The organism is Burkholderia sp. WAC0059 (assembly GCF_002870125.1).
Taxonomy (GTDB): domain Bacteria; phylum Pseudomonadota; class Gammaproteobacteria; order Burkholderiales; family Burkholderiaceae; genus Paraburkholderia.
This window is the reverse complement of the sequence record NZ_PNEO01000027.1, coordinates 1-42,587: the sequence shown is the minus strand read 5'-3', so window position 1 is coordinate 42,587 and position 42,587 is coordinate 1. Positions and strand designations below refer to the sequence as shown.

31 protein-coding genes and 2 pseudogenes are annotated in these 42,587 nt (G+C 68.9%); 22 read left to right on the top strand and 11 right to left on the bottom strand.

All coding sequences use genetic code 11. The features are described 5' to 3' along the window. From CY652_RS21765 to CY652_RS21735, 7 genes are all read left to right on the top strand, one after another. On the top strand, window positions 1–187 hold a 187-nt coding region (locus CY652_RS21765), incomplete at its 5' end, for a citrate/2-methylcitrate synthase (protein ID WP_308410394.1). A 220-nt stretch (window positions 188–407) separates the two neighbouring features. Continuing rightward, on the top strand, window positions 408–2,684 hold the full coding sequence (locus tag CY652_RS21760; RefSeq protein ID WP_102132792.1) for an amylo-alpha-1,6-glucosidase: 2,277 nt from the start codon (window positions 408–410) through the stop codon (window positions 2,682–2,684). Window positions 2,685–2,772: 88 nt separating this feature from the next. Then, the gene (locus tag CY652_RS21755) at window positions 2,773–3,633 is read left to right on the top strand and encodes a MurR/RpiR family transcriptional regulator (RefSeq protein ID WP_102132791.1); all 861 of its coding nucleotides are present in this window, start codon (window positions 2,773–2,775) and stop codon (window positions 3,631–3,633) included. A gap of 146 nt (window positions 3,634–3,779) precedes the next feature. Further along, entirely contained in the window at window positions 3,780–5,141 is a 1,362-nt protein-coding gene (locus CY652_RS21750; protein WP_102132790.1) for an aspartate aminotransferase family protein, read from the top strand. Between the two features lie 64 nt (window positions 5,142–5,205). Continuing rightward, window positions 5,206–5,760 (top strand): carboxymuconolactone decarboxylase family protein, encoded by a 555-nt coding sequence (locus CY652_RS21745; RefSeq protein WP_102132789.1) that lies wholly within the window; start codon window positions 5,206–5,208, stop codon window positions 5,758–5,760. Between the two features lie 195 nt (window positions 5,761–5,955). Continuing rightward, a complete protein-coding gene (locus CY652_RS21740) occupies window positions 5,956–6,381 on the top strand; it encodes an OsmC family protein (protein ID WP_102132788.1) in 426 nt (141 codons plus the stop codon). A 598-nt stretch (window positions 6,382–6,979) separates the two neighbouring features. Beyond that, window positions 6,980–7,270: a YodC family protein gene (locus tag CY652_RS21735; protein ID WP_102132787.1), complete on the top strand. Its 291-nt coding sequence runs from the start codon at window positions 6,980–6,982 to the stop codon at window positions 7,268–7,270. 72 nt (window positions 7,271–7,342) lie between these two features. Here CY652_RS21735 and CY652_RS21730 read toward each other — a convergent pair whose 3' ends face one another. Then, window positions 7,343–7,789 carry a superinfection immunity protein gene (locus tag CY652_RS21730; RefSeq protein ID WP_308410405.1) on the bottom strand — a complete coding sequence of 149 codons (447 nt, stop codon included), beginning with the start codon at window positions 7,787–7,789 and terminating at the stop codon, window positions 7,343–7,345. A 99-nt stretch (window positions 7,790–7,888) separates the two neighbouring features. Between CY652_RS21730 and CY652_RS21725 the strand changes: the two genes are divergently transcribed. Further along, window positions 7,889–9,361: a M20 family metallopeptidase gene (locus tag CY652_RS21725; RefSeq protein WP_102132795.1), complete on the top strand. Its 1,473-nt coding sequence runs from the start codon at window positions 7,889–7,891 to the stop codon at window positions 9,359–9,361. A 22-nt stretch (window positions 9,362–9,383) separates the two neighbouring features. On the opposite strand, the gene CY652_RS21720 is transcribed toward CY652_RS21725, so the two are convergent. Beyond that, window positions 9,384–13,829, bottom strand: coding sequence for a DEAD/DEAH box helicase (locus CY652_RS21720; RefSeq protein ID WP_102132785.1), 4,446 nt, complete (start codon window positions 13,827–13,829; stop codon window positions 9,384–9,386). 256 nt (window positions 13,830–14,085) lie between these two features. Between CY652_RS21720 and CY652_RS21715 the strand changes: the two genes are divergently transcribed. After that, a complete protein-coding gene (locus CY652_RS21715; protein WP_102132784.1) occupies window positions 14,086–15,135 on the top strand; it encodes an aldo/keto reductase in 1,050 nt (349 codons plus the stop codon). 81 nt (window positions 15,136–15,216) lie between these two features. On the opposite strand, the gene CY652_RS21710 is transcribed toward CY652_RS21715, so the two are convergent. Then, entirely contained in the window at window positions 15,217–15,606 is a 390-nt protein-coding gene (locus CY652_RS21710) for a BON domain-containing protein (RefSeq protein ID WP_102132783.1), read from the bottom strand. 317 nt (window positions 15,607–15,923) lie between these two features. On the opposite strand from CY652_RS21710, the gene CY652_RS21705 reads away from it, so the two are divergent. Continuing rightward, window positions 15,924–17,375 carry an RNA polymerase factor sigma-54 gene (locus CY652_RS21705; protein WP_102132782.1) on the top strand — a complete coding sequence of 484 codons (1,452 nt, stop codon included), beginning with the start codon at window positions 15,924–15,926 and terminating at the stop codon, window positions 17,373–17,375. Window positions 17,376–17,507: 132 nt separating this feature from the next. Here the strand turns inward: CY652_RS21705 and CY652_RS21700 are convergent, their stop codons facing one another. From CY652_RS21700 to CY652_RS21685, 4 genes and pseudogenes are all read right to left on the bottom strand, one after another. Continuing rightward, window positions 17,508–18,839, bottom strand: coding sequence for an MFS transporter (locus CY652_RS21700; protein ID WP_102132781.1), 1,332 nt, complete (start codon window positions 18,837–18,839; stop codon window positions 17,508–17,510). 55 nt (window positions 18,840–18,894) lie between these two features. After that, window positions 18,895–20,247: pseudogene (locus tag CY652_RS21695) on the bottom strand (methyl-accepting chemotaxis protein); the annotation flags it as partial. 439 nt (window positions 20,248–20,686) lie between these two features. After that, a pseudogene (locus tag CY652_RS25160) lies at window positions 20,687–21,271 on the bottom strand (sensor histidine kinase); the annotation flags it as partial. A 1,511-nt stretch (window positions 21,272–22,782) separates the two neighbouring features. Continuing rightward, window positions 22,783–23,445, bottom strand: coding sequence for a response regulator transcription factor (locus tag CY652_RS21685; protein WP_102132780.1), 663 nt, complete (start codon window positions 23,443–23,445; stop codon window positions 22,783–22,785). A 575-nt stretch (window positions 23,446–24,020) separates the two neighbouring features. Between CY652_RS21685 and CY652_RS21680 the strand changes: the two genes are divergently transcribed. Next, the gene (locus CY652_RS21680) at window positions 24,021–24,611 is read left to right on the top strand and encodes a BPSL1445 family SYLF domain-containing lipoprotein (RefSeq protein ID WP_102132779.1); all 591 of its coding nucleotides are present in this window, start codon (window positions 24,021–24,023) and stop codon (window positions 24,609–24,611) included. A 31-nt stretch (window positions 24,612–24,642) separates the two neighbouring features. Here the strand turns inward: CY652_RS21680 and CY652_RS21675 are convergent, their stop codons facing one another. Both CY652_RS21675 and CY652_RS21670 read right to left on the bottom strand, forming a co-directional pair. Continuing rightward, on the bottom strand, window positions 24,643–26,193 hold the full coding sequence (locus CY652_RS21675; RefSeq protein WP_102132778.1) for a DHA2 family efflux MFS transporter permease subunit: 1,551 nt from the start codon (window positions 26,191–26,193) through the stop codon (window positions 24,643–24,645). A gap of 292 nt (window positions 26,194–26,485) precedes the next feature. Further along, the gene (locus CY652_RS21670) at window positions 26,486–27,328 is read right to left on the bottom strand and encodes a PAS domain-containing transcriptional regulator (protein WP_102132777.1); all 843 of its coding nucleotides are present in this window, start codon (window positions 27,326–27,328) and stop codon (window positions 26,486–26,488) included. Window positions 27,329–27,748: 420 nt separating this feature from the next. Between CY652_RS21670 and CY652_RS21665 the strand changes: the two genes are divergently transcribed. The 5 genes from CY652_RS21665 to CY652_RS21645 all read left to right on the top strand — a co-directional run bounded on the left by CY652_RS21665 (window position 27,749) and on the right by CY652_RS21645 (window position 35,206). Beyond that, entirely contained in the window at window positions 27,749–28,909 is a 1,161-nt protein-coding gene (locus CY652_RS21665) for a retropepsin-like aspartic protease (RefSeq protein WP_180970722.1), read from the top strand. 171 nt (window positions 28,910–29,080) lie between these two features. Continuing rightward, complete coding sequence (locus tag CY652_RS21660) at window positions 29,081–31,000, top strand: SPFH domain-containing protein (protein WP_258002404.1); 1,920 nt, start codon at window positions 29,081–29,083, stop codon at window positions 30,998–31,000. A gap of 59 nt (window positions 31,001–31,059) precedes the next feature. Then, window positions 31,060–32,172 carry a protease modulator HflC gene (gene hflC, locus CY652_RS21655; protein WP_102132775.1) on the top strand — a complete coding sequence of 371 codons (1,113 nt, stop codon included), beginning with the start codon at window positions 31,060–31,062 and terminating at the stop codon, window positions 32,170–32,172. Then, window positions 32,169–33,203: a protease modulator HflK gene (gene hflK, locus CY652_RS21650; protein WP_102132774.1), complete on the top strand. Its 1,035-nt coding sequence runs from the start codon at window positions 32,169–32,171 to the stop codon at window positions 33,201–33,203. The genes hflC and hflK overlap by 4 nt, the downstream gene beginning before the upstream one ends. Further along, complete coding sequence (locus CY652_RS21645) at window positions 33,200–35,206, top strand: heavy metal translocating P-type ATPase (protein WP_219723799.1); 2,007 nt, start codon at window positions 33,200–33,202, stop codon at window positions 35,204–35,206. Before hflK ends, CY652_RS21645 begins: the two co-directional genes overlap by 4 nt. A gap of 7 nt (window positions 35,207–35,213) precedes the next feature. Here the strand turns inward: CY652_RS21645 and CY652_RS21640 are convergent, their stop codons facing one another. Continuing rightward, on the bottom strand, window positions 35,214–35,993 hold the full coding sequence (locus CY652_RS21640; RefSeq protein ID WP_102132773.1) for an SDR family NAD(P)-dependent oxidoreductase: 780 nt from the start codon (window positions 35,991–35,993) through the stop codon (window positions 35,214–35,216). 163 nt (window positions 35,994–36,156) lie between these two features. Here CY652_RS21640 and CY652_RS21635 point away from each other — a divergent pair, with 163 nt between their 5' ends. From CY652_RS21635 to CY652_RS21620, 4 genes are all read left to right on the top strand, one after another. Further along, a complete protein-coding gene (locus CY652_RS21635) occupies window positions 36,157–37,044 on the top strand; it encodes an AraC family transcriptional regulator (RefSeq protein WP_102132772.1) in 888 nt (295 codons plus the stop codon). A 227-nt stretch (window positions 37,045–37,271) separates the two neighbouring features. Then, on the top strand, window positions 37,272–37,865 hold the full coding sequence (locus CY652_RS21630) for a cytochrome b/b6 domain-containing protein (protein WP_102132771.1): 594 nt from the start codon (window positions 37,272–37,274) through the stop codon (window positions 37,863–37,865). 3 nt (window positions 37,866–37,868) lie between these two features. Further along, window positions 37,869–38,660: a molybdopterin-dependent oxidoreductase gene (locus CY652_RS21625; RefSeq protein WP_102132770.1), complete on the top strand. Its 792-nt coding sequence runs from the start codon at window positions 37,869–37,871 to the stop codon at window positions 38,658–38,660. Window positions 38,661–38,709: 49 nt separating this feature from the next. Then, window positions 38,710–39,324 (top strand): hypothetical protein, encoded by a 615-nt coding sequence (locus tag CY652_RS21620; protein ID WP_102132769.1) that lies wholly within the window; start codon window positions 38,710–38,712, stop codon window positions 39,322–39,324. A 149-nt stretch (window positions 39,325–39,473) separates the two neighbouring features. Here the strand turns inward: CY652_RS21620 and CY652_RS21615 are convergent, their stop codons facing one another. Then, window positions 39,474–40,871, bottom strand: coding sequence for an MFS transporter (locus CY652_RS21615; protein WP_102132768.1), 1,398 nt, complete (start codon window positions 40,869–40,871; stop codon window positions 39,474–39,476). Window positions 40,872–41,004: 133 nt separating this feature from the next. Between CY652_RS21615 and CY652_RS21610 the strand changes: the two genes are divergently transcribed. After that, the gene (locus CY652_RS21610) at window positions 41,005–41,925 is read left to right on the top strand and encodes a LysR family transcriptional regulator (protein WP_102132767.1); all 921 of its coding nucleotides are present in this window, start codon (window positions 41,005–41,007) and stop codon (window positions 41,923–41,925) included. A 136-nt stretch (window positions 41,926–42,061) separates the two neighbouring features. Beyond that, window positions 42,062–42,508, top strand: coding sequence for a GNAT family N-acetyltransferase (locus tag CY652_RS21605; protein ID WP_258002403.1), 447 nt, complete (start codon window positions 42,062–42,064; stop codon window positions 42,506–42,508). The last annotated feature ends 79 nt before the right edge of the window (window positions 42,509–42,587 follow it).

Genomic DNA, 42,587 nt, shown 5'->3' with positions numbered 1-42,587 from the left:
GATCGTGCAGCGGGCGCTGGGCATTCCGACGTCGATGTTCACGTGCATCTTCGCGATGGCGCGTACGGTGGGGTGGATCGCGCAGTGGAACGAGATGATCGCGGACCCGGAGCAGAAGATCGGCCGTCCGCGCCAGCTCTTCGTCGGCGAGACGCCGCGCGAGGCGAAGCCGATTTCGCAGCGTTAAGCGCGGTGCCGGCCTTGCGCCGGCAGGCTTGAGGCCGTATGGCCCAAGCGGCGCGCGTGACGGCGGAACGGGCGCAGGTTTCCTTCGGGAACCTGCGCCCGTGTGTTTTAGGCACCGGCGGGGCGCAGGCAGGGCGACCCGCGGGACGGACGGCGGCTCGTGCGAAAGTCCGCGAGCCTCTACAATCGCGGTAAGGCGAAACGGACAGAGGAGCGGCGCGATGCAGGATCCGGAAGCACTGGGCAGTTTGACCCACGAAGGCGCGGCCGGCGCACGGCCGGACGAGGAAGGCGCGTTCATCGCGCCCGAGCCCGCGCGGGTCGCGAGCGCGAGCCAGCACGTACTGAAATCGGGCGATACGTTCATCGTCAACGATTCGCTCGGCGACATCACGGGCGTCGACGACGGATTGTTCGTCAACGACACGCGCATGCTGTCGTCGTTGCGGCTGACGTTCGGCGGGCGCGCGCCCTCGTTGCTCTCGGGCAGCGTCAGCAGCGACAACACGGCGTTCACGGCTCACCTCACCAACCGGCCGCTGCCGCTGCTCGGCGGCGCGAGCACGCCCGAGGGCGTGATTCACGTCGAGCGGCTGCGCGTGCTGTCGGGCACCGCGATGACCGAGGCGATCGAGCTGACCAACTACGGCACGAGCGACGCCGTCGTGCCGCTGTCGGTCTCGTTCGCGAGCGACTTCCGCGACATGTTCGAGGTGCGCGGCCTGAAGCGCGAGCAGCGAGGCACGGTCGAGCCGCCGCGTGTCGAGGACGGCTGCGTCCGCCTCGGCTACATCGGGCTCGATCGCATGGCGCGGCGCGTGCGGATCGCGTTTTCTCCGTCGCCGAAGAAGCTGCTTGCCGACCGCGCCGACTATTCGGTGGAACTGCCGGCCCAGACCTGCGTGTCGGTCTATCTGTCGGTATCGGTGGAGGTCGAGCCGATAGCGCAGGCGGTGTTGGCGCCGGCCGGCGCGAGTGCCGGGGCGAGCGTGCCGGCGGCAGGCGTCGCGACGCACCGGCCCGCCACGCCCGTGGGCCGTGCGGCCGTGCGCACGGCACTCGTCGACGCGCACCTCGCGATGCGCGAGCGCCGCCGCGCCAGCGCGCGCGTGCGGTCGAGCAATCCGCTCTTCAACGACTGGATCAACCGTTCGCTGGCCGACCTCAACCTGCTCACGACCGAGCTGCCGACGGGCCCCTATCCGTACGCGGGCATCCCGTGGTTCTCGACGCCGTTCGGCCGCGACGCGGTGATCACGTCGCTGCAGACGCTCTGGCTGCAGCCGGCGCTCGCGCGCGGCGTGCTGCGCTTTCTCGCGGCGCATCAGGCGCAGGAGAACTCGGCGTTTCGCGACGCGGCGGTCGGCAAGATCATGCACGAGATGCGTCGCGGCGAGATGGCGGCCACCAACGAGGTGCCGTTCGCGCTCTACTATGGCGGCGTCGACACGACGCCGCTCTTCGTCGTGCTGGCGGGCGCCTATGCCGTGCGCACTGGCGATCTCGCGCTGATCGACGAGCTGTGGCCCGCGCTCGAGCGTGCGATCGGCTGGGTGGCGGGCGTTTGCGAGCGCAATCCGCTCGGGCTGCTCGACTACCGTCGCGAGTCGGAGGGCGGCCTCGCGAACCAGGGCTGGAAGGACAGCCACGACTCGGTGTTCCATGCGGACGGCCGGTTTCCCGACGGCCCGATCGCGCTCGTCGAGGTGCAGGCCTACGCGAGCGCGGCCTTCGAGACGATGGCGCAGTTCGCCGCGCAGCGCGGGCTGGCCGGCGAGGCGGCGCGCTACAGCGCGGACGCCGCGAAAATCCGGGCCTGCGTCGAGACGCAGTACTGGATGCCCGAGTCGGGCTTCTACGGCATCGCGCTCGACGGTCACGGCGAGTTGTGCCGCGTGCTCGCGTCGAACGCCGGGCACCTGCTGGCGTTCGGCCTGCCCGATCCCGAGCGCGGCAACGCGGTGGCCGCCATGCTCGAATCGGCGCTCTTTCATACGGGCTGGGGCGTGCGAACGCTCGCCGCCGGCCAGGCGCGTTTCAATCCGATGGCTTATCACAACGGCTCGGTCTGGCCGCACGACAACGCGCTCGTGGCGCGCGGCCTCGCGCGCTACGGACGGCGCGACTCGGCCGTGCGGCTGCTGCAGGCGCTCTTCGAGGCGGCCGTCAATTTCGACATGCGTCTGCCCGAGCTCTTCTGCGGCTTTCCGCGCCGGCGCGGCGAGCCGCCCACGGCCTATCCGGTCGCCTGCCTGCCGCAGGCCTGGGCGGCGGGCTCGCCGCTGATGATGCTCGAGGCCTGCCTCGGCATGACGATCGACGCCGCGAAGCGCGAGGTGCGCATCGAGCAGCCGATGCTGCCCGAAGGCATCGACTGGCTCGAAATCGGCGATCTGCGCGTGGGCGGCGCGTCGGTGACGCTGACGTTCAACCGCGTCGGGGGCAAGGTCGTGGCGTCGGCGAGCGAGAGCGACGTGCGCGTGGTGGCGCGGCTGTAAAACGGCACCGGGGGCGCGTGCCGGCGGGCCCGCTGCGCGACGACGCGGCGGTGATAACATTTGTTGTCGTCATTACAACGATCCTCGCATGCCAGAGAGCTTCGACCAGCTTGTCGCGCTGATCCGCGCGCGTTTCTCCGAACTGAGCCCGCAGTTTCAGACGGGCGCGGCCTTTCTGCTCGATCATCCCGACGAGGTGGCCGTGTCGTCGATGCGCAAGGTGGCCGAGCGCGCCCAGGTGCAGCCGGCCTCGCTCGTCCGGCTGTCCCAGCAGTTCGGTTTTCCGGGCTGGAACGAAATGCGCAGCCTGTTCGTCGCGCGCGTGCGCACGCGTCCCGAGCCGTTCGCGAGCCGCGCCCGCTCGCTCGTGGCCGGCAACGCGAAGGAGGGGCTCGCGCGCGATCTGCTCGTCGCGCAGCAGCACAATCTCGAAGTGACCGCCGCGCATAGCGCGCGACTCGTCGTCGAGGCCGCGCGCGTGCTGCGCAAGGCGAAGCACGTGCACGTGGCCGGCTTTCGCTCGTGCCATGCGGTGGCCTTCGGGTTCGTCTACGGTTACCGGCTGTTTCGTCCTTCGGTATCGCTGCTCGACGGCGACGCGGGCATGCTCGAAGTGCAGTTGCTCGCCATCGAGCGCAGCAGCGCGACGGTCGTCATCAGCTTCGCGCCGTATTCGGCCGAGGCCGTGCGCGTGGCCGAAGCCGCGCGCGAGCGCGGCAGCCGGGTGATCGCGATGACCGACAGCGCCGTCTCGCCGATCGCGCTCAACGCCGACCAGGTGCTGATCTTCGCGCACGAAAGCCCGTCCTTCTTTCCCTCGCTGGCGGCGGCCATGGCGCTCGCCGAATCGCTCGTCGCGCAGTTGCTCGCGCTCGAAGGCACGAACGCGGTCGAGCGGCTCGAGCAAATCGAAGGCTCGCTCAACGCGAGAGGGGCTTACGTGCCCTGAGCGGCGTTTTTGCCGGCGATACATCGCCTCCTGATCCGAATGTTGTTTGTAATTTTATATTGACAACATATGTTGTAAAAAGCGAAGATGGCTGACATCGGCGCGGGCTTTTGCGCGCCGTTCATTTCATCGGAGCGCGAAGCCGCATGTCCACCGTATTTCACCGGATGCCGAAGCAGCGCCTGCCGGTCGCCGTGGCCGGCGACGGCATTGAAATCGTCGATGCCGCCGGCAGGCGCTACATCGACGCGAGCGGCGGGGCCGCCGTGTCCTGTCTCGGCCACAGCAACGCGCGCGTGATCGCGGCCGTTAGCCGCCAGATGGCGCAATTACCGTATGCGCACACGTCGTTTTTCACGACCGGGGTTGCCGAGCAGTTGGCCGATCGCCTCGTGGCGGCGGCGCCCTCGGGGCTCTCGCACGTCTATTTCGTCTCGGGCGGCTCGGAGGCGATCGAGGCGGCGCTGAAGCTCGCGCGCCAGTATTTCGTCGAAATCGGCGAACCGCGGCGTCGTCATTTCATTGCGCGCCGGCAGAGCTATCACGGCAATACGCTGGGGGCGCTCGCGATCGGCGGCAACGCCTGGCGGCGCGCGCCGTTTCTGCCGATCCTGATCGAATCGCATCACGTGAGTCCCTGCTACGCCTACCGAGAGCGGCACGAGGGCGAGACCGACGAGGCCTACGCCCAGCGCCTCGCCGACGAACTGGAACAAAAGATCGTCGAGCTAGGCGGCGATACGGTCGCGGCGTTCGTCGCCGAGACGGTGGTCGGCGCGACGGCCGGCGCCGTGCCGCCGGTGCGCGAATACTTCCGCAAGATCCGCGCCGTCTGCGACCGCTACGGCGTGCTGCTGATCCTCGACGAGATCATGTCGGGCATGGGTCGCACGGGCCCTCTCTACGCCTGCGAGGAGGACGGCGTCGCGCCCGACCTGCTGACCATCGCGAAGGGGCTGGGCGCCGGCTATCAACCGATCGGCGCGACGCTCGTGAGCGGGCGCGTCTACGACGCGATCGTCGGCGGCAGCGGCTATTTTCAGCACGGCCATACCTATATCGGCCACGCGGCGGCATGCGCCGCGGCGCTCGAGGTGCTGCGCGTGATCGAGGAGGAGCGCCTGCTCGACAACGTGCGCTCGCGCGGCGAGCAACTGCGCGCGCGGCTGCGCGAGCGCTACGCCGACCATCCTCACGTCGGGGACGTGCGCGGGCGCGGCCTGTTCGTCGGCGTCGAGTTCGTGGCCGATCGCGAGAGTCGCGAGCCGTTCGGGCCGGACCTGAAACTGCACGCGGCGATCCGGCGCGAAGCCTTCGCGCGCGGCCTGATGGTGTACCCGATGGGCGGCACCGTCGACGGCCGGCGCGGCGATCACGTGCTGCTCGCGCCGCCGTTCATCTGTACCGCGCCGGACATCGAGACCATCGTCGAGCGGCTCGGCGATGCCGTCGAAGGCGCGCTGGCGTCGACCGGCGCCGCGCGTGCGGTCTGGCCGGTTGTGCGATGATGACGCGCGGATTTTCCGCGACCCGTCTTCACCTTTACCTTCATTTGCACGGAGTTTTCATCCCATGACGCACCGACTGCCGCCGTTCGATCAGGCGCACGCCACCCCCGAGCAGAAGGCCGTACTCGACGAAATCCTCTCGGGACCGCGCGGCAGCCTGAACGGTCCCTTCCTCTGCTGGATTCGCAGCCCGGAGCTCGCGCAGCATGCGCAGCGGCTCGGCGTGTTCTGCCGTTATCACACCGGGCTGTCGATGCGGCTCTCGGAGCTCGCGGTGCTCGTCACGGCCGCGCGCTGGCGCTCGCAGGCCGAGTGGCACATCCACAGCGGGCTGGCGTTGCAGGCCGGCGTGCCCGAGGCGCTCGTCGAGGCGATCCGCACGGGCGCCGAACCCGTGTTCGACGAGCCGGACGACGCGCTGATCCATGCGTTCGTGACGGAGCTCTACGAAACCCGGCGCGTGTCCGACGCGACCTATGCGCGAGCCGTCGAGCGCTTCGGCATCGACACGACGATCAACCTCGTCGGCCTGCTCGGCTATTACTCGCTCGTAGCGATGACGCTGAACGTCTTCGAGATGCGGGCGCAGGGGCAGACGTCGCTGCCGTTCCCCGAATAATTCGCTGCGTTTCGATCCGTGTCACGCTGGCGAGGCGCCGGCCGGGCAACCGCTATCATGAAGTGCGGTCACGCCCGGGCGTCGTCGGGGGCCTGATCGCGCAGGATCGACCGGCACACGTCCGGGTGCGGCCGCCGGGCCGGTCCTGCGCGCGAAGAGAGGGTCTTTCGCGATGGCGCACAACCGGAGAGAGTAATGAAGCGCAAGGCATCGGCAGTCTGGCAAGGCGGTCTGCAGGACGGCAAGGGCTCGATCTCCACGGAGAGCGGCGTGCTCGAGGACACGCAGTACTCGTTCTCGACACGTTTCGAGAGCGGCATCGGCACCAACCCCGAGGAACTGATTGCGGCCGCGCACGCGGGCTGCTTCTCGATGGCCCTTTCGGCCGAACTGGGCAAGGCGGGCATCAAGCCTGAGCGCATCGGCACCTCGGCGACGGTCACGCTCGAAAAGGAAGGCGGCGGGTTCACGATCACGGCGGTCCATCTCGACGTGGCCGTGAAGATTCCGGGCGGCGACAAGGCGGCGTTCGAGAAAGCTACGGCCAGCGCGAAGGCCGGTTGTCCCGTGTCGAAGGTGCTGAATGCCGCGATTACGCTCGACGCGCGTCTGGAAACCTGACGACCTGACGCGCGCGGGATCGAGCGGGCCCCGGAGACGGGCGCGCACCTGGCATATCCGGACGAATATCGGATACGCATGAATAACGGAGAACGGTCCGCGCCCGAATCGCGATATTAAGCCCGCGGGATAGGGTTTTTCCCGGCCGGATTATCGTTTGTTGCCCGGCTTGTTGCATCCCTATCCCGAACATGTTTTAACAAAATAATCCGGGCGATTCATCCTCCTGTCATCAGCCGGTCGTCGTGCCGGCGGACATTTTATTGGGTTCGATATTGCCGGAAGGTTTTTCCCGTCGGGCCGGATGCAGAGTTATCTGTCGCAGTAATCCATACCTGTCATGCCTGATGGTACGGTAGTTTCAGGCAGTCGAAGAGCGTTAGAAGCGATTATGTTCCGGTCGCCATTCCCAGTAGTTACATAAAAAATCATTTCGCGCCGGCCCCTTAAAAATACCTTGCAGCGATTAATTGTCATTGTTAATCTTGCCGGGCCGTTTATTAAAACGGCGTTCGTCTCGTGACTCCGACGTGGAAACGGAGGAAATGCGGGCATTGCAGGAATCAGGGTTTTCACTGTGTTTTTACCGGGGAATGCCATGCTGGGTATGTCTATCGATGCTTCGAATAGCCAGGCGGCTGTTCTGGCCGGCGTCGGCGATGTGGTGACGCTCAAGTCGGGCGGCCCGCGCATGACGGTCATGTACGCAGGGCCGGTCGGCTTCGCCGAGGGGCACTGGCTGATCTGCCAGTGGTTCGACGAGCACGGCGAACTGCGTCAGGAAATGTTCGAGCAGGACAGCGTGCAGATCGAGCCGCGCTCCATTCCCGCGACGTCGGTCAGGCTGCGCCGCGCCGTCGGCGGCGTGCCGCCGGCCGGTCACGCCTGAACAGCGCGACGTCCGGGCCGCCTGGCCCTGGCTGTCCTGACTGTTTTTCGCCGCTTTCCATCGTTCCCTTTCTCATTCCCTTCGTTCCCGGGGCGACCCCGCACCCTCCCGGTCGTCCACGAGCGGATGAATTCGCGTGCCGCCATCGCGGCCGTCGCGATCGTCGCGTTTCTTCGCGCGTTGCGCCAGCTTGCGCGAAAAGCCCGACATGACGGGCATGCGGCCTCGCGCACCGGCCTCGCCGGGCGGCCGCGCGGGCGGATTCGGCTGGTAGGCCCAGTAAAGCGCAAACAGCCAGCCGAACCCTGTCCATCCGAGTACCGCATTGAACAGTGCGAGAGTCAGCAAATCGTCCCGGTGCCGCCGGTCGGCGATCAGCGCGGGCAAAAAGTACAGAACGATGGCGGCGAGCGTAGCCAGCCCTTCTACGATGACGCGATCTCCCATGTTGCGTGTCTCCCTGCGGCGGGGCGCTCGCCTCGCCATGTCGTCTGTCGCGTCGTGCGCGGCGTCGTCCATTGTCGCGCGGATCGCGACGTGCCGTCGGCAGGGCGAGCCGCTTCGTTGACCCGCGAACGGGGCTATCATCGGGTTTTCGAAACCGCCGGGACCGCCGCCATGATTTCCGATCCGACCCACGAAACCGCGACCGCGACGCAGTCGCTCGATCAGGAGGCGCTGCGCGCGTTCGTCGAGCGCAAGTGGAACGACGAGATCGTTCCCGCGCTCACCGACTACATCGCCGTGCCGGCCAAGAGCCCGGCGTTCGACGCCGACTGGGCGAAGCACGGTTATCTCGAGCGGGTCGTGAGCGAGGCCGCGCAATGGGCCGAACAGCAGCGCGTGCGCGGTCTGAGGCTCGAGGTGGTGCGCCTGCCGGGCCGCACGCCCGTCATCTTCTTCGAGTCGCCGGCTACGCGCCCGGGCAGCACGGAGACGATCGTGCTGTACGGCCATCTCGACAAGCAGCCCGAATTCGCCGGCTGGCGCAACGACCTCGGGCCGTGGACGCCGAAGCTCGAGGACGGCCGCCTCTACGGCCGCGGCGGCGCCGACGACGGCTACGCGATCTACGCCAGCCTTACCGCGCTGGCGGCGCTCGACGCGCAGGGCGTGGAGCGTCCGCGCTGCGTCGGGCTCATCGAGACCTGCGAGGAGTCGGGCAGCTACGATCTGCTGCCCTACGTGGATGCGTTACGCGATCGGCTCGGCACGGTCGGCCTCGTCGTCTGCCTCGATTCGGGCGCGGGCAACTACGACCAGTTGTGGCTCACGACGTCGCTGCGCGGGCTCGTCTCGGGCGACCTCGACGTCACGGTGCTCGACGAGGGCATCCATTCGGGTTCGAACGGCGGCATCGCGCCGTCGAGCTTCCGCGTGATGCGGCAGTTGTTCGAGCGGCTCGAGGACGCCGCGAGCGGCGCGCTGCTGCCGAAGGGTTTCCATTGTCCGATTCCGCCGCAGCGGCTCAGCGAGGCCGAGGCCACCGCGCAGATTCTCGGCGATACGGTGTGGAAGAGCCTGCCCTGGGCCTGCGGCCAGGACGGCCGGCAGGTGCTGCCGACCACGACCGATCCGAAGGAGGCGCTGCTCAATTCGACGTGGCGGCCGTCGCTTTCGGTGACGGGCGCGGCGGGCCTGCCCGCGCTGGCCGACGCCGGCAACGTGCTGCGTCCGCGCACGGCGTTCAAGCTCTCGCTGCGGCTGCCGCCGCTCGTCGACGCGGCCACGGCCGTGGCCGGGCTGAAGGCGCTGCTCGAGCTCGATCCGCCCTACAACGCGAAGGTGACGTTCCGGCCCGACGCCGGCGCGGCGAACGGCTGGAGCGCGCCGGAGCTGGCGCCGTGGCTTGCCGCGGCGCTCGACGACGCCTCCCGCACCCACTACGGCGCGAGCTGCGCCTACCTCGGCCAGGGCGGCACGATTCCGCTGATGAACGTGCTGCAGGCCGGTTTTCCGCGCGCGCAATTCATGGTCTGCGGCGTGCTCGGGCCGAAGTCGAACGCGCACGGGCCCAACGAATTCCTGCACGTGCCCTACGCGAAGAAGCTGACGGCGGCGGTTGCCCAGGTGATCGCGGCGGCGCCGTGAGCGCGGACCGATAAAACGGGCGTTAGTACGGCCGCGCGAGCCGCAGGCGCAGCGTCGCGCGCGCCGCTTCGCCGGTCTCGCCGCGATAGTCGAACTGCCCGGCGATCAGCGTGGCGACGGGCACACCGTCGCGGAACAGCAGCCGGTTGCCGGCGACGGCCGGCACCTTGTCGCCGGGCAGCAGCGTGCCGGCCAGATTCAGCGGATCGGTGGCGGCCACGCAGACGAGCGCGCCGTCGGGCGGGCGGCGGCGTACTTCGCGCAGCAGCGCAATGGCCTCGGGCAGCGCGAATTGCTCGCCCGAGAGCCCCGCGACGAAGCGGCCCCCGCGCAGATGGCCGCGCGCCTCCATCCGGCGCAGCACGCGCAGCAGGTCGCGCCACGGCGGCATCCACGCCGCCTCGCGCGCGAGCAATTGCCAGCAGATCACGCCGTAGCGCCGCAGCAGCGCATGGGCGACGTATTCGAGCAGATCGGGGTCGTGCGCCTCGCCGGCCCGATGGATGGGGCGCGGCGCGGCCGTTGCCAGGTTCTTTCCGGCGGGTTGTTCCCCGGCCGCGTCGTCGATCCCTTCGTTTCGGCGCAGCGGCGCCCAGCGCCCCGCATCGTCCATGCCGCCGATCAGCGCGCCCAGGCCGCGCGGTCGCCGGCGGGCGTAGTACGCGCTGCGTTTCGCGGCCGGCTTCACGAGCGCGCGCAGCCCCGCGAAACTGTCCGCGTTGACGAGCCCGGCCGCGACGAGCTCGCCCAGCGCATTTTCGAGCTCGACGCCGAGCAGATGCGTTTGCGAAGTCAGCTCGTCGAAGAACATCGCGCCGTGCCGTGCGAGGGCGTCGAAGACGCGTTGCGCGCGGGCCGACAACGCGGCGGCGTCCGTTGCGCCGACGAGCGCGTGCCAGCGCGCCAGTTCGCGGCGCGGCGCGAGCACGACCGGCGTGCCGCGCACGGTCGCGCCGGCGGCGCGCTCGGGCAGCCGCGCCCAGGCCAGCTTGCCCGAGCGGCACAGCTCGTCGAGCAGCGTGCCCGCGTAGTCGTCCACGCGGGCCGGCAGAATGTCGTCTTCCCAGGCGCCGGCTGAGGCTTCCCATCCCTCGAGCTGGGCGAGCACGGCCGCGAGCGCGTCGCGGCCCATGCCGCGCGCGTCGGTCGCGACGCGCTGCCACTCGAACAGAAAGCGCATGAAGTCGTGGTGCTCGACCGGCTCGATCTCGCGACGCAGCCGGTGCACGGTATAGCGGTGAATTCGCGCGAGCAGATGGCGTTCGCACCATTCCTCGCCGTGCAGCCAGTCTCCCTGGGAGACGCGCGGCGTGAAGCGGCCGCGCATGATGCCGCCCTGGGTTTCGAGCTGCGTCAGCGCGAGCGCGACGGCACTCGCTTCGAGCGCGAGCGGCCGCGCGATCTGGGGCACCGTCGCGGGCCCGAGGGCGGCGAGGCGCGCGCGCACGATCTCGACGAGCGCCGCGTCCCCGGTCCACGTCGCGTCGTATCCGGGCGGCGGTTTCAGCATCGGCTCGCACGGCGCGTGCGGATAGACCGCGCGCGCGCAGTTGAACCGCTCGATACTGACCCAGAGGGCGTCGTCTTCCGAGATTCGCAACCGCGCCGCGCGCCGGCCCGCGGCCAGCGTCGCGAGCCAGTCGGTCCAGCCGGGCTCGCGCTGCGCTTCGCGCTCGGCCACGCAGCCGAGCGCCGTCAGCGTCTCGTGCATTTCGTCGGCGTCGCGCGGCTGCGGCCACGCTTCCTCGCGCACGCGGTCGATCGCGTCGGCGTCGAGCGCGCCGAGGTCGTCGGCGGAATCGGGTTCGCTCCAGCGGCGGTTCAGCACGGCCTGGGTGCGGCGTTCTTCGAGCGGCGCGTCGTCGAGAAACGCGTAGGGCCGCGCGTTGAGAATTTCGGCGGCAAGCGGCGAGGGCGCCGGCAGATCGCGCGCGACGAGCGCGACGGCGCCGCTTTCGATGCGGCGCAGGAGCCGCAGCCAGCCGTCCATGTCCATCGCCTCGTGCAGGCAGTCGTCGAGCGTCTGGTCGACGAGCGGATGGCGCGGAATCTCGCGCTCGCCCGCGAGGTTTTCGACGCACGCGACCTGGTCGGGGAAGACGGCGGCGAGCAGATCCTCGCTGCGCATGCGCTGGATTGGCGGCGGCGTCTTGCGTCCGCCGCTCTGGCGCGGCAGCGCGAGCGCCGTGGTCGCGTTCCAGCGCCAGCGCACGCCGAAGAGCGGCGCGTCGAGCAGCGCCTGTTCGAGCAGATGCGCGGCCGTGTTCGAGTGCAGATAGCGCCAGACTTCGTCGAGCGCGAAGCTGTGCGCGCCCGTCAGCGAGAGCACGATGGCGTCCTCGGTCGCGGCCGCCTGGAGTTCGAAGTTGAACGTGCGGCAGAAGCGCTTGCGCAGCGCGAGCCCCCAGGCGCGGTTGATGCGGCTGCCGAACGGCGCGTGGATCACGAGTTGCGTGCCGCCCGATTCGTCGAAGAAGCGCTCCATGACGAGCGTGTCCTGGGTCGGCAGCACGGTGAGCGCGGCGCGGGCGCGCGCGAGATATTCGGCAATCTGGCGGGCGGCGGCCGCATCGAGCCCGAGCGTTTCGACGAGCCAGCGGCAGGCGTTTTCTTCGCCGTCGGGCGCCGTGGCGCAGAGCGCGTCCAGCCGGGCGCGCAGCCGCCCGAGCGCGAACGAGAGCTCGTCGCTGCGCCCCGGCGCTTCGCCGAGCCAGAACGGGATGTTGGGCGGCTGTCCTCGCGCGTCCTCGACGCGCACGCGGCCCGGTTCGATGCGCAGGATGCGGTACGACGCGTTGCCGAGCTGGAAGATGTCGCCGGCGAGGCTTTCCACGGCGAAGTCCTCGTTGACGGTGCCGATGTTGAGGCCCTGCGGTTCGAGCAGCACCGCATAGTCGGCGTTTTCGGGAATCGTGCCGCCCGAAGTCAGCGCGACGAGCCGGCTGCCGCGCCGCCCGCGCAGCGTGCGGTCCACTGCGTCGCGGTGCAGGTACGACGCGCGCGGTCCGCGGCGGCTCGTGTAGCCCTCGGCGAGCATGCGCAGCACCGCGTCGTACTGCGCGCGCTCGAGCGTCGCGTAGGGCATCGCGCGGCGCACGAGCGCGAAAAGCGCGTCCTCGTTCCACGTCTCGCAGGCCGTTTCGGCGACGATCTGCTGCGCGAGCACGTCGAGCGGCGCGCGCGGTACCGCGAGCCGGTCGAGCTCGCCGAGCCGCACGCAGTCGAGGAGCGCCGCGCATTCGACGAGATCGTCGCGCGAGGTCGGAAAGAGCCGGCCCTTCGGCGTGCCGCTGACCTGGTGTCCCGAGCGGCCGACGCGCTGCAGGAAGGCCGCGATCGAGCGCGGCGAGCCGATCTGGCAGACGAGGTCGACGTCGCCGATGTCGATGCCGAGTTCGAGCGAGGCTGTCGCCACGAGCACGCGCAGCTCGCCGCGCTTCAGGCGCTGCTCGGCGTCGAAGCGGTGCTCGCGCGCGAGGCTGCCGTGGTGCGCGGCGACGGCCTGCTCGCCGAGCCGGTCGGTCAGATGGCGCGCGATGCGCTCGGCCATGCGGCGCGTGTTGACGAACACGAGCGTCGTGCGGTGCTGCGCCGCGAGCTCGGCGAGGCGGTCGTAGACGCGCTCCCAGACGTCGTTCGCCATCACCGCTTCGAGTGGCACGGGCGGCACCTCGACGGCGAGGTCGCGCGGCCGCGCGTGGCCGACGTCGACGACGGCGCAGTCGGCGGGCGGCGCGCCGCCGACGAGAAATCGCGCGACGGTCTCGATCGGCTTTTGCGTGGCCGACAGGCCGATGCGCTGCAGACGCCGGCCGCAGAGCGCGTCGAGCCGTTCGAGGCTCAGGGCGAGATGGCAGCCGCGCTTGTTGCCGGCGAGCGCGTGAATCTCGTCGACGATGACGCTGCGCGCGCCGGCCAGCATCGCGCGGCCCGAGGCCGAGCCGAGCAGCACGTAGAGCGATTCCGGCGTCGTCACGAGGATGTGCGGCGCGCGCTTGCGCAGCGCGGTTCGCTCGCGTTGCGGCGTGTCGCCGGTGCGCACCGCCGTGCGGATTGCCACGGGCGGCAGGCCGTGCCGTTCGAGCGATTCGGCGATGCCCGCGAGCGGCTGCTCGAGATTCACGCGGATGTCGTTCGAGAGCGCCTTGAGCGGAGAAACGTAGACCGCGAGCGTCGTGTCGGGCAATGCGCCGCCGTTGCCGAGCCCTTCGCGCACGAGCGCGTCGAGCGCGCAGAGGAACGCGGTCAGCGTCTTGCCGGAGCCGGTCGGCGCGGCGACGAGCGTGGCGCGGCCGCTGCGAATCAGCGGCCAGGCGGCGCGCTGCGCCTCGGTGGGCGCGGCGAAAGTGCGGGCGAACCAGTCGGCGACGGCGGGGTGAAAACCGGCCAGCGCTTCGGCATCGGCGTCGCCGGCGGGAAGGGCGGGGGCGCGGGTCATGACCGCATAGGTGGGGGCGTCGCTTGCCATATCCAGAGGCCGGTTGTCCTGGGAGACAGGGCTCGGGGCAGTCTCGCAGGTTTTGGGGCGTGCCGCCATCGGTGCGGCGGAGGGGCTGCGTCAGGGATTGGGTCGGGCGCGTCTGGAGCTAAAGCCTGCGGCTCGTTCTCGTGGCCTGTCCTGTCCTGGGACGGCCTGCCCGGGCCGCTGCACGCACCGCGCCGACGCAGTAATCTCGACACGGCGGTTTTCCTCCACGCGGTTCCCGTTCAACGGAGCACACATCATGCGATACAACCCTCTCGGCCGCACCGGCCTGTTCGTTTCGGAACTCTGTCTCGGCACCATGACGTTCGGCGGCGGCGAAGGCATCTGGCACCAGATCGGCGACCTCCAGCAGGCCGACGCGGACCGGCTGGTCGGCCGCGCGATCGAGGCCGGCATCAACTTCATCGACACGGCCGACGTCTATTCGCAGGGCCGCTCCGAGCAGATCACGGGCCAGGCGCTGAAGAACCTGCGCATCGCCCGCGACCAGGTGGTGATCGCGACCAAGGTGTTCGGCCAGACGGGCGGCACGCCGAACGAGCGCGGCGCGTCGCGCTATCACATCATGGACGGCGTCAAGGCGAGCCTGAAGCGCCTGCAGCTCGACCACATCGACCTTTACCAGATTCACGGCTTCGATCCGGCCACGCCCGTCGAGGAAACGGTGCGCGCGCTCGACACGCTCGTGCAGCAGGGCCATGTGCGCTACGTCGGCGTGTCGAACTGGGCCGCCTGGCAGATCGTCAAGGCGCTCGGCTTCGCCCGGCAGTACGGGCTCGCGCGCTTCGAATCGCTACAGGCCTACTACACGATCGCCGGGCGCGACCTCGAGCGCGAAATCGTACCGATGCTCGCGAGCGAGGGCGTGGGGCTCATGGTCTGGAGCCCGCTCGCGGGCGGGCTGCTCTCGGGCAAGTACGGGCGCGATCGCGACGCCGAGGCGGGCAGCCGCCGCACGACGTTCGATTTCCCGCCCGTCGATCGCGAGCGCGCCTACGACTGCATCGACGCGATGCGCGTCGTCGCCGAGGCGAAGGGCGTCTCGGTCGCGCAGATCGCGCTTGCCTGGCTGCTGCACCAGCGCGCGGTCACGACGGTCATCGTCGGCGCGAAGAAGGTCGAGCAGCTCGACGACAACATCGCGGCCGCGGGCGTGAAGCTGTCGGCTGAGGAGCTGGCGCGTCTCGACGAGGCCAGCCGTCTGCCGGCCGAATATCCGGGCTGGATGTTCGAGCGGCAGGGCGAGGCGCGGCGCGCCCAGCTCGCCCAGTCGCGGCAGGCGACGTAGGGCGGGCGCGGTTTCGAAGGCGTGGATGCGCGCGGGGCGGTTTGCCGGGACATCGGACATCGCCGCGGCATCAGCGCGACATCACTGTTCGGACGGCCTCACCCTCAGGTTGTTCTTGACGGACTGCACGCCCGAGACGTTCTGCACGATTTGCGCGGCCGCGTCGCGCTCCTCGGCGCTCGGCACGCTGCCCGTGAGCCACACCGCGCCGCTGCGGGTTCGCACGTGGATGTGCTGCGACTTCACGTTCTGCGCGGCGAGCAGGTTGGCCTTTGCTCGCGTCGTGATGGTCGCGTCGCTGACGTGCTGGCCGATCGATTCCGAACCGGCGGCCGGCGCCGACGACGTGTCCGTCTGGCCGAAGGCGCCGGCCGGCGCGAGCGCGGTGAGCGCGCACGCGAACGCGAGGCAGGCGCCCTGCGCGGCGCGAACGACGGTCGTGGTGGACAGCAACGGGATGCGCTTCTTCATGATGTCTCCTTTTCCGGGTTGACGCTCCGGTGCACGCAACCCGCATGCCGCGACGGCCCGATCCCGTTTGTTCGGTCTGCGTCGTTCTCCTGTCGATTGCCTTTCGCCGGTCCCGGCGCTCGTCGCCGCGCGAGGCGGGGAACGCGGTTCAAGCACGGCGCATCCGGAATGCCGCGTTTTTGCCGGCACGTTGTAAAAATAGCCGGCGCGAACGTCCGACCGCGGAAGCGTCTTGCCTCTGAAAACAACGTCTTGCGCACACTGGCACGACCATTGCTCGACCTGGCGTCCATTCCCTCCACACGGACAGGATCGCCATGCCCACCATCGCGTTACACGCGCGCCAGCATCTTGCCCTGACGCCGCGCCTGCAACAGGCCGTGCGGCTGCTGCAGCTCTCGTCGCTGGATTTTCAGCAGGAGCTTCGCGAGGCGCTCGATACGAATCCGTTTCTCGAGTACGTGCCGCCGCCGGCCGAGTCCGGGGACGGCGAGCCGGCTTCCGTCGCAGGGCAGGCTGCGGCGTCGGAACCCGGGGCGACGGGCACGGAAGCCGAGGGCGAGAGCGGGCCGGCCGACTATCCGGCCGATTCGTCCGACGCGGTTCTGCCCGGCATGGCGCGCGAGACGCGCTATCGCGACAGCAGCGATTCGTTCGGCCCCGAGCCGGCCGACTGGCTCTGCGCGCCGCCTTCGCTGCGCGAGCATCTGCATGACGCGCTGCGGTTTCTGCCGCTCGACGCGTTCGATCGCGAGGCCGCGCACATCGTCGTCGACGCGCTCGACGACGACGGCTACCTGCGCCAGGATCTCGCCGATCTGGCCCGTCTCGAAGGCGCGGACGGCCTGCTCGACGAGGCGCGTCTGCGCGTGGCGCTGCGCGTCGTACAGACGCTCGACCGCCCCGGGCTCGCGGCGCGCTCGCTCTCCGAGTGTCTCGCGCTGCAGCTCGACGCGCTGCCCGGCGACACGCCGCAGCGCGACCTCGCGCGCGAAATCGTGCTTCATCATCTGGAGCCGCTCGCGCGGCGCGAGCACGGCGAGCTGCAACGCCGGCTCGGCTGCGACGCCCAGACGCTCAAGGCGGCCTGCGCACTCGTGCGCGGGCTCGACCCGCGGCCCGGCAACCACTACGGCCGCGCCGACGACGGCTACATCGTGCCCGACGTGATCGTGCGCCAGGTCCGCAACCGCTGGGTCGTCACGGTCAACCCGGCCGTGGAGCCGCGCGCGCGGATTCACCGGCTCTACGTGGACCTGCTCGCGCGCTCGGACCACGCCCGCCGCTCGCCGCTCGCGCAGCAGCTCCAGGAGGCGCGCTGGCTGATTCGCAACGCGCACAAGCGCTGCGAGACGATCCAGCGGGTCGGCGAGTGCATTGTCGCGCGCCAGAAGGCATTCTTTCAGTACGGCGAAATCGCGTTGCGGCCGCTTTTGCTGCGCGACATCGCCGACGAACTCGGCATGCACGAGTCCACCGTCTCGCGCGCGACCGGCAACAAGTACATGGCGACGCCGCGCGGCATCTTCGAGTTCCGGCGGTTTTTCCCGCGCGAACTGGAGACGCGCACGGGCGGCACCTGCTCGGCCGCGGCCGTGCGCGCGCTGATCCGCGAGTTCGTCGATGCCGAGGACCCGCGCGAGCCGCTCTCGGACGTCGCGCTCGCCGCGACGCTCGGCCAGCAGGGCGTGAAGGTAGCGCGGCGCACCGTCACCAAGTACCGGCAGATGATGAAGGTTCCGGCTGCGGAACTGCGGCGTCAGCGCTGACGGGTGCCTTCGGCAGGCTCCGGAGCGGGGTCCTGGAGCGAGATTCCGGAACGGGACGCTGAAGTGAAACTCGGCAGCGAGACCGGGTACGGTTTCGCTGCCGCCCCCGACTCCCGCTGCGCTTCCGATTTCCTACTTCGGGCCTTCGACGGCCAGTTCGCCCGCCGCCGCCGACGTTCCCGCCGGCGACGGTTCGCGGTTCGTCCTGACGAAGAGGATCGTCGCCAGCAGCCCGGCGATGCACATGCCGGCGAGCGCGTAGAGCCCGTCGGCGTAGCTGTCCGAGGCGCGCTTGAACAGGCCCACGAGGAACGGCCCCACGAAGCCGCCGAGATTGCCGATGGCGTTGATGAACGCAATGCCGCCCGCGATGGCGGGTCCGCGCAGATAGGACGCCGGCAGGCTCCAGAACGGCCCCTTGCAGCCGAAGATGCCGACGGCCGCGAGGCTCAGCGCGGCGATCGACCAGGCCGACGTCCCGATCATGCCCGCGCCGATCAGTCCCGCCGCGGCGATCGCCATCGTGGCGGCGAGGAACCCGCGCCGCTCGCCGAAGCGGTCGGAGAGCTGGCCGATCGCCAGCATGCCGGCGCAGCCCGCGAGATAGGGGATCGCGGTGAGCAGGCCGACCTCGATGTTGTCGTAGCCCTGTTGCTTGATGATCTGCGGCAGGAAGAACGAGAGCCCGAGGTTGGAGCCCGTCGCGCACAGATAGATGAACGCGAGCACGAGCACGATCGGGCTCACGAGGGCCTGGCCGATGCCCGACACGGTGCCGGTCGTGGCGGCCTGCGCCGCGTCGTCGGCGAGCGCCTGCGCGAGCCAGGCCCGTTCGCCTTGCGTCAGCCAGCGGGCTTCTTCGGGACGATCGGTCAGCAGCGTCAGCGCGAGCCCGGCGCCCGCGATGGCGGGCAATCCCTCGATGACGAACAGCCACTGCCAGCCCTTGAGTCCCAGCAGGCCGTTCATCTGCAGGATCAGCGTCGAGATCGGCGCGCCGAGCGCGATCGAGACCGGGATGGACAGCATGAAGGCGGCGACGATCCGCGCGCGGTAGCGCGCCGGAAACCAGTACGTGAGGTAGAGGATGACGCCGGGGAAGAAGCCGGCCTCGGCCACGCCGAGCAGGAAGCGCAGCGCGACGAAGCTGGCCGGCCCCCTGACGAGCGCCATCGCGCAGGCGAAGAGGCCCCAGCTCAGCAGGATGCGGGCGATCCAGCGGCGCGCGCCGACCTTCGCCATCATGACGTTGCTGGGAATTTCGAAGATGAAGTAGCCGAAGAAGAAAATCCCGGCGCCCCAGCCGAACAGGTAGGGCGTGAGGCCGATGTCGTGGTTCATCGTCAGCGCGGCGAAGCCCACGTTGATGCGGTCGACGAACGAAATCACGTAAAGCGCCATCAAAAGCGGCACCACGCGCCAGAAAATCTTGCGCACGACCCTTTTTTCGCTGATCTGCTGCATTTGTCTCCTCCGATGTCTTTTTGAGCGCCGGTACGGTGCCGGTCCGGGATCGCCGCTACGTCGTGGCGGTTACCCGGAACGCGGACACCGCCGCGCGAAGCTGCTGCGCCTGGCCCGACATGGCCTGCGCCGCGGCCGTGGCCTCCTCGACGAGCGAGGCGTTCTGTTGCGTGACCTGGTCCATCTGCGTGACGGCCCGGTTGACCTGGTCGATACCCGTGCTCTGTTCGGAGGACGCCGCCGCGATCTCGTTGATGATAGCGGCCATGCGGCTCACCGACTGCACGACTTCGCCTATGGTACCGCCGGCTTCCTCGACGAGCTTCGAGCCGGTATCGACGCGGTCGACCGACTCGCCGATCAGCTCCTTGATCTCCCGCGCGGCCGAGGCGCTGCGCTGCGCGAGGCTGCGCACCTCGCTGGCCACCACGGCGAAGCCGCGGCCCTGCTCGCCGGCGCGGGCCGCCTCGACGGCCGCGTTCAGCGCGAGGATGTTGGTCTGGAACGCGATGCCCTCGATCACGCTGATGATCTCGGCGACCTTGGCCGAGCTGCCGGTGATGAGGCGCATCGTCTCGACGACGCGACCGACCACCTCGCCGCCGCGCCGCGCGGTGCGCGTCACTTCGTCGGCGACCGAGGTCGCCTGATGAGCGTTTTCCGCGTTCTGGCGCACGGCGCTCGTCAACTGCTCCATGCTCGAGGCGGTTTCCTCGAGCGAGGCGGCCTGCTCCTCGGTGCGCTGGGACAGGTCGGTCGTACCCGCCGCGATCTGGCCGCTCGCCGTGGCGATGGAGTCGGCCGACACCATGATCCCGCCGATGATCTGCGTGAGCTGCGTCTGCATCTGCTTCATCGAGTAGAGCATGCTGGTGCTGTCGGTGCGCGCGGTGGTGACGGTCGCCGTGAGGTCGCCGTTCGCGATCTGCATGGCGACGCGCGAGGCTTCGGCCGGATCGCCGCCGAGGCTGTGCCGCACGCTCCGGCTGATGGTCAGCATCGCCGTCGAGACGATCGCGCCGATGGCGAGCGCGATCAGCACGTAGCGCACGAGCATGCGTTCGAACGCGCTTTGCAGGTCGGTCAGATAGACGCCCGAGATGATGTACCAGTCCCACGGCTGGAAGTGCCTGACGTAGGAGGCCTTGGTTTCGTACCTGTAGCCGGAGCCGTTCGGCACGCGCCCGACGTATTCGGTATAGCCTTCGCCCGTCGCCTGCGCGGCCTGCACCATGCTGACGAAAAGATGCTTGCCGTTCGGGTCCGTCGACGCGCTCACGTTCTTGTTGACGAGGTCGGGGAGCGTCGGGTGCATGAGCACGACCGGCGTCGAGTCTTCGACGAAGACGTAGCCGCCGTTCTCGTAGCGCATCGCCTTCAGGCGGGCGAGCGCCTGCTGTTTGGCGTCGTCGACCGAAATTTCGTGCCGGTCCGCGCGCGCGCAACATCTGCGTCGCCGCGCGGATGCCCTCGAGGCTGTAGACGCTGACCTCGACGCCGCCGCCTTCGCGCAGCACCGGCACGAGCGGTCCGTCCTGGCGGACCCAGACGACGTTGGCCGACGATCCCCAGACGAGCAGGACTTCCTGCGGCGTGAATTCGTCGGTTGCGATCAGATAGTCGAACGACTCGCGCGGCGCTTCGTGGCGGTCGGCCAGCAGCGTGACGCCGGTCTGCGGATCGAACAGGTTCGTCAGCCACGCCTGATATTCGGCGGCGCGGCAGAGAATGGCCGGGTGCGCCGCGTCGAGCGTCCACGCTTCGCCGGCCGTGCCCGGGTCGGCCCGCTCGAGCGGCAGCGTCACGGCGATGCGCGTGCCGACGCCTTCGGTGCTTTCGAGTGCGATGCGGCCGTGCATGAGTTCGGCGAGCCGCGCGCAGATCGACAGCCCGAGCCCGGTGCCGCCCGGATGCGTGAGCCGCTGCTTCTCGGCCTGCGTGAACGGCTGGAACAGGCGGCTTTGCAGGTCGGGGGAAATGCCGATGCCCGAGTCGGTCACGCTCAGTTCGAGCGCCTCGTCGACCCAGCGCGCGCGCAGCGCGATCTTGCCCGAGGGCGTGAACTTGAACGCGTTGCTGAGCAGGTTGTTGACGATCTGCGTGAGGCGGACCGGATCGAAGCGCAGCCGCGCGGGAATGGCGCGATCCATCACGATGTAGAACTTCAGCCGCTGGCGGATGGCGAGCGGCGCGTGGGCGAGCGCCGCGCGTCCGATGAGATCGGCGACGGGCGCCCACTCCTCGACGAGGCGCATCTCGCCCACGTCCATCTTCGAGAAGTCGAGCACGTCGTTGACGATCTGCAGCAGCCCGTTCGCCGATATCTGCATGGCCTGCACGCGCGCCTGCTGTTCGGGCGCGAGCGGGCCGAGCGCCACGAGCTCGATGTTGCCGACGAGCGAGGCCAGCGGCGTGCGGATTTCGTGGCTCATCGCGGCGAAGAAGCTGACCTTCGCGCGCACCGCCGCGTCGCTCGTCCGCTTGGCCTCGAGCAGCAGGCGCCGGGCCTCGTAGTGCGCGGACATGTCCGAGATCGCGCAGAGCAGGACGTCTTCCCGGTTGAGCACGGCCGGCGCGGCGGTGATCTCGAGGTGCGCGCGCGCGTCGCCGCGCTCGGGCGAGAACGGGAACCGGCGGATCTGCGCCGTGCCGTCGTCGACGAGCGTGAGCGGCCGATGCGGCTCGAAGGCCGCGCAGAGTTCGTCGGGCAGGCGCGTGGCGTGCTCGTCGAGGCCGAGCACGTCGCGCGCGATCTGGTTGGCGGCGACGATCTCGAAGCTGTGCCGGCGCACGATGCACAGCCCGACGGGCGTCGCGTGCACGAGCAGATGGTTGAGCAGCTCGCCTTCGAGCGCGCGCGACGCCTCGCGGTAGCTGCGCGTCAGGAACCGGTGGTTCCAGTAGCGCGCGATGCAGAGCAGCAGGACGACCAGCGCGCAGGTCGTGAAGAACACGATCAGCAGTTGCGTGCGCAGCAGATAGATGTGCTGCGACCAGGGCCGTCCGACGAGATAGTGGCCGAAGCCGAACGCGAGCGGCACGCCGCGCAGCGCCCAGCCATAGCCGGGCAGCCGGTGGAAGCGCGCGGCCGGCTGGCCGGCGAGGCGCCGCTCGAGCATCGGCACGACGGCGTCGGGCAGCGGGCCCGCGAATTTTTCGCCGTCGGCGCCGATCAGCGTCGGTTCGGTGTCGGACGGATTCGCCGCCGATTCGGGCGCGAGTTCGTCGGGCTCGACGCTCGTGAAGATGAGCGCGTAGGGCCGGCCGTTCCGCTGCACGGCCATCGCGCCGAGGATGGTCGTGGGGGCGAAACCGAGTCCGGCCGGTGGCCGGAACCAGACGACGTCGCGCGTGCGGGCGGGGCCGGCGCGCGCGGCGCTGCGCGCGGCAAGACGCGCGAGCGCGGTTTCGGCGAGCGCGCGGGCGGCGTTGCCGCCGGGCGGACGCGCGCCGCGCGCGTGGGCAGCGACGTCGATCTGGTGGCTATACGCGGCCTCGCCGTCGACGAGGACGAACATGAGCGGCACCGTCGCGGCCTGCGCCGAGAGCTCGCGTACCGTGCTGTCGCAGACGGCGCGCAGCGCAGCCTGTCCCGCCAGTCCCGCGAACGCGGGCTGGCAGGCCGTGCCGTCGTCGGTGGACGGCGCGGCGAGCAGGCCTTCTTCGCTGAGCGAGAGCATCAGGCGGGCGCCCGTCAGCACGCCGTAGCGACGGATCAGCGTCTCGTTGGCCTGTTCGGCCGTCGCGCGCGCGAGCGAGGTCTGCAGCAGCAGCGAATCGTTCGCCGCGCCCGCCACGGCGGCGACGGCCACGCACAGCGTCGCGAAGATCAGCAGGGCCACCACCATCGCGGAGATGCGTCGCTCGCGCTTCAGGTTGGCCTCGAGCGCGCCGAGCGCGTGCAGCGGCGATAGCCCCGGCGAGTCGGCGCGCTCCCGCTCCATCACGAGAATCCGTGCTCGGTCGCGTAGCGGATCAGGTCGGCATTGGACTCGAGATGCAGCTTGCGCATGGCGGCGCGCTTCTGCGTCGCCACGGTCGTGACCGAGCGGTTCAGATGCTTCGCGATTTCCGTGACCGTCAGCCCGATCGTGAAGAGGCGAACCACTTCGAGCTCCCTGGGCGAGAGCGGGTGCGTACGGCGAAAGTCGTCGGCGGTGGCGCCGCTTTGCGCGAGCCGTTCGTCGATGCGCGGCGAGAGTACCGTCTGTTTCTCCGTCAGCGCGCGCTGGCAAACCTGCGCGAGCACGCCGATCTGCTCGTCCTTGCCGACGAGCCCGGCGACGCCCAGTTGGCAGAGCTGGTGAAGGATGCCGCCGTTGGTCAGCATCGTGAACACGACGATGGGCGTCCGCGGATAAAGGCGCCGCAGGCGGCCGACGAGGCGCAGGCCGTCTTCGTGGTCGTTCTCGTGCTGCATCGTGAAGTCGGTCACGATCAGGTCGCACGGTGTCCTGTCCAACGCCTCGATCAGTTCCGCGCCCGATTCGGCTCTCGCGGCGACCGTGAAACCCGGCATCGCGCCGAGCGTGTCGGCGATGGCGATCAGGGCGACAGGGTGGTCGTCTGCCACTACGATCTTCACGTCTTGCGTAGCGTTCGTCATGTTCGTGGAAGATTCGCTGGATGGGTCGATGCCGGGCCGCCGCATGGATGGCATACGCCCCGGTGGGCGCGACCCGTGGGAGAAGCCGGGGACACTCAGGCGGCACCCGGCCGGCACCCGTCAAGTGCTGCGGGCGCAGCTTATTTCAGGATAGCAGGAATGTCCTTTTTGCCCGGGCGGGCCTTGCTGACAGGCCTGGCAATATAGGCCCTGCAATGGGGCTGAAAGCAGGCTGCAGCGTATTTTTACGATAGCTTCTCAAAACCTTTCGATTATGCCGGCCTCGCTTCGAGCGGAGATATAGAGATATTTCGAAAACGGGCCGTCAATACGGCAGCGCCAGGCAACTGATTCCATTGGATTGTTGCGCCCCGGCACGCTCGCAAAAGAGGCCGGGGCGGCGCGTGCCGCTCGAACGTTTTCGAACTCGGCGGCCTGCCGATGGTCGTATCTCCGAAGGAGCGGCGGCACGACCGGTCCGTCCGTCCGGGCATCTATCTGTCCGGTGTCGCCGCGCCATGACCGATTCGCACCGATTCGGGTCCCCGTCATCACTTATAGAAGGATATCCAGCCATGCACCGACGTCAGTTCCTCACCCGCGCCAGCGCCGCGATCGCGACCGGCAGCTTCGCCCTCGCAGGCTGCACGACCACCTGGTTCGGCACAAGGGATAACGCCGCGCAGAACGCCGCCAGGCGCAACTCGATCGACGCCGGCGTCGACTCGACGCTCGCGCATCTCTACGGCACCGTCCACGGTTCGCAGGAGCTGCTCGCCAAGTCGCGCGGCGTGCTCGTGTTTCCGTCGGTGTTCGAGGCCGGTTTCTGGTTCGGCGGACAGTACGGCAGCGGCGCGTTGCGCATCGGCGGCCAGACGACGGGGTATTACAGCATCACGGGCGGCTCGTTCGGACTCCAGATCGGTGCCCAGTCGAAGGCGATCGTCTTCGCGTTCATGACGCAGGACGCGCTCGACCACTTCGTGAACAGCCAGGGCTGGGCTGCCGGCGCGGACGCGACGGTCGCGCTCGCCACCGTGGGGGCGAACGGCAATCTCGACACCTCGACGGCGACCCAGCCCGTAGAGGCCTTCGTGCTGACCAACGCCGGCCTGATGGCGGGCATATCGCTGCAGGGCACGAAAATTTCGCGTCTCGTCATCTGACGGAGCGCACCTGAGGGGGCGCGCCGCCACGTTACTCGTCGGGCAACGCCGGCTTTGCGGCCGCGGCCGGCGCTGTCTTCAGGAACAGCACGAACGGGATCACCGCGAGCGTGAGCACGAAGAGCAGCTTGAAGTCGTCGACGTAGGCGATCATCGAGGCCTGCCGCGTCACCTCCTCGTTCAGCGCCGCGAGGCCCGACGGAACGTGGAAGTTCCACGGCGCGGGCAGCACGTCGGGCTGCGCGAGCGGGTTGTAGGCGTTGATGTGCTCGGTCAGCGACGAGTGCGCGATCTGCGTGTTGCGCGTGAGCTCGGTCTGCACGAACGAAATGCCGATGCTGCTGCCCATGTTGCGGCACAGGCTGTAGATCGAGGTGCCGTCGCCGCGCAGGCGCGGCGCGAGCGTCGAGAACGTCGCCGTCGTGAGCGGCACGGAAATCAGGCCGAGCCCGAAGCCCTGCAGCAAGCCCGTGGTGATGACGTAGCGCTCCGACATGTCGAGGTTGTAGTTCGACATTTGCCAGAGCGAGAGCGCGGCCACGCCGAAGCCGACGGCGACGAGCTGGCGCGGCTGGACGGGGCCGACGATGCGCCCGGCCAGCATCATCGCGATCATCGTGCCGGCGCCGGCCGGCGCGGTCGCGAGCCCGGTGCCGACCACCGAATACTGCATGAGGTCCTGCAACAGCGGCGGCAGGAGCGCGCGCGTCGCGTAGAGCACGGCGCCCATCACGAAATAGAAGCAGCAGCCCGCGATGAAGTTGCGGTCCCGCGCGAGTTCGCGGTTGAAGAACGACGTGGTCTGGACCGTCAGCGTGTGCACGAGGAAGAACGCGAACGCGATCAGCGCCGTCATCGACTCGATCCGTATCTCGACGGAATCGAACCAGTCCTGGATTTCGCCGCGGTCGAGAAAGAGCTGGAGCGCGCCGAGCGCGACGGAGAGCGTCGCGAAGCCGAACAGGTCGAGCTTGCGCGCCGAGACGCGGGTTTCGGTCATGAAAAAGAGGATGCCGATGAAGACCACGGCGCCGAGCGGCACGTTCACGTAGAAGACCCAGCGCCAGTTGTAGCTGTCGGTGAGCCAGCCGCCGAGCGTGGGACCGAGGATCGGCCCGATCGTCACGCCCATGCCCCAGACGGCCATCGCGCGCGCGTGCTTCTCGGGCGGATTGATGTCGAGCATGACGGCCTGCGAGAGCGGCACGAGCGAGGCGCCGAACAGGCCCTGGAGCAGGCGCGCGGCGACGATCTCGGCGAGCGAGGTCGAGGCGCCGCAGACGATCGAGGTCGCCGTGAAGCCGGCGACCGACAGCAGGAACAGGCGCTTGCGTCCGAAGCGGGCGGCGAACCAGCCGGTCAGCGGCGTGCCGATCGCGGCGGCGACGATGTAGGACGTCAGCACCCAGGTAATCTGGTCCTGCGTCGCCGAAAGGCTCCCCTCCATGTGCGGCAGCGCGACGTTGGCGATCGTGCTGTCGAGTACCTGCATGACCGTGGCCAGCATGACCGAGGCGGTCACGAAGTGCCGCACGCGCGGACTCAGTGCGGCGGCGGGCTCGGGAGCGGTGGACCTGACCATGCGGTTGGGCGGTTCCGGGGCGTCCGGCGAGGCGGGTCAGCGGCGCTCGCCCGGGGCCGCGGCGAGCGGCGCGAAGGTGGGCTCGTCGGTCCGTTGTACGCGGGGCGCTTTGGCGGGAGAGGCGGACATGGCGGGTCTCTGGTTCTGGTTATAGGCGGGAGCAATTCAGCGAATGCTCCATTATTCCAGAATCCGCGCGAAAACCGTGCGATTCGGGTCGAATCGGTCCGCCCGCGTACACGGTTGCGCCGGTTCGTCGTCGTTTTGCGTTGCCCGGGCGCGGCGTTGCAGGTCAGATCACGCCGAGCAGCTCCTTGAGCTGCGCGGCCTTCGCCCGGCTCACCGGAACGGCCGTGCGCTCCGCGTCGGCCATGACGAGGTTCATGCTCTCGTCGGCCTTCACGAGTTCGACCGCGTAGGGCAGGCTCACGATGTGGCTGCGATGCACGCGCAGATAGACGTTGCCGTCGAGCCGCAGTTCGAGGTCGGCGAGCGAGAGGTTCGACAGATAGCGCTCGTCCTTCGTGACGATGGTCGTGTAATGGCCGTCGCCCTGAAAGCGCACGATGTCCTTCAGGTCGATCAGGATGACGCGGTTTTTCCGGTAGACGGGAATCTTGAAGAGCCGGCGCGGGGCGGCCGCGCGTCCGGCCGGCGGCGACTCCAGCGGCTCGGTGGTGAGGTCGGTCACGTCGTAGAAGATCATGCAGGTGCCGCAGGCGCCCGCGCGGTCGGCCATGGCCGAGACCTTGATCATCAGGATGCGGTCGGGAATGTTGATCATCATGGCGACGGGCGGCGGCGACTTCACGGGGCAGCCGCCCACGTCGCGCGATTGCAGCAGGAAGCGCAGCTTGTCGCGGCTCTTTTCGGGGTGCAGTTGCACGACGTCGATGCCGAAGAGCCGCTCCTGGCTCACGCCGAGCGAATGCTCGCCGGCCGGTCCGAGAATTTGCAGGGCGACGTCGTTGAACGCGGTGACGTGGCCCTGGGCGTCGAGCCACACGACGCCCGGATTGAATTGTTCGAGCCGGTGCTGGAACGTTTCGCCGCGGGTTTCTCCCCGATAGGGTTCTGCGGCGGCCGTCGTTGTGGGAGCGGCCGCGGGAGAAAGGGGGGACTCGGACGGTCTCATGCCGGTTTCCTCCAATGCGGGCCGTCAGACGGAGGCGACGCTGGATTGAGTGATGGACAGGCGTGGACAGGCGTCGATCGTCCGGATCAAGGTAGCACGCGCGAGGTCGGCCCGGACACGGGATATACCCGATAAAAACGCGGGAAAAAGGCCGAATCGTTATATATGGTGGGATACGATGCGGCCGGGTTCGCATCGTTTGAACGCGTTGAATTTCGCCCGACGCATCGTATCGATTTCAGCATCGCGAAACCGTCCGACGTTTCATGGATTGCGCATTTTCTCGTCCGGGAAGTCGTTTTCCGGGCCGGCCTGCCGTTAACCCGGAAACCAGGCGCGAGTGTCGGGACCGCCGCCGGAGCCGGCAGTCTGCTCGCGCCCGGCGTACCTATCGTGATCCACTTCGTTTATCGGAAAGACATGGTTGTCTGGATTCTTCGCCGTCCTTTTGCCGGACTCGTCGCAGCGGCGGCGCTGGCGATGCCCGGCGCCGCCGTGCGGGCGCAGATGGGCGTGGCCGACCCCAATCCCGAATGCCAACTGACGGTGGAGGCGCGCCTGCCGATGACCGAGAACTCGGGGCACTACATGGTGTCGGCGAGCATCGGCGGACACAGCGATCTGATGATCGTCGACACCGGCGCCAACGTGACGGCGCTGACGCCGGAGGCGGCCGACGCGATGGGGCTCGAGGTGGACGGCTCGCAGACCGAGCTCATCGCGGGCGTGGGGTCGAGCGAGTACGCGCAGTATCCGCGCATCGTGCCGTCGTTTTCGCTGGGGCCGCTGCAGTGGACCAACATGAAGGTGCTCACGGCCCACATGCTGACGCCGAAGATGCTGGAGATGCATCCCGCGCCGATCGGCATGATCGGCACCGACGTGCTCTCGCGCTACGACGTGGAGTTCGATTTTCCGGCAAAGCTGATGACGCTGTATTCGGCGCAGAACTGCCTCGGCCGGTTCGCGCCGTGGCGGGGCCGCTACTACGCCTACTCGCCCGAATACACGAAGCTGCACGACCTGATCCTGCCGCTCATGCTGAACGGCCATCCCGTGCGGGCGCTGCTGGACACGGGCGCCTCGCGGACGATGGTGCCGCGCGAGACGGCGCTCGAAAGCGGCGTGAGCGAGGCCGATCTCGACCGCGCGCGGGCGTCGTCGGGCACGGGGTTCAAGGGGGCGGTGTTCACGACGCACACTTACGCGTTCGATAGCCTGCAGGTCGGCCCCGTCACCTATCGTCACGTGCCGCTGACGGTCAGCGACGCGCCGCTGATGTCGACGGGGATGCTGCTGGGCATGGACTTCATGCGGTCGCGGCGCGTCTGGGTTTCGTACTCGACCGGCTGGGTGTTCATGCAGCCGGCCATGAGTACGGTCGCGGCGCCGCCGTCCGGCCGGATCGAGGCGGGCAACGGCAACGGCGGGCGTCCGGGCGGACTGGCCGACGTCCGGCCTGCCGCCACCGCGGACGGCGTCCCGGATGCGGCGGGCGATGCCTCCGGGGACGATGCTTCCCCGGGCACGTCCGGCGGCATCGACGCCGGGCAGCCGGCGCCCGGGCAAACCTCGCCCTGAAGGCGCGGCCGACGCCGGAGTCGGCGATCGGTCCTATCATGTAGCGGCGATGCCCGGCCGCGCCTCGATAGCGTTCGAACGCGGGGGCCGCCGGGCATGCCGTTTCATGCCCGACCGATGATGCGTGCTGGTTAGCCTGGTTTTTCGTCACTCCGACGTAAAGGATGCTCGATGCCGGACGGTGAGGTGCGCGACGACGACATGCAGGCGCGCGGCGAGCTCGACGACCGCGCGGGCGGCGACCGGTCCGTCTGGCTGGCGGCCGGTTGCACCGTTGCGTTCGGCGCGCTCGCGTTCGTGCCGAATGCCGGTGTCGATACGCGCTGGTGCGCGGCGTTGTCGGGCGCCTGCCTGAACGTCTTCATCGCCCTCGTCGGCGCCCGGCTGCTGGCCGCCGGGCCGGCCCGTCCCCCGGTTTCCGCGCCGTTCGGCAAGACGCTGCTGCGTCTCGTCATGCAGGCGTTCCTGCGTCGCGGCGAGCCCGTCGATGCGACGGCGTTGCTGCGCACGCTTCCGTGGCAGCCGTGGGTCGTGCCGCTTTGCGCCGTCGTCGGCGTGTTGCTCGCCGCCGCGGCGTGGCGGCCGGCCGTTCCGCTCGCGCCGCTCACGGTTGCGTCGACTTTAACTTCGACTCCGGTTTCGTCCGGCGTATCGGCGCCGGTCGTCGTCGGGGGCGTTGCCGCGCTGATCTTCGCGTTTCTCGTGCTGGTCGCCGAGCGTTTTCATGCGCGTCGCGCGTCGTCGACGCTCGCGGGCCTGCTGCGCGTCGTGCTCGTGTGCGCGCTGGGCGTCGCGGCCTCGGCGGCCTGGTTCGCGCGGACGCACGGCACGCCCGACTGGCCCGTGCGCCTCGTCGCCGTCTTCGTCGGCGCGATCGCCGTCGAACTGGCCGTGCGCGAGGCGCTCGCGCGGCACGTGCTGTCGGCCGGCGAGGGCGTCTTTCCGTACAGCACGCTGGCAGGCCTGCTGCGCCTGCATCCGTCGCCGTTCGCGATGCTCGGCGCCGAGCTGCGCGTGCGCTACGGCATCGACCTGCGGCAGAACTGGGCGCTGCACAGCCTCGTGCGCCTGCTGCCGGGCGTCGTCGTCGTCGTGGGTCTGGCCGGCTGGCTGCTCGGCGGCGTGGCGCTGCTCGGGCCCGGCGAGCGCGCCGTCTACGAGCGGTTCGGCGCGCCCGTCGCGGTCTGGCAGCCGGGCCCGCACGTCGGGCTGCCCTGGCCGTTCGGCCGGGTCCGCGTGATCGACAACGGCGCGATCCATCAATTGATCGTCTCCGGCAGCGCCGACGACCGCAGCGTCGCCGCGCCGTCCGTCGCCGCCGATGCCGATACGCCCGGGCAACTGAACCGGCTCTGGGACGCCCCGCATCCGTGGGACACGACGCAGGTGGTCGCGAGCGCGAGCGGCGACCAGCAGGACTTCCAGATCGTCAGCGCCGATATCCGGCTCGACTACCGGATCGGCCTGTCCGACGCGGCGGCGCGTGGCGCGCTTTACCGGCTCGTCGACGTGGACGACACCGTGCGCTCGATCGCCAATCGCGAAGTCGTGCGCTACCTCGCCTCGCGCACGCTGCCGTCGCTGCTCGACACGAACCAGACTGCGATGGCCGACACGCTGCGCGTCGCGGTGCAGCGGCAGCTCGACCGGCTCGGCGGCGGCATCGAGGTCGTGGCGGTCGTGATCGAGAGCGTGCATCCGCCGGCGGGCGCGGCGGCGGCCTATCACGGCGTGCAGGCGGCGCAGATTCGCGCCGACGCCAGCGTCGTCGAGGCGCGCGGCCTCGCGGCGGCCGCGCTCGGCGAGGCGCAGCAGCACGCCGTGACGGCCGTCGACGACGGCAGCGCGCAGGCCGCGGAGACGATTGCCGACGCGCGCGCGCAGCAGATCACCTTCGACGCCGACGTGGCCGCTTCGCGGCTCGGCGGCCCGGCCTTCGTTTTCGAGTACTACCTGCACAGCCTGCAGAAGGGGCTGCAGAACGGCAGCATGACCGTGATCGACGATCGCCTCGCGCAGGGCAATCGCGCGACCATCGATTTGCGGCCTTACCCGGCCGCGACGGCGCCCGGCTTCAAACCGGCCTGGTGAGGCGGCGGGCCGTCGGTTCGCGCAGGGCGGCAGGAATCGGCATCTTGCAAGGAGACTTCATGGCGGGTCTTTTTCACGGACACGGCGGCGCGGACCATCGCCACGGACACGGCCACCGTCACGGCGGCGCCCACGGTCCGGGCGATCCTCACGGCGGGGGCTCGGGCGAGTCCGGGCCGGCCAATCGGCGCGCCTTCGCCTGGCGCGCGGCGCTCGCGCTCCTGTGCGTGGTCGTCGCGCTCGTCGTCGCGAGCTTCGTGGAGGTGCGCGCGGGCGAGGCGGCCGTCGTCACGCGCTTCGGCAAACCCGTGCGCGTGCTGCTCGACCCGGGGCTGGCGTGGCGGCTGCCCGCGCCGGTGGAATCGGCCATTCCGGTCGACCTGCGGCTGCACACGACGTCGAGCGGATTGCAGGACGTCGGCACGCGCGACGGCCTGCGCATCATCGTGCAGGCCTACGTCGCCTGGCGCGTGCCGGCGGACGCGGCCGACATCGGCCGCTTCGTGCAGGCCGTGGGCAACGCGCCGGACGAGGCGGCGCGGCAGATTCGCTCGCTCGTCGGCTCGGCGCTGCAGACGACCTCGGCCGGCTTCGATCTCGCTTCGCTCGTCAATACCGATCCGGCCCGGGTCCGGATTCCGGCCTTCGAGGACGCGCTGCGCCGGCAGATCGACGCGGCCGTGTATGCCGCCTACGGCGTGCACGTCGTGCAGGTCGGGCTCGAGCGGCTCACGCTGCCGGCCGTCACGCTGGCGGCGACCGTCGGGCGCATGCGCGCCGAGCGCGAGACCGTCGCGGCAGAGCGCACGGCCGAGGGTTTGCGCGACGCGGCGCAGATTCGCTCGGACGCCGAGCGCGACGCGCGCATCACGATTGCCGATGCGAACGTGCAGGCGGCCCAGATCGAGGCGCAATCGCGCAAGGACGCGGCGGCGATCTACGGCAGCAGCTATGCCGCCGATCCGCAGCTCTACACGATGCTGCGCTCGCTCGACACGCTCGGTTCGGTCGTCAACGCGAACACGAACCTGATCCTGCGTACCGACGCGGCGCCGTTCCGCTCGCTCGTGGAGGGGCCGCCGGGCCTCGATGCGACTTCGACGAGTTCGACGCTCTCCCCAGCGCCATCGTCGACGGCATCCGGCACGCGGCAACGCGGACGCGCGCCATGAGCACCCGCGAGCATGCGCCGTCGCTAGGCCCCGGCGCCGAGGCGGTCCGCCTGGCGTTCTGGTTCGTCGCGGCGCTGGCCGTGCTGGCGGCGCTTGCCTGGGCCGGGTCGAACATCCGCCGCATTCCGGCGGACAGCCGCGCCGTGGTCATGCGCTTCGGCGCCCTCGTGCGCACCCAGGGCGCGGGATTGCTGCTCGCGTGGCCGCGCCCGTTCGAGACCGTGCTGATCGTGCCGGGCAGCGAACGCGTACTCGAACGCCGGGTCGTCTCGCTCGAGCGCGATCCGCGCGCGCCGGACCGGCTCGAATCCGCTTCGGACGCGCTCGCCGGCTCGGGCTACGTGCTCACCGGCGACAACGGCGTCGTGCAGCTCAGCGCCACGCTCTACTACCGCGTCGTCGATCCCTATGCCTACGTGCTCCAGCGCGACAACCTCGACGCCGCGGTCGAGCGCATCGTCTCCGCCTCGGTCGTCGAGACGGCGGCGCGGCGCGACCTCGACGCGATCCTCGTCGCCCGGCCCGAGATCGCGGCCGCCGGGCAGCAGATGGCCGCGCAGCGCGAGCAGTTGCGCGGCGACCTCGCGCGCACGATCCAGCAGCATCTCGACGCGCTCGCGGCCGGGCATGCGGGGCTCGGCATCGAGGTCGCGCGCGTGGACTTGCAGGCGTCGTTTCCGGCCTCCGCGGTCGGCGCGTTCAATGCCGTGCTGACTTCGCTGCAGAACGCGGGCCGCGACATCGCCGACGCCCGCACCGTCGCCGAGACGACGCGCCAGAGCGCGCAGCAGGCCGCCGACCGCATCGTGCAGGACGCGCGCGCGAGCGCCGCCGAGCGCGTGGCGACCGCGCAGGCCGAGACGACGACCATCACTCAGCTCGAGGCGGCGCTCGCGACGAACCGCGATCCGGGGCTGCTCGCGCGCGCCTACCGCGACCGCATCGAGCCGATTCTCTCGCATGCCGCGCACGTGACCACGATCGATCCGCGCGACGCGTCGAGCCTCGTGTTGCCGGGGCGGGTGCCATGAACGCGCGGCCCGAACCGGCGCAGCGCGGCGCCGCCGGCCGTCCTGCGGCCGGTCCGCGAAAAACCGGCGCAGCGGCTTCGCGCGCGGGGGCCGACGCGTTGCACGGCGCGGCCGCCGTCGCGATGTCGGCCGACGAGCGCCGCGCGATCACGCGGCAGACTGCGCTGGCGCTTTTCGCGCTCGGCCTGCTCGGACTCTCGTTCGTCTGGCCGTGGCTCGTTTCGCGCAGCGCGCCGGGCGTCGCCACGCTCGCGCAGTTGCTCGCGGGGGCCGCGTCGCTCGTCGTCGCCCCGCCGGTGTTCGCGGGCGCCTGGCAGAGTCTGAAGACGCCGAGCCTGCACGGCGTCACCGACCGGCTGATCGCGCTCGCCATGCTGGCCGCGTGGGCCGTGGGCGACATGATGACGGCCGCGCTGCTGCCCGTCGTCATGACGTTCGGCCACGCGCTCGAAGAGCGCAGCGTGCTCGGCTCCGCCGAGGCGATTCGCGCGCTCGGCCGGCTGACCTCGGGCGACGTGCGCCGCGTGCGGGCCGACGGCGGCATCGACGAGGTGCCGTACGACGCGATTGGCGCCGGCGATCTCGTCGAGGTGCCGCCGGGCGCGCGCATTCCCGGCGACGGCGTCGTGCGGGACGGCATGTCGAACGTCGACAACGGCCCGATCACGGGCGAATCGGTGCCGCAGGAGGCGAGCGACGGCGCGCGCGTATTCGGCGGCGCGATCAACCTCGACGGGCCGCTGCGCATCGAGATCACGCACGCCGGCGAGGACTCGACGCTCGGCCGGATCATCGGGCTCATGCAGGCGGCCGAGGCCGCCAAGCCGCCGATCACGCAGGCGCTCGAGCGTTACATGGACGCTTACCTCGCGCTCGTGCTGCTGATCGCGGCGATCGTCTGGTTCACGTCGGCGAACGCTTCGGCGATGCTGGCCGTGATCGTCGCGGCATGTCCGTGCGCGCTCGTGCTCGCGGCGCCTTCGACGGCGATCGCCGGCATCGCCGCCGGCGCGCGACGCGGCATCCTGTTTCGCAACGCCGCGTTTCTCGACAAGATCGCCGGGATCGATTCGCTCGTGATCGACAAGACGGGCACGCTCACGCACGGCGAACTGCGCGTGAACCGCGTAGCGTTGCAGCCGGGCGTGGACGAGGCGAGGGCGCTCGCGCTGGCCGCGCGGCTCGGCGCGGGCAGCGCCCATCCCGTCAGCCGGGCGCTCGCGCGCTACGGCGCGGACCGTGCCGGCGCGTTGCCAGAGGACGTGCGGGAAATTCGCGAGCTGCGCGGGCTCGGCATGCTCGCGCAGACGCCGGAAGGCGTGGCCGTGCTCGGCCGGCAGGATCTGCTCGCGCAGTACGTGGACGGATTGACGCCGCCGCCCGACGGTTTCGACGGGCCGTGCGTCGGTCTCGCCTCGAGCGGGCGGCTGCTGGCCTGGTTCGGCTTCGCGGACACGCTGCGCGCGGAGGCCCGCGACATGCTCGCCGCGCTTCGCGACCTCGGCATCGCGCGCCAGGCGCTCCTGACCGGCGATCGCGACGCGGTGGCCCGCAAGCTGGCCGCCGAGGTCGGCCTCGGCACCGTGGTTTCGCAGGCGCTGCCGCACGACAAGCTCGACTACGTGCTCGGCGAAATCGCGGCGGGCCATCACCCGCTCGTCGTCGGCGACGGCCTGAACGACGTGCTCGCGATCAAGGCGGGCTCGACGAGCGTTGCGATGGGCGAGCGCGGCATCGACATCGCGGTTGCCTCGGCCGACGTCGTGCTGCTGGCCGACGATCTGCGCCGTATTCCGGACTGCATCCGGCTCGGGCGGCGCTGCCGGCGCATCGCGACCGCCAATGCCGCGATCGGGCTCGGCTGGACGGTCGTCGTCATCGCGCTGGCCGCGCTCGGCCTCGTCGGCGCGGTCTGGAGCGCGATTCTCCACAACGTCGGCACGCTGGTCGTGATCGCTAACGCCGGGAGGCTGTTGCGGCGCGCCCAGGACGACGACGGTTGAGGCCGGACTAGAGCGCGAGGCCGCCCGAAACCTCGATGCGCTGCCCGTTGACCCAGCGGTGGTCTTCGGAGAGCAGCGACGCGATCATCGGGCCGACGTCGTCGGGCAGGCCCGCGCGGCCGAGCGCCGTCCATTCCGCCACGCGCCGGTTGACCTCGGGATTGTCGCGGACCATGCCGCCGCTGAAATCCGTTTCGATCGCGCCGGGCGCGACGGTGTTGACGGCGATGCGGCGCGGGCCGAGCTCCTTGGCGAGATAGCGCGTCAGGACCTCGACCGCGCCTTTCATGCACGCATAGGACGCGCTGCCAGGCAGGGAGAGGCGGGTCAGCCCCGACGAAATGTTCACGATGCGGCCGCCGTCATTGATGAGCGGCAGGAGCTTCTGGGTCAGGAAGAATACGCCCTTGAAATGGACGTTGTAGAGGCCGTCCAGTTCGGCTTCGCTCGTCTGTTCGATCGGCGTGTGATTCGAAATGCCGGCGTTGTTGACGAGATAGTCGAACCGGTCGGCGCCCCACGCGGCGAGCGATGCCCGGACCTGCCCGACGAACGCGTCGAACGTGTCCGTTTTGCCGGTGTCGAGCGGCAGCGCGACGGCCCGCTGTCCCGCCTGCTCCACGAGGCCGACCACCTTGTCGGCTTCGGCGCGATTGGCATGGTAGGTGAACAGCGAACTGACGCCGCGCCGCGCGAGGTTGAGCACCGTGTTGCGCCCGAGGCCGCGACTTCCCCCGGTGACGATTGCGATCTTCGTGGCCGATTCGGCCGGATTTGCTGCGGTCATTGCACACTCCATGTCGGGCTGGGTCGGAGGTGCAAGCTTATGGCCGCGGCCGCCGCCGATGAATGCCCGAACCGCCTCACTTCTTGCCTGATCCTGCACGGGGCCGCGTTTTCGGACGCGCGCGGCGGTAACATGCGCGAATGCTGGCACGGAGGAGGTTCAAATGTCGTCGACGGCCCTCGTCGAAGTCGTCAAGCGCCATACCGACGGGCGGGAAAGCCCGGTCGCGACCGCCATCGAGGGGGTGATGCTCCTGCACGCGGACCACGAGAAGCATCCTTCCCATCTGATCATGAAGCCGGCGCTCTGCGTCGTCGCGCAGGGCGCCAAGTGGACCATTTTCGGCAACCGGCGATACGACTACCGGGCGGGGCAGGCCCTTGTGGTCAGCGTCGAGATGCCGGCATTCAGCCGGGTCGAGCAGGCCAGTCCGGCCGAGCCTTATCTCGCCGTCGTCGTCGAGTTCGATCCCGCCGTCATGCACGACGTCGTGGCGTGCCTCGACGCGCCGCCGCAGCCGCGCGATCCGCTGGCGCACGGCGTTTTCGTCACCGATTTCGACGGCTCGCTCGCCGACTGCGTGCTGCGCATGGTGCGCCTGCTCGATACGCCGCGGGCCATTCCCGTGCTCGCGCCGATGATCATGCGGGAAATCTGCTATTGGCTGCTGACGGGCCCGCACGGCGGCGAGGTGGCCAGGGTCGTGCTGGCGAACAGCCACACGCAGCGGGTCGTCACGGCAATCCACGCGCTGCGGGACCAATTCGCCGAAACCTTGCGCGTCGAGACGCTGGCGGCCATCGCGCAGATGAGCCCGTCGGCGTTCCACCGGCAGTTCAAGGCGCTGACCTCCATGACGCCGCTGCAATACCAGAAGCAGTTGCGCCTGCTCGAGGCGCGGCATTTGATGGCGACGGGCGAGGCCAATGCCGAGGCGGCCGCCTGGCAGGTGGGCTACGAAAGCCCGTCGCAGTTCAGCCGCGAATATGCGCGCATGTTCGGCGCGCCGCCGCGGCGCGATATCGCCATGTTGAAGACGGCGGCGGGGTAGTGCCGCCGGAAAAATATTTTCCGGCCAGTGGAATAACCGCTCGCTGGCATCGTTCGCTCCGATAACGCCGCCGACCCGGCCGGCTTCGCGCTGGCCGCCCGACCGTCGTTTATTTGTCGACGGCCGGCCTCGTCCTGCGCGGCCGGAGGCCGGGCGCGAATCGCCGCGCCCGGCCTCCCCGCTTTTGTCGGCGCAACGAATAACTTCCTCAACCCTGCGAGATCGCCGTGGGCCATCGAACGATTCAACCCGTCTGGGTTCGCGTCACGCACTGGATCAATGCGCTCGCCGTCGTGTTGATGGTGACGAGCGGCTGGCAGATCTACGACGCCTCGCCGATCTTCCCGGCCCTGCAGTTTCCGCCGGCCGTCACGCTGGGCAACTGGCTCGGCGGCGCCCTGCAGTGGCATTTCGCGGTCATGTGGATGCTGGTCGCGAATTTTCTCGTCTATCTTGCGCTGAATCTCGTTTCGGGGCGCTTGCGCCGGACACTGCTGCCCGTTAGCCCGCGATCGCTTGCCGCCGATCTGCTCGCCGCGCTGCGCGGCAGGCTCGGACACCGCGATCTCGCGCACTACAACGCGGTGCAGAAATTCGCCTATCTCGTCGTCATTGCCGATACCGTGCTCGTCATCCTCTCGGGGCTGGCGGTCTGGAAGTCGGTGCAATTCCCGCTGCTGCGCGTCCTGATGGGCGGATACGACAACGCGCGCGTCGTGCATTTCGTCGCCATGAGCGTGCTGGTTGCGTTTTTTGCCGTGCACGTCGTCATGGTGACGCTCGTGCCGCGCTCGCTGCTCCTGATGATTCGCGGACGGTAAAACATGACGCTTCGCAGGAAGTCCGATAGAGCCAACGCATTTCTCGCGTCTCATGGCGAATCCATCCTGAAGGATGCGCGTAACGCGCTGAAAAACCCGGCGCGACGGCTGCTCGGCAAGCGCATTCTCACGCTCGGCGGCCTCGCGATGCTCTCGGGTTGCGATCTGTCCAACGATCAGTCGGTGAACACCCTGCTGCGCAGGATGTCGTTCTTCAACGACGACGTGCAGGCGCTGCTGTTCGATCCGAACCGGATGGCCCCGACGTATCCGGAGTCGATGCTCACGCGGCCGTTTCCGTTCAACGCGTTCTACGACATCGACGACGTGCCCGAAGTCGATCCGGCGACCTACCGGCTCCAGGTGGGCGGCCTTGCGAAAGGCAAGCTCGTCTGGACGCTCGACGAATTGCGCGCGCTGCCGCAGGAGAGCCAGATTACGCGCCACATCTGCATCGAGGGATGGAGCGCCATCGGCCACTGGGGCGGCGTGCGCTTTTCCGACTTCCTGCGGCGCGTGGGGGCGGACGTCACGGCGAAGTACGTCTCGCTGCACTGCGCGGACAATTACTGGACCAGCATCGACATGCCGAGCGCGCTGCACGCGCAGACCCTGCTCACGCTGACCTACGACGGCGACGTGCTGCCGCCGAAATACGGTTTCCCGATGAAGCTGCGCATGCCGATCAAGCTCGGCTACAAGAATCCCAAGCATATCGTCGCGATCAGCGTGACGAACGAATATCCCGGCGGCTATTGGGAGAACCAGGGCTACAACTGGTTCGGCGGTTCCTGACGTGCAGACGTTCGCGTTTTTCAGTCCATCCACCTTTCAAGGAGCATTCATGTCCATTCGCCTCAAATTCGGCGTTGCGCTCGCCGCGCTGGCCCTTTCCGGCGTTGCGCTGGCCCAGACGCCTTCCGGCAAACCGGAGCGCATTCGCGGCGACATCGTCTCGCTCGACGGCGACGTTCTGAAGGTGCATCGCCGCAGCGGCGATACGGTTTCGATCGAACTCAAGCCGACCATCGCCGTTTCGTCGGTCAAGGCCATGCAACTCGCGGACATCAAGCCCGGCTCGTTCGTCGGCACGGCCGCCATAACCGGCACGGACGGCAAGCTGACGGCTACCGAAGTGGTCGTCTTTCCGGAATCCGCGCGCGGCACGGGCGAAGGACATTACGCATGGGATTTCGGGCCGAACAGCACGATGACGAACGCCAACGTCGACACGGTCGTGCAGGGCACCGACGGCCGGAATCTGAAGCTGTCGTACAAAGGCGGCAGCAACGAGGTGACGGTGCCGCCGAACGTGCCGATCGTGACTTTCGTCCCGGCCGCGCGCACGGACCTGAGCCCGGGCAAGCAGGTGTTCGTCGTGGCGACGCCCGCATCGCAAGGGGCGCTGGTCGCGCAGCGCGTGGTGGTCGAAAAGAACGGGGTGGCGCCGCCGATGTGAGCGCGGCGTTGTCTGCGGGGCCGCCGTGGGTTCGTCTTGCGGCGGTGGTTCTGACGGCTACCGGACCGTTTTGCAGAACGCGGGGTGGAACTCGTAATGCGCCTATCGTCGGCCCGTCGATTGGCGGTCGTGGAGACGCGATTCGCCCATCACCGTCCACTAGCCACCGAATCCGGGCTTGCCACCGGACCTGCCGGCTTGAGCCCCGCGATGGCGATCACGACGCCTGCCGCCATCAGCGCACCGGCGATCAATACGCCGACATGGAGGCCTTCGACCATCTGGCCTTTCGTTCCCGAAACGAGCGCACCGAACACGCCGACCCCAAGTGCGCCGCCGATCTGGCGTGCCGTGTTCAGCACGCCTGATGCGATGCCGGTGGAACCCGGATCGACGTGGGCGAGGAGCGCCGTATTGATCGACGGTACGGCCAGCGCGACGCCGATGCCGATGGCTAACAGCGGGATCGTAATCGCCAGGTAACTGCTGTCTATCCCGATCAGACTTATCGAAAGCAAACTGGCCGTTGCCAGCGCTTGCCCGAGCACCATCGGAAAGCGGTGACCGAATCGGGTCGTGAGCGTGCCCGAGGCGAGATTGGCCACCGTGACGACGGCCGTCATCGGCAGGAAAGCTAGGCCGGTCTCGAGCGGCGAATATTTCCACACGCCCTGGAAGAAAAGACTCATGGCAAACATCAGGCCGTAATAGCCGAAGTTGAGCGCCAGTCCCGCCAGCGAACTCACGACGACCGCGGGTATTTGCAGCAGCGACAGCGGCAGCATCGGTTGCCGCTGCCGTTTTTCCGCCAGCACGAACAGCAGGCCGAAGACAGCGAAACCGGCGAGGCCCATCGTCACGGCCGGATTTTCCCAACCCCACTGGCCGCTTTCGACGACGGCGAAGGTGAGCGCGACGAGCGAGGCGGCCGCCAATATTTGTCCCATCAGGTCGATGCGGCGCGCCGCGTTGCGCACGGTGTCGGGCACGTAGGCGAGCGTCAGCCAGATGCCGGCGACACCGAACGGCACGTTGATCAGAAAGATGCTGCGCCAGCCGAAACTGCCGATCAGCAAGCCGCCTGCCAACGGCCCGGCTCCCAGCGCCAGCGAGGCCGTCCCGGCCCAGATGCTGATGGCTTTCGCGCGCGTCTTCGGATCGGGGAAGGCGGCGCTGAGCAGCGAGAGCGACGAGGGCACGCACAGGGCGGCGCCGATGCCCTGCGCCGCCCGGGCGGCGATAAGCGCTGTCGCCTCGGGGGCGAGGCCGCATGCGATGGACGCCAGGGTGAACACGGCGAAGCCGCCGACGAAGATGCGCCGGGCGCCCAGCCGATCGCCCAGCGCTCCCGCGCTGAGCAACAGGCTCGCGAACGCGAGCGTGTAGGCATTGAGTACCCACTCCAGTTGGGCGGAATCGCTGGCGAGGCTTTTCTGAATGCGTTCGAGCGCGACGTTCACGACGGTGACGTCGAGACAGATGATTGCAAAGCCAAGGCTGGTCGCGAGAAGCGCAAGGCGGGGTGATCGGGTCGAGTGTGCGTGCATGAATGAGTGAGTCACCCGGGCCGGGCGCGAGACAAACGGAGCCGCCTGACGGCTGGCGATGGAGCACTTTAATTCCCCAATAAAATTTTATAAAGGGCCGAAAATTTGGCATAGAACCCACTAAAATTTGGCAATGGACCTTCTCAAGGCAATGACTGTGTTCGTGCGCGTAGTCGAGACGGGCAGCCTGACGGCTGCTGCGGACGCCTGCAACCTGTCGCCGACCATGGTCGGCAATCATCTCCAGGCGCTGGAGGCGCGGCTCGGCACGCGGCTCATCCATCGCACCACGCGCAGGCAGCAGATCAGTGCGTTTGGGCAGGCCTACTACGACCGGTGTATCGAGATCCTGGGGCTTGTCGACGATGCCGAGCGTTCCGCGCTCGATCATCTCGGGACGCCGCGTGGGCTTTTGCGCATTACGGCCCCGGTGATTTTCAGCAACGAATGCCTCGTTCCTTCGCTCGAGGACTACTGCGCACGCTATCCCGAGGTCCAGTTGGATATCGTGGCCACCGACGCGCTGTCGGAACTGATGGAGAACGGATTCGAAGCGGCCATCCGCATCGGCAAGCCGGGAGACGCCGACCTCGTCGCGCGACCGTTGCAGCCTTATCGTCTCGTACTGTGCGCGTCGTCCGCGTATCTCGGCGCGAACGGCGCGCCGGAAACGCCGGAAGACCTCCGTTCTCACCAATGCCTGACCTATGCCTATCCGCCGCGCTCCGAGCTGCGCACGGTGGAGCCCGAGTGGGTGTTATCCGGGCCCGACGGACAGGTGAGCGTTCCTGTCGGCGGACGCCTGAGGATCGACAATTCGGACGCGCTGCGCAGGGCCGTTCTGGCCGGCATGGGGATCGCGATGCTGCCGTCCATTCTGGTCGATGCCGATATCAAGGCGGGGCATCTCGTCGAGGTTCTGCCCGATCACGCGCCGCCAGTCCGGCCGGTCAGCCTGCTCTATTTGCGCGATCGCCAGATGTCGCCGAAGCTTCGAAGCTTTATCGAATTCGTCGTGGAGCGCTTTGGGATCGATTCGGATCGGCAGGGTTGAATTCGCAGCCGATTTCAGTCATTCGACACGTGTATTCTGATCGTCGATTATTCGGTATCGGTGAATTTCAGAAAGCAACCCGATCGCTTTCAATAGCATGACTGTCTCTTGCGAACCAGCGATCGAGGGCAATCCGGTGAACCTGACATTCGCAACCACGACGCATGACGATGCCGAAACGCTGGTGCAGATGCGCATCGATGCCATGCGGGAAAGTCTCGAGCGTATCGGCCGCTTCGATCCCCGGCGGGCAAGGGATCGTTTTCTGTCGTCGTTCGATCGCGCGTTCTGCAGGTTCGTCGTCGCGGACGGCGTGCCGGTCGGTTTTGTACTGGTCAAGCCGGTCCACGATCATCTGGCGCTCGAACACCTGTATATCGTCCCGGCTCATCAGGGGAGGGGAATCGGTGCTGCGGTGCTCATGTCGATCTTTGCCGACGCCGATTCGCAATCGATTCCGGTCAGAGTGGGCGCGTTGCGCGATAGCGATTCGAACCGCTTTTATCAGCGGCATGGTTTCGTGAAAATTGACGAGGCAGAATGGGATATCTACTACGTCAGGGAGCCGCGGCGAACGCAATAGCACTGCTTCCAACAGCAGTGCCGATAGACAGGCGGCTCGACGATAGGCGACGCGTTCGAATTCATGCGCCCGACATCCC

Bases quoted from the DNA above. Each gene is read 5' to 3' on its own strand.
- CY652_RS21760 (WP_102132792.1), top strand. From the start codon at position 408: ATGCAGGATCCGGAAGCACTGGGCAGTTTGACCCACGAAGGCGCGGCC.
- CY652_RS21755 (WP_102132791.1), top strand. From the start codon at position 2,773: ATGCCAGAGAGCTTCGACCAGCTTGTCGCGCTGATCCGCGCGCGTTTC.
- CY652_RS21750 (WP_102132790.1), top strand. From the start codon at position 3,780: ATGTCCACCGTATTTCACCGGATGCCGAAGCAGCGCCTGCCGGTCGCC.
- CY652_RS21745 (WP_102132789.1), top strand. From the start codon at position 5,206: ATGACGCACCGACTGCCGCCGTTCGATCAGGCGCACGCCACCCCCGAG.
- CY652_RS21740 (WP_102132788.1), top strand. From the start codon at position 5,956: ATGAAGCGCAAGGCATCGGCAGTCTGGCAAGGCGGTCTGCAGGACGGC.
- CY652_RS21735 (WP_102132787.1), top strand. From the start codon at position 6,980: ATGCTGGGTATGTCTATCGATGCTTCGAATAGCCAGGCGGCTGTTCTG.
- CY652_RS21730 (WP_308410405.1), bottom strand. From the start codon at position 7,789: ATGGACGACGCCGCGCACGACGCGACAGACGACATGGCGAGGCGAGCG.
- CY652_RS21725 (WP_102132795.1), top strand. From the start codon at position 7,889: ATGATTTCCGATCCGACCCACGAAACCGCGACCGCGACGCAGTCGCTC.
- CY652_RS21720 (WP_102132785.1), bottom strand. From the start codon at position 13,829: ATGGCAAGCGACGCCCCCACCTATGCGGTCATGACCCGCGCCCCCGCC.
- CY652_RS21715 (WP_102132784.1), top strand. From the start codon at position 14,086: ATGCGATACAACCCTCTCGGCCGCACCGGCCTGTTCGTTTCGGAACTC.
- CY652_RS21710 (WP_102132783.1), bottom strand. From the start codon at position 15,606: ATGAAGAAGCGCATCCCGTTGCTGTCCACCACGACCGTCGTTCGCGCC.
- CY652_RS21705 (WP_102132782.1), top strand. From the start codon at position 15,924: ATGCCCACCATCGCGTTACACGCGCGCCAGCATCTTGCCCTGACGCCG.
- CY652_RS21700 (WP_102132781.1), bottom strand. From the start codon at position 18,839: ATGCAGCAGATCAGCGAAAAAAGGGTCGTGCGCAAGATTTTCTGGCGC.
- CY652_RS21685 (WP_102132780.1), bottom strand. From the start codon at position 23,445: ATGACGAACGCTACGCAAGACGTGAAGATCGTAGTGGCAGACGACCAC.
- CY652_RS21680 (WP_102132779.1), top strand. From the start codon at position 24,021: ATGCACCGACGTCAGTTCCTCACCCGCGCCAGCGCCGCGATCGCGACC.
- CY652_RS21675 (WP_102132778.1), bottom strand. From the start codon at position 26,193: ATGGTCAGGTCCACCGCTCCCGAGCCCGCCGCCGCACTGAGTCCGCGC.
- CY652_RS21670 (WP_102132777.1), bottom strand. From the start codon at position 27,328: ATGAGACCGTCCGAGTCCCCCCTTTCTCCCGCGGCCGCTCCCACAACG.
- CY652_RS21665 (WP_180970722.1), top strand. From the start codon at position 27,749: ATGGTTGTCTGGATTCTTCGCCGTCCTTTTGCCGGACTCGTCGCAGCG.
- CY652_RS21660 (WP_258002404.1), top strand. From the start codon at position 29,081: ATGCCGGACGGTGAGGTGCGCGACGACGACATGCAGGCGCGCGGCGAG.
- hflC (WP_102132775.1), top strand. From the start codon at position 31,060: ATGGCGGGTCTTTTTCACGGACACGGCGGCGCGGACCATCGCCACGGA.
- hflK (WP_102132774.1), top strand. From the start codon at position 32,169: ATGAGCACCCGCGAGCATGCGCCGTCGCTAGGCCCCGGCGCCGAGGCG.
- CY652_RS21645 (WP_219723799.1), top strand. From the start codon at position 33,200: ATGAACGCGCGGCCCGAACCGGCGCAGCGCGGCGCCGCCGGCCGTCCT.
- CY652_RS21640 (WP_102132773.1), bottom strand. From the start codon at position 35,993: ATGACCGCAGCAAATCCGGCCGAATCGGCCACGAAGATCGCAATCGTC.
- CY652_RS21635 (WP_102132772.1), top strand. From the start codon at position 36,157: ATGTCGTCGACGGCCCTCGTCGAAGTCGTCAAGCGCCATACCGACGGG.
- CY652_RS21625 (WP_102132770.1), top strand. From the start codon at position 37,869: ATGACGCTTCGCAGGAAGTCCGATAGAGCCAACGCATTTCTCGCGTCT.
- CY652_RS21620 (WP_102132769.1), top strand. From the start codon at position 38,710: ATGTCCATTCGCCTCAAATTCGGCGTTGCGCTCGCCGCGCTGGCCCTT.
- CY652_RS21615 (WP_102132768.1), bottom strand. From the start codon at position 40,871: ATGCACGCACACTCGACCCGATCACCCCGCCTTGCGCTTCTCGCGACC.
- CY652_RS21610 (WP_102132767.1), top strand. From the start codon at position 41,005: ATGGACCTTCTCAAGGCAATGACTGTGTTCGTGCGCGTAGTCGAGACG.